Here is a 55,495-nt window from a genome sequence, read left to right as displayed (position 1 = left end):
CTCGCAGCGTTCATCTTCAGCTTCCTCCCCTGGGCCTCGGTGGACCTCGGGGACGACGGCATGCTTGGCGCGATGGGCATCGACACGTCCGTGAGCGCCTGGGGCGCGGCGTTCCTGGGCTGGTTCCCCATCCTGCTGCTCATGGCGGCCGGCGTCGTCGTCTTCCTCCCGCACGTCGGTGTCGAGGTCCCGAGGCAGACGCTGTCCTGGCTCATCCTCTCCGGCGTCGCCACGCTGCTGATCCTCCTGAGGCTGCTCACGCTCGGCCAGTTCGTCTCGCCGGGTTTCGGGCTGTTCCTCGGCCTGATCGCCGCGATCGTGTCCGGTGTGGCCGCCTTGCTCGTCTACCGCGCAGAACCGAAGCCCGCCGCGGGCCCGGCCACCGCCTGACACGGCAACACGAAACGCCCCCTCCGAGCCAGGACGGGGGCGTTTCGCTGTCAGCTCTGGGGCGCCGGTTCCGGTGCCAGTGCCCGCTCGGGCTCGCCGGGAGGCTGGGGGGCGCTCCCCCGAGGTTTCGGGTTGTCCTCGCCGTGCATGCGCTGCGAGATCACCTGGGTGATGCCGTCACCGCGCATGCTGACGCCGTACAGGGCGTCGGCGATGTCCATGGTCGGCTTCTGGTGGGTGATGATGATCAGCTGCGAGTTGTGCCGGAGCTCCTGCAGCAGACCGATCAACCGGCGCATGTTCGCGTCGTCGAGCGCCGCCTCCACCTCGTCCATCACGTAGAACGGCGAGGGGCGGGCGCGGAAGATCGCGACCAGCATGCCGACGGCCACGAGCGACTTCTCGCCACCGGACAGCAGCGACAGCCGCTTGATCTTCTTGCCGGGCGGGCGGGCCTCGACGTCGACGCCGGTGGTCAGCATGTCCTCCGGCTCGGTGAGGATCATGCGGCCCTCGCCGCCGGGGAACAGCGTCGAGAAGACGGTCTCGAACTCGCGGGCCACGTCGTGGTACGCGGACGTGAACACCTCGAGGATCTTGTCGTCGACCTCCTTGACGACGGTCAGCAGGTCACGCCGGGTGGCCTTCAGGTCCTCCAGCTGCGTGGACAGGAACTTGTAGCGCTCCTCCAGCGCCGCGAACTCCTCCAGCGCGAGCGGGTTCACCTTGCCCAGCAGCGTGAGGTCGCGCTCGGCGCGCTTGGCCCGCCGCTCCTGCGCCGCACGCTGGTACGGGATCGGCTGCGGCTCGCTGACGGTCTCGCCCGCCTCCTTCGCCGCCTCGTACTCGGCGATCTCGGCGGGTGACGGCGGCACCGGCACGTCCGGGCCGTACTCGGCGACCAGGTCGTCGAGGCCGATGCCGAAGCTCTCCGCGATCTTCGTCTCGAGCTGTTCGAGGCGCATCCGCTGCTCGGCACGCAGCACCTCGTCGCGGTGCACGGCGTCGGTCAGCTTCTCCAGCTCGGTCGACAGCTCACGGACCCGGTTGCGGACCTCCTGCAGCACCCGTTCGCGGTCGTACCGCTCGGCCTGCACGGTGTCCCGCTCGCGGGCGGCGGCCTGCAGCGACTGCGCGATCCGCTCCAGCGCCAGCTCACCGTTCTCCACGACCGCGCGTGCCACAGCGGCACCGTGGGCCCGCTGTGCCATGGCGCGCCGCGCGCGTTCGCGGGCCTCCCGTTCGGCACGCGCGGCCCGCCGCAGCTCCTCGGCCTTGCCGTAGAGCGCCCGGTGCCGCTCCTCCGCGGTACGCAGGGACAGGCGCGCGTCCATCTCCTGCTGGCGGGCGGTGGCCAGCGCGGCCGACGCCTCGTCGCGTTCGGCGGTGTCGGGCTCGTCCTCCAGCACGGTCTCGTCCTCGGCGACGGCCAGGCGCTCCTCCAGCTCGGCGAGCTTGAGCAGCGCCTCCTCCCGCGCCTGCTCGACCTTGGCCCGCTGGTTCTGCACGCGCTCGGCCTCGGCCTGCGCGGACCGGACCGCGGAGCGCAGGCTCGACAGCCGCTCGGCGGACCGGGCGGCGCGGACCTTCGCCTCGTTCCTGGCCTCCGCGGAGGCCTGCGCCTCCTGCATGCGGGTCGTCGCCTCGGCGCGGGCACCGGCCAGCGCGGCGGACGCCCGTTCCGCGGCGGCCTCGGCGGCGGCGAGCTTCTCGTTGGCCTCGTCGACCGCGGCCTGCACCTCGATCACGCTCTGCGTGGACGTGGTGCCGCCGACCGCCCAGTGCGCCCCGAGCACGTCGCCGTCGTGCGTGACGGCCCGGACCGACGGGTGCGCGTCGACGATCAGCCGCGCGATCGGCAACGACTCCACGACCACGACCCGGTCGAGCGCCTTCGCGACCGCGGGCCGCAGCGCCTCGGGCGCACGCACCAGGTCGACCGCCCAGCGGGCGCCGTGCGGGAGGGAAGGCCAGCCGGACCGGTCGTGCTCGCCGTACCCACCGACCACGATGCCCGCGCGGCCCGCGTCGGAGCCACGCAGCAGTTCGAGCGCGGCGACGGCGTCGTCGCCGGTCGCGACGGCCACCGCGTCCGCGACCGGTCCCAGCGCGGCGGCCAGCGCGGCCTCGGCACCCGGCTCGACGGTCAGCAGCGCGGCCACCGACCCCAGCAGGCCGGGCAGGCGGTCCCCGGCGGCGAGCAGCACACCCGCGCCGTCCTTGCGGTTCAGGCCCATCGACAGCGCGTCGACGCGTGCCTTCCACGACGCGATGTCCTTCTCGGCGGTGCGCTCGGCCCGCACCAGCTCCTCGACCCGGGCCTGCGCCGCCTTCTGCGCCTCGACGGCACGCTGGTGGCGGTCGGCGAGACCGGCGTCACCGGAGTCCTCGATGCCGGTCTCCTCCTGCGCCTCGGCCAGCTCGACGGCGGCCAGCTCGGCGCGCTCGGTGGCCTCGGCGAGCGCGGTGGACAGCCGCTCGATCTCCTCGGCGGTGGCGTTGGTCTTGCTGCGCAGCGCCTCCACCTGGCCCGCGAGGCGCGCGAGGCCCTCGCGGCGGTCGGCGACCGCCCGGACGGCGGCCATGTGGGCCTTCTCGGCGGCGCGGACCTGCTCCTCCAGCTCGGCGCGCCGCTCGGCGGTCTCGCCGAGCATGCCCCTGGCGACCTCGACGTGTTCACCCAGCTCGGCCTCGCGGATGGCCGTCTCCTCGGCCTCCGCCTCCAGCTCCTCGGGGTCCGGGCCGCTGGCGGACAGGTCGACGACGGACGACAGGTGCCGTTCCCGCTCGACCGCGAGCCGCACGGTGCCGCGCAGCCGCTCCTCCAGCGCCGAGAGCCGGTACCAGGTGTCCTGTGCGGCGGCGAGGCGTGGCGCGTCGGCCGCGAGCTGGTCCTCCAGCGCCGTCTGCTTCGCGTCGGCCACTTCCAGCAGCTGCTCGACCTCGTGGCGGCGGGCACGGGCGACGGCCTCGTCCGCCTCCTCCTTCGCGATCTCCGAGCGCTGCGTGACCAGGTCGTCCGCGTGCAGGCGCAGGCGGGCGTCCCGCAGGTCGGCCTGCACGGTCTGGGCCTTGCGGGCGATCTCGGCCTGCTTGCCGAGCGGCTTGAGCTGGCGGCGCAGCTCGGCGGTCAGGTCGGTGAGCCGGGTGAGGTTGGCCTGCATCGCGTCGAGCTTCCGCAGCGCCTTCTCCTTGCGCTTGCGGTGCTTCAGGACGCCGGCGGCCTCCTCGATGAACGCCCGGCGCTCCTCCGGCTTCGACTCGAGGATCTGCGACAGCTGGCCCTGACCGACGATGACGTGCATCTCCCGGCCGATACCGGAGTCGGAGAGCAGCTCCTGGATGTCCATCAACCGGCAGGAGTTGCCGTTGATCTCGTACTCGCTCGCGCCGTCGCGGAACATGCGGCGGGTGATCGACACCTCGGTGTACTCGATCGGCAGCGCGCCGTCGGAGTTGTCGATGGTCAGGCTGACCTCGGCGCGGCCGAGCGGGGCACGGCCCGCGGTGCCGGCGAAGATGACGTCCTCCATCTTTCCGCCGCGCAGGTCCTTGGCCCCCTGGGTGCCCATGACCCAGCGCAGCGCGTCGAGCACGTTGGACTTGCCGGAGCCGTTCGGGCCGACGACACACGTGATCCCGGGTTCGAAACGCAGCGTGGTCGCCGAGGCGAACGACTTGAAGCCCTTGAGCGTGAGGCTCTTCAAATGCACGAGACTCTGGACCTCTCAGGTAGCCATTAGTGGCTGCTCTATCCGTCCGAGGGTACCCGTGGGGCGATCGAGTACGTGGGAGGTGGCACGGGGTCACTCACGCGGTCGCTCACCGGCCGGGTGCCTGGATGGTCGCGACGACCGTCTCCTTGTCGTCGAGCAGGTACTCGAGTTTCGCGATCTTGCCGCGTGGGATGGACGTGCTCGCGGGGATCTCCGCTTCCGGGTCGTGGTCGGTGCCCCACCACCCGGCGACCTCGAACTTGCCGTAGTGGTCGTACACCTTCAGATAGCACTGTCTACCTGGGGGGAGGCCGTGGATCTCGGACTGGATCTCGGTGCCCCACTCGTGCTCGACGAGCCGCGCCTGCACACTCGTCGCGCCCGCCTCGACACTCCACGTGACGCCCTCGGCGGGTGGCGGCTGCCGCAGCGCGCCCCACCCGAAGACGCCGGCGACCGCGAGCACCACGACCGCGGCGGCCGCCGCGGCAACCCGCCAGTACCGGCTCGGCCGCCTCTGCTTCGGCGTGTCCGACAGCTCCCGCACCGGCGTGTCGAGCGGGTCGAGCGGCTCGGGGAGCCGAGGCACCGGCACGGGCTCGGTAACCGGCTGGGCCTGGGTGACCACCGGCGCGCCCGCCACGGCGGTCGGCGGCAGGTCGTCCGCGAAGTCCTCCGGCGTGATCTGGTTCAGCAGGCCGGGCAGCGGCGAGAGGCGGACCAGCTCGGTGCGGCAGAGGTCGCAGTAGGAGAGGTGCGACTCGAACGCCGAGCGCTCGGCCGGTTCGAGGGCGCCGAGCAGGTAGACGCCCAAGGTCATCGTGTGCGGGCAGGTCACGGCTCGGTCACCCCCCTCTCCTCCAGAGCGTCGCGCAGCGCGCGCAACGCGTAGAACGAACGCGATTTCACGGTGCCGGGCGGCACGCCGAGGACCTTCGCGGTCTCGGCGATGGTCCGCCTGCGGTAGAACAGCTCGCCGATCACCGTGCGGTGGTCGGCGGACAGCGCCCGCATGGCCTCGGCCACCTGCCAGCCCTGCAGCACGCGGTCGAAGTCGTCGGTGGGGCGTGGCCAGTCCCGTTCCAGGATCGGCACCTCGTCCACCCGTGCGCTCTGCCTGCGGTAACCGGAGACGACGAGGTTGCGCGCGACCGTGTAGAGCCACGGCCCCGCGTGCTCGGGGTTCAGCGTGTCGCTGTTGCGCCACGCGCGGAGCAGCGTCTCCTGCACGACGTCCTCGGCGTACTGGTGGTCGCCACCGACCGCGCGCAGGACATAGCCGTAGAGCGGCCGGCGGTAGCGGCTGTAGAGCTCGCGGATGAGCTCGTCTTCCTGGTCCGGGGTGTTCCCCACGCACCAGTCATACGCGAAGCCGGGCGGAAGGGTTCAGGCAGGCGGTGGTCTACCGCTCCGCGAAGCCGGTCACGTTTCCCTTGGCCGCGGACCACCGTTCGACGACGAGGTCGACGTGACCGGGGGTCGTGCCACCCCGGAGCAGCTCCAGCAGGCGCTCGCAGTCGCCCTTCGGGCCCTCGGCGACCACCTCGACGCGGCCGTCGGACAGGTTGCTCGCCCACCCGCGCAGCCCCAGCTCGGAGGCGCGGCTGCGGGTCCACCAGCGGAAACCGACCCCTTGCACCCGGCCGTGTACCCAGGCCGTCATCCGGACTCGTTCGTCAACCACGGAAAGTGAGTTTCCTGCTCGTTCGATGTCGCGTTCGGTAAGGCTGCTAAGTTACCGCGCTGTGATGCGCTGCCTGCAGTGACCGAGTGGTCGCGCAGCGATTCCGAGGAGGGCTTCGCGGATGCTCGGACCAGATGACCGGATGGACGAGGCACCGCCCGCCGAAGGTGGCAGCGGCCTGCGCCGAACCCCGTACCTGGCCCTGGGCGTGGCGGGCGTGGTCGTGTCGACCGCGTTCGCGACGGTGGCGATGCTCGCGGGCGGGCAGACCGAGGAGGCGCAGCCCGAGCGCACGAGCGACTCCATCGAGGTGCGGGACACGACGTCGGGTGACACCAGCACGTCCGTGACGACCACGTCGTCGTCCAGCCCGTCGTCCACGACCACGACGACCACCACGACGACCACCACGACCACGACGGACGACGACACCCCGGTGGACGACGACACGACGGACCCGACGCAGACCCAGGATCCGACGACCCCGCGCCCGACCACGACAAAGTCGACCACGACCAGGACGACGACCACTCGGACGACGACCGAACCTCCGACGACGACCGAGCCCCCCACGACGACCGAGCCTCCTCCGACGGAACCCACCGACCCGCCGGCGGGCAGCAGCTCGGGTGGTAGCTCCGCCACCTCCTGATCACAGCCACGAACGGCCCGCTGGGAATCACCCGGCGGGCCGTTTTTCGTGCTGTTTTGTCGACCAATTGTCACTCGTCTGTTATCAAGTACACCCGATCGTGGTACGTTTCCGCGCCGTGGCAACGCCCCGTACACGGAGACCCGTGTTACCGACCCTGACGGCAGTTCTGGCGGGCGCCCTCGTCGCCGGTATCGCCTCGGTGCTCACGTCGACCACCGCGCAGTCGTCGGCGGACCAGTCGGACACCCTCAGGATCGGGCTCAGCGACCGGCACGTCGTCGCCCAGCCACCCGCCGACCTGATCCGCCCCACCCCCACCACGACGACCACCACGACGACGACCACGACGACGACCACCACCCCGCCCACGACGTCGTCGACCACGAAGGCCCCCGCTCCCCCGCCCAGGACCACGACCGAGGCCCCGGAACCCACCCAGCCACCCGTCGCGACCGGCACGGCGGAGGACCAGGTCGTCAACCTCGTGAACGCCGCCCGCGCCGACGAGGGCTGCGACCCCGTGAAGGTCGACGACCGCCTCACCGCCGCCGCGCAGGCCCACGCCGAGGACATGTCGGAGAACGACTACTTCTCCCACGTGTCACAGGACGGCAGGACCTTCGACGAGCGCATCCGCGCCGCCGGCTACCCGAGCCCCGGCGCGGAGAACATCGCCCGCGGCGCCCAGACCGCCGAGCAGGTCATGCAGATGTGGATGGACTCCGACGGCCACCGCCGCAACATCCTCAACTGCGACCTGAACACCCTCGGCGTGGGCCTCGACCGCGACGGCTTCTACTGGGTGCAGAACTTCGGCTACTGAGCCGCGGCTCGCCTCACCGCAGCTGTTCGGCCAGCGCGACGATGATGCCCTCCGGGCCGCGGACGTAGCAGATCAGGAACATGTCCTGGAACCGCACGACCTCGCCGACGAGTTCGGCGCCGTGGGTGCGCAGCCTCGCGAGCACGTCCTCGAGGTCGTCGACGGTGAACATGACGCGGTGCAGGCCCAGCGTGTTGACCGGCGGGCGCTGACCGGCGCCGACCGCGGCGGGGTGGCGGTACCGCATCAGCTCCAGCTTGCCGTTGCCGTCCGGGGTGCGCACCATCGCGACCTCGCTCCGCGCGCCGGCCAACCCGACGACGCGTGCCGCCCACTCGTCCTCGATCGGCATCCGGCCCTCCAGCTCCAGGCCGAGCTCCACGAAGAACGCGATGGCCGCGTCGAGGTCCTCGACCACGATGCCGACGTTGTCCATGCGCAGCACCGTCATGCCGCCGCCTCGCGGACCAGGCAGAACGGGTGCCCGGCCGGGTCGGCGTACACCCGCCAGCTCCGCTGCGAGTCGTCCAGCAGCGCGGCGCCCGCGGCCATCGCCTCCTCGTGCGCGGCGTCGAGGTCCGTGACGCCGAGGTCCAGGTGCGACTGCTGCGGGTACCGGGGGTCGGGCCAGCGCGGCGGGCGGTGGTCGGCCACCCGCTGGAAGCACAGCACGAGCCCGGAGGGCAGGTGCAGCGTCGACCAGCCGCCGCCAAGGGACCACCGCCGGTCGGGGCGGTTCACCTCACCGCCGAGCAGCGCGTGGTAGAACCGCGCCAGTTCCTCGTCGTCGGGACAGTCGAGCACCACGCACTGAAGGATCGCGTTCACGGTTCGAACCGATATCCCATCCCGGCCTCGGTGAGCAAATGACGTGGCCGGGACGGCTGTGGTTCGAGCTTGCGCCGCAGCTGCGCCAGGTACACGCGCAGGTAGTGCGTCTCCGACGCGTACGACGGGCCCCACACCTCCTGCAGCAGCTGCTTCTGTCCCACGAGCTTGCCCCGGTTGCGCACCAGCAGCTCCAGCACGCCCCACTCGGTCGGTGTCAGGTGCACCTCGGTGCCGTCGCGGATCACCTTCTTCGCCGCCAGGTCCACGGTGAACGCCTGCGTCTCGACCACGGCCTCCTCGCCGGTCGGCGTGGTGGACGCGCGCCGGACCGCGGCGCGCAGCCGCGCGAGCAGCTCGTCCATGCCGAACGGTTTCGTCACGTAGTCGTCGGCGCCGGCGTCCAGCGCGGCGACCTTGTCGCCCGAGTCGACGCGGGCCGAGAGCACGATGATCGGCACGTTCGTCCAGCCGCGCAGCCCCTCGATGACGTCGACGCCGTCGATGTCCGGCAGACCGAGGTCCAGCACCACGACCTCGGGGTGCACGGCGGCCGCGACACGCAGCGCCTCCCCGCCGTTCGCCGCCGTCGACACCTCGTAGCCGCGTGCGGTCAGGTTGATCCGCAACGCACGCACGATCTGCGGCTCGTCGTCGACGACCAGCACTTTCGTCACGTCTGCCCGCCCTCTGGAGATCGACCGAACACGCACGGCAAGTGTGCGCCATGGACAGCCTGCCGCGCGCGCGGGCGCGACGGTGGGACGTTGACGCCTTCTTCACGCGTGCGGTGATGCGCCCGACATCTGGACAAGGAGGAGACAGCTTGTCGAATATGTGACCTTTGGGCGGGGAATCAGTTGCTTAGGCAACTAGTACTGGGAGACAGGACGGTTTACCGTTGTCTAAACGAAGGAATGGCCTCCGGATAAGGCACCCATGAACGACATCCCGAAAACCCGCCGCACACGCGCGGACGCACTCCGCAACCGCGAACAGATCCTTCGCGCCGCTGTTGAGCTGATGGTAGAGCACGGCCCGACGGTGCCGCTGGAGACGATCGCACGACGGGCGGGCGTCGGCATCGCGACGCTCTACCGTCATTTTCCAGACCGAACGGTATTACTTCGTCAGCTCGCACTCGACCTCCTGACCCAGTCGGCGACCGCGGCGGAGGTGGCACTCGCCGAGGAACCGGACGCGTTCACCGCGCTGGCCCGCTACCTGCACGACGCGATCGACCTGCGCATCGGCGTCGTCATGCCGATGGTCGCCGAGCGCATGCTGATGGACGAGGAAGTGCTGGCCGCCCGCAACGCGTCGCGGCGCAAACTCGCCGAGATCGTGCAGGCCGCGCACGACGAGGGATCGCTCCGGCCGGACGTCGGGTCCGGCGACATCGGCCTGCTGGTGACCAGGATGGCCCCGCCGCTGCCGGCGATCTCACCGGAGGACAACCACCGGCTGAGCCACCGCCACATGGAGCTCGTGCTCGACGGGCTGCTGGGGTTCCTCGCCTACGACTCGCTGCCGGGCCGGCCGCTCGCCCTGGAGGAGCTGGGCCAGCTCCCGCGCGACGGCGACGGCAACTTCCTGCCCGTCATGGAGGGCAGCACAGACCGTTGCTGGGAGAGCATCAACCGCCAGAACAGCCTCAAGAACGGGGCCGTCGCTGGCAATGAGGGCAGAAGTACGACGAGCGGTTCATGAACGGCTCCCGCCGGATCGCCGTGCCGCACCGACCGCACGGCAGGCCTTCCTGGCCGTAGACGGCGAGCGACCGGTCGAAGTACCCGGACTGGCCGTTCACGTTGACGTACAGCGCGTCGAACGACGTGCCGCCCTGGCCGAGCGCCTCCCGCATGACGTCGGTGGCGGCGCCGAGCACCTCGGTCGCCTTGGCCGTGGTCAGCTTGTCGGTCGGACGGGTCCAGTGCAGCTTCGCCCGCCACAGCGCCTCGTCGGCGTAGATGTTGCCGATGCCCGACACCAGCGTCTGGTCGAGCAGGGCCCGCTTCAGCTCGGTCCTCTTCTTCCGCAGCGCGGCCACGGCGGCCGTCACCGAGAACTCGGGGTCCATCGGGTCGCGGCCGATGTGGGCGATCGCGGACGGCAGCCGCGCGCCACCGACCGTCACGAGGTCGTCGACGAGGAACCCGCCGAACGTGCGCTGGTCGACGAACCGCAGCTCGGGACCGCCCCCGTCGGTGAAGGAGAACCGGACCCGCAGGTGCTTCTCGTCCGGCGCGCCGACCGGCTGGACCAGCATCTGCCCGCTCATGCCGAGATGCGCGATCAGCGCGATGTCCGGGTTCGCGTCGTCGGACAGCTCCAGCCACAGGTACTTGCCGCGCCGCTGGACCGCCGAGATCGTGCGCCCGGCGAGCCTGCCGGTGAAGTCGGCCGGGCCAAGCAGGTGCCTGCGGATCGCCCTCGGGTGCAGGACCTCGACCTCGGTGAGCGTGCGACCGGTGACGTGCCCGTCGAGGCCGACCCGTACGACCTCGACCTCGGGGAGCTCAGGCACCTTTGCCGCGCTGCTGTTGCTGCTCGGCGGCCTTGATGATCTCGGTAAGCGTGCGCCAGGCCGCCTCGGCGGCCTTCTGCTCGGCTTCCTTCTTGGTGGTGCCGTCCCCGCTGCCCCGGTCCTGGCCCGCGACGATCACCGTGGCGGTGAACTCCTTGCGGTGGTCGGGGCCTTCCTCCTGGACGCGGTACTCCGGCACGCCGAGGCTCGCCGACGCGGTCAGCTCCTGCAGCGAGGTCTTCCAGTCCAGGCCGGCGCCGAGCAGCGGGGCCTCCGCGAGCAGCGGGTCGAACAGCCGGTGCACGAGCTCGCGCGCGACGTCGATGCCGTGGGCGAGGTACACCGCGCCGATCACGGCCTCCATGCCGTCGGCGAGGATGCTCGCCTTGTCCCGGCCGCCGGTCAGCTCCTCGCCCTTGCCGAGCAGCAGGTGGGCGCCGAGGCCCTCGTCACCGAGGCCGCGGGCGACACCGGCGAGGGCGTGCATGTTCACCACACTCGCCCGCAGCTTCGCGAGCTGGCCCTCCGGCATCTCCGGGTGCGTCCGGTACAGGTGGTCGGTGACCACCATGCCCAGCACCGCGTCGCCGAGGAACTCCAGCCGCTCGTTCGGTGGCAGACCACCGTTCTCGTACGCGTACGAGCGGTGTGTCATGGCGAGCTTCAGCAGCTCGGCGTCCAGTTCGACGCCGAGCGCTTCGAGCAGCTTCCTGGGGTCGGCCGTCGGACCCCGCGCCGCTCTACCCCCCACAGTGGCCTACCACCATCACCAGTGCCGTGGATCAGGCCGGCTCGGTGACCTGACGGCCGCCGTACTGACCGCAGCTCGGGCAGACGACGTGCTGGGGCTTGGGCTGACGGCAGGCGCGGTTCGAGCACTCCACCAGGTGGACAGCGCTGGTCTTCCACTGCGACCTGCGCGAGCGCGTGTTGGAACGCGACATCTTCCGCTTGGGGACGGCCACGACTAGTTCTCCTTCAATGCTTCCTGGTGGTGGATCGACGGTCGCCTCAGGCGTCCCGATCCGTGCGGAACCGCTCCGTGAGCGCGGCCCACCGAGGGTCAATCGTCTCATGCCGGTGATCGGGACCGAGATCGGCCCACCTACCACCGCAGTCCGGGCACAGTCCCGCGCAGTCCTCCTGGCACAGCGGCGCCGCCGGGAGCGCGAGCACGATCGCGTCGCGCACCACCGGTTCAAGATCGACTTTATCGTCGACCAGGCGGAAGACCTCGTCGGAGTCGGTGGTCTCCTCGGTGATGCTGTCCGGGTAGGCGAACAGCTCGGTGAACTCGGCCGACACGTCGTGGTCGTCCGGGGAGATCGGGTCGAGGCAGCGCGAGCACTCCCCCGCCACCGGCGCGACGGCCGTACCCGACACGAGCACGCCCTCCACGACGGACTCCAGCAGGACGTCCAACTCGATCTGCGCGCCCTTGGGCACGGTGATGACGCCCTCGACGCCCATCGGGACGGGCGTCTCGACCACCCGCTCCAGCTTGCGCGAGAGACCTGGCCGCCTGCCCAGCTCCCTGGTGTCGACGACCCACGGGCTGTTCCGCTGTTCGGACATGACGAACTCGACGTTCCCTGTGTGAGGAGATTCCCGCGACTCGGCGGGTGTGCCCGACCAGCGTACGCGGGTCAGGCGGAGTAATCGAACGGGACGGCCGGTTCGGGCTGGGACGCGGGCGGCGCGGCGGGTGGCATGCCCATCCCGCCGCCACGCAGGTGGGCCCGGCCCTTGCTGACCGTGCGCAGCGTGTGGGACAGGAGATCGGCGAACTCGGCGAGCTTGCCGTCCACGTACTCGTCGCACTCGCCGCGCTGGCGGGTCACCTCGTCGGCGGTCGCGTCCAGGATCCGGGCCGACTCCAGGTGCGCGGCCTGCACGACCTCGGTCCCGGAGACGAGCCGGGCCTGTTCGATGCGGCCGTCCTCGACCGAGCGTTCGTAGGACTCGCGGCCGGCCTGGATCATCCGGTCGGCCTCCACCTGGGAGCGGCCGACCAGGTCGTCGTACTTGGCCTGCCCGGCCGCGACGGTGCGGTCTGCCTCGTTGCGGGCGTCCTGCACGAGCCGGTCGGCGTGCGCCTGGGCCTCCGCGACCAGCCGCTCGGCCTCCGCACGGGCCTCGGCGACGGTCTGCTCGGCCTCCAGGTTCGCCTTGCTGACGGTCTGTTCCGCCTGGTGCTCGGCCGCCCCGACGATCTCGTCCTTGCGGTCGAGCACGTCCTGCGCGTCGTCGACCTCGCCGGGGAGGGCGTCGCGGACCTCGTCGAGCAGTTCGAGGATGTCCCCGCGCGGGACGACGCAACTCGAGGTCATCGGAACGCCACGCGCCTCCTCGAGGATCGTGACGAGCTCGTCGAGGGCCTCGAACACCTTGTACACGCCTCTGCTCCCTCCAGCACCCCGGCACACGCCCTGCGGACTTCTAGTGTCCCGAGTCGAAAGTTCGGCACGCTTCTCGGCGGCCCAGCTTCCCGCTGGCGGCGTTGCCGATCCACCCAAGTACAACCCGGTACGAGGGAGGATCGGCGCCTTGCCAGCGGAAACCCGGATCCGCCGATAAGCGCACCAACTTCCGACTCGCGACACTAGTCTGCCGCGTGTGCCGGGGTGATGTGGGGAAGCCGGCCCAGGTGCGCGTGTCAGTCCGTGATGACCTCGACAAAGGACGCGTAGCCGTCGGGCGTGTAGTAGTACTCGCCGCCCTGACCCGTGACCAGCCTGCGCTCACCGCGGTCCGGCGCGCCCGGCGTGGGCACGGTGTACAGGTGGTAGTAGCCCGCGTCGCAGGCGGGCAGGACGCCCTCGCGGTTCTCGTAGACCGTGCCGTCCTCCGGGTACGGGAACGGGCCACCCTGTCCGACCAGCGCGATCGTGTCGGCGACCTCGGCCGGGAGGCTCCCGACGGGGACCTCGTCGAGGTCCGCCTCGCCGCACGCGGGCGGCGGGGAGGTGCCGTCGAGGTCGATCAGCACGAAGCTCGCGTAGTGGTCGTCGGTGTAGAAGTGCTCGCCCGCGCTGCCGGTGACGATGCGCCGGGCGCCGCGGTCCGGGCTGCCGGGGGTTTCGACGGTGTACTCGTGGTAGTAGCCGGTCTCGCAGTCGGGCAGGATCCCTTCCCGGTTGCCGAAGACGGTGCCGTCCTCCGGGTACGGGAACGGACCACCCTGCTCGATCAGGTTCGCGGTGTCGGTCGCCTCCGGCGGCAGGCTCGACAGCGGCACGACATCGAAGCCGGACGTGTCGCCGCAGGGCGCCGCGGCTCTCTGCGCGGCGAGGGTCGGGACCGCCAGGCCGAAGACGGCCAGGAGCGCGATCAGCAGGGGTAGGAGCGTCTTCACAGGTTTCGTTGTGACGTTGCTCATTTTCCGACCGTAACTCTGACGCGTGACCTCGGATTAGCGCCGATAGTCGGCTGTTTGAATGCACTCGTGACCGACATCGAGATCAGAAGAGCGACCGCCGACGACGTCCCGGCGATCGTGGCGATGCTCGCCGACGACCCGCTCGGCGCCACGCGGGAAACCCCGGGCGACCCGGTCTACGCCGAGGCGTTCAAGGACATCGACGCGGACCCGCGCCAGTTCCTGGCCGTCGCGGTGGCGGAGGGCGAGGTCGTCGGCACCCTGCAGCTCACGTTCATCCCCGGCCTGTCCCGGCTCGGTGCGACGCGCGCGTTGATCGAGGCGGTCCGCGTGCGGTCGGACCAGCGCGGCGGCGGGCTGGGCGGGACGCTGATCCAGTGGGCGGTCGACACCGCTCGCGAACGCGGCGCCGCCATGGTCCAGCTGACCACCGACGCCAGCCGGGAAGACGCCCACCGCTTCTACGAACGCCTCGGTTTCGTCGCGAGCCACGTCGGCATGAAGCTGCCGTTGCGTTAGGGCTTCCGGCCGGTTCTGCGCACGACGTCCTTCACGAACTCGACCGTCGGCGCGCCCGCGTCGACGATGCCCCGCTCCTCGTTGAAGCCCCACGCGAACAGGCCGTCGGCGACGAGGTCCGCGATCGACGAGTCGGTGAGCAGCGTGCGCATGTCCTTGTCGATCACGTCGGGCGGCACGTCGTCGTTGGCGTGGGCCGCGACCATCACGGGCGCGTACTCGCCGAGGATGCGGACGGACTCCCGGATCTGCTCGACGTTGCCGGTTTCCTGCCAGCTCAGCACCGAGTTGAAGTCCGAGACGGCCAGCACGTCGGCGAAGTCCTCGAACATCGACGCACCACCGCCTGCCTCGGGGTGGTCGTCGATCGTCGCCTGCCACCCCTGCCAGCCGAGGCCCACCCGGGCGTTGGGCGCCTCGGCGTGGATGATGTCCCGGATCTCGACGTACCGGTCCTTGAGCGCACGGAAGTACGCCCGCGTCGCCTCGGTGTTCGAGTAGTACCCGTCGTCGCCGCACGCCATCGCGCTGACCTCGTGGAACACGGTGACGTACAGCGGCGGCCCGTCGGCCCGCCCGGCGAAGATCCGGGCGAGCGAGCGCATGTCGTCACCGAAGGTGTCGGTGAACGGCTCCTGGCGCCCGCAGGCCCGGCCGTACCCGGTGTCGAACGGCACCTCGGGGTTGTCGTCGTCCTCCCAGCTCGGGACGAGCAGGTGGAGCGCGAACCCCTGGTCGTAGGCGTCCGGGACCACACTCCCGCGCCAGCTCGTGAGGCCCGCCAGCTCACTGGACTGGTGGAACGTGGTGGTGAGCATCCCGACCGGCGCGTCCCGCACCAGCTCACTCGCCTGCGCCAGGTTGGCGCCGCCGCTGAGCCCGTACAGCAGCTTGGGGTCACCCGCCCCCGGCACGTCGCGGCGTTCCCCGGGCGCCGAGGGCGCCTCGGGCCGGTCGGCGGGCGGACGGTCCGAGTCCGCCAGGATCCTCGGCACGAAGACCACCCCGGCGACGAGCAGCAGCGTCACCCCGGCGGCGATCGCGGCCAGCACACCGCGGGACATCGTGCGGCGTCCCCGCGCGGTGCCGCCGGCGACCCGTTCGAGCCGGCCGGCCGCCGCGTCGGCCGACAGCCGTCGCGACGGGGTCTCGGCCGTCAGGTCGGACAGCACCCGGCCGAGCGCGGCGCTGTCCCCGGCACCCTCGACGGCCGCGCGCAGCGTCACACCGAGCGCGTACAGGTCGGCCGCGGGGGTGGCGGCGCCGCCCCGCACGACCTCGGGCGCCACGAAACCGGGCGTGCCGGGGCTCTGCGCCGACCCGGTCACGGTCACCTCGGACCAGATCGCGATGCCGAGGTCGGCGAGCTTCGCCGTCCCGTCCTCGGCGACCAGGATGTTCGCGGGCGTGATGTCGCGGTGCACCATGCCGCGTGCGTGCATGGCCGCCAGCGCGGCGGCGATCTGCGCGCCGACGTGCGCGGCGCCCGCGGGGGTCAGCGGCCCGTCGGTGCGCAGGACGTCCGCGAGGCTGCGCGCGGGCAGGTACTCCATGACCAGCCAGCGCTCGTCGTCCTCGACCACGACGTCGAACACGGAGATCACGTTGGGGTGCTGCAGCCCCGCGCCGATCCTGGCCTCTCTCCGGAGCTGCTCGCCGTCGCCGGTGCTGGTCCGTTTGACCGCCACGACCCGCCGCAGCTCCAGGTCGGTGGCTCGCCAGACCACGCCCATACCCCCGGCACCGACCGTGTCCTCCAGCCGGTACCGGCCCGCGATGACGTCCCCGCTACGCACCGCTCCAGCGTAGTTACTTACCGCCGCCGTCGGCGAGGCGTTCGACCAGACGGCGGTGGACCGTCTTGGAGAGCAGGTGGGTGACGTCGCCACCGTACGTGGCCACTTCCTTCACCAGGGAGCTGGAGAGGAAGCTGTTGAGCGGCTTCGTCGGCATGAACAGCGTCTCCACACCGGTGAGCTGCTGGTTCATCTGCGCCATCTGCAGCTCGTAGTCGAAGTCGCTGATCGCGCGCAGGCCCTTCACGATGGCCTGGATGTCGTTCTGGCGGCAGTAGTCGACGAGCAGCCCGTGCCACGAGTCGATCCGCACGTTGTCGAGGTGGCTCACCGACTCGGCGAGCAGCTCCATCCGCTCCTCGACCGTGAACAGGCCCTTCTTGCTCTTGTTGATGAGCACGGCCACGACGACCTCGTCGAAGAGGCCGGCCGCTCTCTCCAGGATGTCCAGGTGCCCGTTGGTGGGTGGGTCGTAGGAACCGGGGCAGACGGCGCGCCTCATGCGCGGAAGATATCAGCCCTCACCTGCGCGGACCTGTCGACGGTGGCCTTGGTCACGCCCGCGTTCACGGCCACCGCGCCCAGTGCAGCGACGTCTCGCCGTAGTGCTTGACCCGCACGGCTTCCAGCGGCTCCGGCCACACGACGTCCGGTGCCCGCCGCGACCGTTCGACGATCACCACGGAGCCCTCGGCGACCCAGCCCTCCCCCACCAGCAGGCGAAGCTCCGCGGTCAGGTCCTCGACCGCGTACGGCGGGTCCGCGAGCACCAGGTCGAACGGCACGTCGGTGCCCGCGGCGAGCACGGTCGCGACCTTCCCGGCCCGCACCACCCCGGGCAGCCCGATCGCGGTGACGTTGCCGCGCAGCACCGAGAGCGCGCCCGAGGAGGATTCCACGAACACCGCCTCCGCCGCGCCCCGCGACAGCGCTTCGAGGCCCAGCGCGCCGCTGCCCGCGTACAGGTCGAGCACGCGTGCCCCGTCGAGGTCCACAGCGGACTCGACGGCGCTGAACAGCGCCTCGCGGACACGGTCGGACGTCGGCCTGGTGCCCTTCGGTGGCACCGCCAGCCGCCGCCCTCCTGCCCGTCCGGCCACGATCCTCGTCACACAGGACATGGTCGCAGGGCATCTTGATCGAGGTGCGCACCACCTCGTCCGCGCATTTCGCGTAGGCTCGCTCTTCCCACCCAACACGCTGGCACTCACAGGAGCGGTGCGTGTCGCAGACCTCCGACAGGCAGACCGAGATCGCGGTCGAACAGGCCCACGTCGACGTCGTCTACAAGCGCGTCGACGAGATGCGCACCGAGGCCGAGGCCATGCGCAGACGCGGCGACCAACTCGCCCACGGGGCGCGCAACGAGGCCATCTTCGAGCAGGCCGCGATGCTGTTCGAACGCGACGTGATGGTCCGGCACGCCACGCAGATCCTGCGCACGCTCGACGCGGAGCACGAGGGCCTGGTGTTCGGCCGCCTCGACGACACCGACGGCGAGACCATGTACGTCGGCAGGCTCGGCATCCGGGACGTGAACTTCGACAACCTCGTCACCGACTGGCGTGCGCCCGCCGCGGCCGCGTTCTACCAGGCGACCGCCGAGCAGCCGATGAACGTGGTGCGCCGCAGGGTCATCCGCTCCACCGGCCAGTCCGTTGTGGACATCGACGACGACCTGCTGGCGCCGGAGAAGCGCCCCGAGGGCATGGCGGTGGTCGGAGAAGGCGCGCTGATGGCGTCGCTGACCAGGGCGCGTGGCGACCGGATGCGCGACATCGTCGCCACCATCCAGCGTGAGCAGGACGAGGCGATCCGGGCGCCGTGGAAGGGCGTCACCGAGATCACCGGCGGCCCGGGCACCGGCAAGACGGCCGTGGCGCTGCACCGCGTGGCGTACCTGCTTTACCGGGACCGGCGCCGCATGGGCGGGTCCGGCGTGCTGGTCGTGGGTCCCTCGCCGGCGTTCACCTCGTACATCTCGCGGGTCCTGCCGTCCATGGGAGAGGACACGGTCGAGCTGCGGTCGCTGGGTGAGGTGCTCGACGGCGCCCGCGCGGTGGGCATCGACTCGGCCGAGGTGAGCCGGGTCAAGGGCTCGCTGCGGATGCGCAGGGTGCTCAAGCGCGCGCTGCGCGAACCGCCGCCGAACGCGCCGGACGAGCTGCGCATCACCTACCGGGGCGAGGTGCTGAAGCTCGACGCGCGTGACCTCGCGAAGGTCCGACGTGCCGTGCAGGGCATCAACCGGCCGCCGAACCAGTCCAGGGTGGACGCCGCCGAGGCGCTGCTGGAGGCGCTGTGGCGCAAGGCCGACTCCTACGGGCTGGGGTTCGACCGGGACGAGCTGATCACGGAACTCGGTGAGCGGATCGACTTCCACCGGTTCGTGGTGGTGTGGTGGCCGATCCTGTCCGAGCGGGAGGCGCTGCGGCTGCTCGCCGACCGCGACCGGTTGCGCAGGGCCGCGGGCCGCGCGTTCACGCCCGCCGAGGTCGACGCGCTCGTCGAGTCGTGGGCCGACCCGGCCGTGGGCCCGACCGTCGCGGACGTGGCGCTGCTCGACGAGCTGCGCGTGCTGCTCGGCCCGCCGCCGAAGCGGCACCGCCGCCGGGTACGTGCGGCGGCGCAGGCCGAGCACCAGGGGTGGTCGGCGGCGCCGAGGCGTGGCGAGCACTACGACGAGTACTCGCACATCGTGGTCGACGAGGCGCAGGACCTGTCGCCGATGCAGTGGCGGATGATCGGGCGGCGCGGCAAGTACGCGAGCTGGACGATCGTCGGCGACCCGGTGCAGTCGTCGTGGCCGGACCCGGCTGAGGCGGAGCAGGCCAGGGTGTCCGCGGTGGGCGCGCGGACACAGCGGCGGCAGTTCCAGCTGCGCACGAACTACCGGAACTCGGCGGAGATCTTCGAGCTGGCCGCGCAGGTGGTGACCGACGTGTCCACGCCGGACCAGCTGCCGCACGCGGTGCGCAGCACCGGGGTCAAGCCGTCCGTGCGTGTGATCGACCCACCGGAGCTGGCCGACGCACTGCGCCTCGCCACGCGCCAGCTGCTCGACGAGATGGACGGCACCGTCGGCGTGATCACCGCGGCGGGCCGGCTCGAGGCGTCCCGTGAGCTGTTGGCGGAGGTCACCGACGAGCGCCTGCACGTCGTGGACGGCATCGAGGCGAAGGGCCTCGAGTACGACGCGGTGGTGCTCGTGGAGCCGACGGAGCTGGTGACCGAGTCGACGACCGGCCCGCGCACGCTGTACGTGGCGTTGACGCGTGCCACGCAGCGGTTGACCGTGCTGACAAGCGATCCCGACTGGCCGTGACGGAGCAGGCGGGCCGTGTGGGTCGATCGACCGTCATGGCCCGCAGGGGAACCACTTAGGGTCGGTGTGCCGTCCTTCCAGCACAGCGCAGCCGAGCCATGGAGTAAAGACAGATGACGTACCCACAGCCGCCCGGTCAGCAGCCGTACGGTCAGCAGCCAGGCTGGCCACCGGCACCCGGGCCGGGCGGTGGCTACCAGCAGCACGGGCAGTTCCCACCCGGCGGCCAGTACCCGGACGGTCCGTATCCCGGCGGTCCCCAGCCTCAGAAGAAGGGCAACGCCGGGCTCGTCGCCGGGCTCGGCGTGGCGGTCGTCGCGCTTGTCGTGTTCACCATCACCGCGTTCGTCGCACCCGGTTTCCTGCTCGGTGACGACGACTCCGGCGGCACCGCGGGCTCGGGCGGCACCGCGACCAGCGCCGGCGAGGAGACCGGCGGCTGCGGGACGGGCGGCGCCACCGACCCCGACGGCATGGACGACGGCAGCGCCCAGAAGGTCAAGGCGCTCATCTCGAAGATCGTCCAGGGCTTCTGCGACCAGGACCAGGAGGCGCTGACGCAGCTCATCTGCACCGGGTCGGAACCGGCGATCAGGGGCTACGTCGAGGAGGCCGATCTCGTCGAGGAGTTCGAGCTGCGCGGCGAGATCGACGACGCGGGCCCGACCGCGACGGCCAGGGCGCGTGCCGTCCTGGCCGACGGCACGAAGCGCGTCGACGCCGACATGATCATCACCGTGGCCTACGAGGGCAGCGACTTCTGCTGGAAGGACATGGCGGAGGCCTGACGCCGGAATGACGGCGCGCCCGGTGTGGTTCGTCTGTTGTATGGACGAAGAGACCGAGGACGTGCCCGTGCTGGTGACGCTCGGGGACGAGGACGTGCCGGTGTGTGAGGACGGGAGCTGCGCGCTGTGAAGATCGAGGTCTGGTCCGACATCGTGTGCCCGTGGTGCTACATCGGCAAACGACGCCTGGAGTCCGCTCTCGCCGACTTCGACCACGCGGTCGAGGTGGAGTGGCGCAGCTTCCAGCTCGACCCGGCGTTCCCCCGCGGCGAGGCCATCCCCGTGTACGAGGGGCTGGAGAAGAAGTTCGGCGGTGACGTCCGCGCGATGACCGAGCGTGTGACCGAACTGGCCGCCGCGGAGGGCCTGCGCTACGACTACGACCACGCGGTCATGGTCAACACGTTCGACGCCCACCGCCTGACCCACCACGCGAAGGCGCAGGGCCTGGGCGGCGAGATGCACGAGCGCCTCATGCGCGCACAGCTCGTCGAGGGCGAGACCGTCAACGACGTGGACACCCTGGTGCGGTTGAGCGAGGACATCGGCGTCGAGGGCGCCCGCGAGGTGCTGACGAGCGACCGGTACACGTCCGACGTGGAGGACGACATCCGCGAGGCGCGGCTGCTCGGCGCGACCGGGGTGCCGTTCTTCGTGCTGGACCGCAAGTACGGGGTGTCGGGCGCGCAGCCCGTGGAGGTCTTCTCCTCGGCACTGCGCCAGGCCCTGGCGGGTTCAGCCGCCTGACGTCTGCCGGCGGGCGGCGTGCGCGCGGACCTTCGACCGGTTGCCGCACGCCGCCATGCTGCACCACACCCGGCGCCCGCGCGGGTCGAGGAACAGCCACCCGCAGCCGTCGCCGGGGCAGGCGCGCACGGTCGCGAGCGCCGGGTCCGCCAGCAGGTCGGCCACGGCGAGCGCGCTGGCGTGCACCGGCAGCCGGGGATCGTCACCCGTCGGCAGCCGGAACCGCGCGCCGCCGCCGGGTTCGCCAACCAGCCTGCGGTGCGCGTTGGCTTCGTCCGCCCACGCCGCGAACGCCGGGAGCGCCGCGGCGTCCCGGTGCCGCAACAGCCGGTACGCCACCGCCCGCAGCTCACGGACCTCCGCCAGCACCTCGGTGCCCGCCGTGCGCGGGCAGTGCGGCAGCAGGCCGGTGAACTCGACCCAGACCGCGAGGTGCTCGTGGTCACGGAGCCATTCGTGACGTGCGTCGGGCGGGTCGTCCCAGCCCGCGAGCGTGTTGCACAGCTCGAGTGCCGGGTGCCCGGCGATCGGTTTGGGCAGGACTCGCCCACCGGCCCGCACCGCGTACGGGGGCAGCTTCCCGGTCACGACCACCTCTCTTGACAGCCCGTGTCGCTAACCACTTGACTCACGATAACCGGTTAACGACTCAGGAGCGAAACATGCGTGCTCGGAACCTGGCCGTGGCGGCGTTGGCCGTCGTACTGACCGCGCTCGGCGCGACGCCCGCACAGGCGGTGAGCGGACCGGAGCCGTGGCAGCCGTACACGGCGACGGACTTCGTCGCACCCGAGGGCAAGTACTGCGCGTTCGCCCTCGCCGTGGAGGCGATCGTCGACGAGGAGGAGTTCCGGGTCGTCACCCGCTACCCCGACGGCGCGGAGCGGGTGCTGGAGTACCGCGGCGAGTTGGTCACCCGGTTCACCAACGTGGCGACCGGCGCGTCGGTCGTCCGCGACCTGTCCGGGCACGCCTGGCTGGAGCTGTACCCGGACGGGCAGGCGATGAAGTCGTTCTCCGGCATCGGCCCGTTCGGTTTCGGGTTCCGCGCGGAGGACGACTACTCGCAGGGCTACTACCGCTTCGACGGCGTCACGCTGATCACGATCGCGGAGGACGGCACCCGCACGCTGCGCTACACCAGCACCGAGGAGAACCTGTGCGACACGCTGTCCTGACGCGCTGAAGGGGCCCTTCAACACAGCCAACGCACCGAAGGACCCCATCAGCACGGCCAACCCGCCGGATCGCAACCCCGTGCGCTCAGCTCAGCACGACCAGCAGGTCGCCGCCCTCCACCTGTTGCACGGAGCCGATCGCGACGCGGGCGACGGTCCCGGCCTTGGGTGCGGTGATCGACGCCTCCATCTTCATGGCCTCGATCGTCGCCACGGTGTCGCCCGCCTCGACCGTGTCGCCCTCGGCGACCGTCAGCGTCACCACGCCCGCGAACGGCGCGCCGACGTGGTTCGGGTTGGCCCGGTCCGCGCGTTCGGCGACCGGCACGTCCGAGGCCACCGACCGGTCCCGCACCTGCGTGGCACGCAGCTGGCCGTTCAGCTTGGCCATGACAGTGCGCATGCCGCGCTCGTCCGCCTCGCCGATCGCCTCCAGCTCGATCAGCATCCGGACGCCCTTCTCGAGGTCGACCGGGTACTCGATGCGCGGCTTGAGCCCGTAGAAGAAGTCCTTGCTCGCCAGCACGGACGTGTCGCTGAACTGCTCGCGCTGCGCCAGGAACTCCTTGGCGGGCGCCGGGAACAGCAACCGGTTCAGCGTCGCCCGCCGGTCGCTGACGAGACCGGCCCTGTCCTCGTCGGACAGCCCGGGCGGCTCCGGCGCGGGCGACCGCCCCCGCAACGCCTTGGTGCGGAACGGCTCCGGCCACCCGCCCGCCGGGTCGCCCAGCTCGCCGCGCAGGAAGCCGATCACCGAGCCCGGGATGTCGAACCGGCCGGGGTCGGCCTCGAACTCCGTCGGGTCCACGCCCGCGCCGACGAGGTGCAGCGCCAGGTCACCGACCACTTTGGACGACGGGGTCACCTTGATGAGGTGGCCCAGCATGCGGTCCGCGGCCGCGTAGGTCGCCTCGATCTCCTCGAACCGGTCCGCGAGGCCGAGCGCCGCCGCCTGCGTGCGCAGGTTCGACAACTGTCCGCCCGGGATCTCGTGCGTGTACACGCGGCCGCTCGGCCCGGGCAATCCGGCCTCGAACGGTGCGTAGACCTTCCGCACGATCTCCCAGTACGGCTCCAGGTCGCACACCTTCCGCAGGTCGAGCCCGGTCTCGCGCTCACCGTGGTCGGTGGCGGCGACGATCGCCGACAGCGACGGCTGGGAGGTGGTGCCCGCCATCGACGCCGACGCGCCGTCGACCGCGTCCACCCCGGCCTGGATCGCGGCGAGGTAGGTCGCCAGCTGACCGCCCGCGGTGTCGTGCGTGTGCAGGTGGACCGGCAGGTCGAACTCCTTGCGCAGCGCGGTGACCAGGCGGTGCGCGGCGGGCGGGCGCAGCAGCCCCGCCATGTCCTTGACGCACAGCACCTGCGCGCCCGCGCCGACGATCTGCTCGGCCAGCTTCAGGTAGTAGTCCAGTGTGTACAGACGCTCGTTCGGGTCGGACAGGTCGGCGGTGTAGCACAGCGCGACCTCCGCGACCGCCTTCCCGGTCGACAGCACGGCCTCGATGGCCGGGCGCATCTGCTCGACGTCGTTGAGCGCGTCGAAGATGCGGAAGATGTCGATGCCGGTCGCGGTCGCCTCCTCGACGAACGCGCTGGTCACCTCGGTCGGGTACGGCGTGTACCCGACGGTGTTGCGGCCGCGCAGCAGCATCTGCAGGCACAGGTTCGGCATGGCCTCGCGGAGCTTCGCGAGCCGCTCCCACGGGTCCTCGGCGAGGAACCGCAGCGCCACGTCGTAGGTCGCGCCGCCCCAGCACTCGACGGACAGCAGTTCGGGCGTCATCTGCGCGACGTACGGCGCGACGGTGACCAGGTCCTTGGTGCGGACGCGGGTGGCGAGCAGCGACTGGTGCGCGTCGCGGAACGTCGTGTCGGTGACGCCGACGGCCTTCGACTCGCGCAGCCAGCGCGCCCAACCCTCGGGGCCCAGCTCGTCGAGCTTCTGCTTCGACCCGGCGGGCGGCGTGGACAGCTCGATCTCCGGCAGCTTCGCGCCCGGGTCGATCACCTCGGGCCGCTCGCCGTGCGGCTTGTTGACGGTGACGTCGACGAGGTAGGACAGCAGCCTGGTGCCGCGGTCGGACGAGCTGCGCGCGGTCAGCAGGTGCGGCCGGTCCTCGATGAACGACGTGGTGACCTTGCCCGCGATGAAGTCCGCGTCGTCCAGCACCGCCTGCAGGAACGGGATGTTCGTGGAGACACCGCGGATGCGGAACTCGGCGACCGCGCGCCGCGCCCTGGCCACGGCGGCGGGGAAGTCACGGCCGCGGCAGGACAGCTTCACCAGCATCGAGTCGAAGTGGGCGCTGATCTCGGTGCCGGGCGAGACGGTGCCGCCGTCGAGGCGGATGCCCGCGCCGCCCGGCGAGCGGTAGGCGCTGATCTTGCCGGTGTCCGGGCGGAACCCGTTGGCCGGGTCCTCGGTGGTGATGCGGCACTGCAGCGCCGCGCCCCTGATCCGCACCGTGTCCTGGGAAAGGCCCAGGTCGGCGAGGGTCTCACCGCTCGCGATCCGCAGCTGCGACTGGACGAGGTCGACGTCGGTGATCTCCTCGGTGACCGTGTGCTCGACCTGGATGCGCGGGTTCATCTCGATGAACACGTGCTGCCCGTCCTGCGACAGCAGGAACTCGACGGTGCCCGCGTTGCGGTAGCCGATGTGCCGCGCGAACTTCACCGCGTCGGAGCAGATCCGCTCCCGCAGCTGTGGGTCGAGGTTCGGCGCGGGCGCGATCTCGATGACCTTCTGGTGGCGGCGCTGCACCGAGCAGTCGCGCTCGAACAGGTGCATCACGTTGCCCGCGCCGTCGGCGAGGATCTGCACCTCGATGTGCCGCGGGTTGATCACGGCCTGCTCGAGGAACACGGTCGGGTCGCCGAACGCGGACTCGGCCTCCCGCATCGCGGCTTCGAGCGACTCCCGCAGGGCCTTGGGCTCCAAGACCCGCCGCATGCCGCGCCCGCCGCCACCGGCGACGGCCTTGACGAACAGCGGGAACCCCAGCTCGTCACCGGCGCGGAGCAGCTCGTCCAGGTCAGCCGACGGCGCCGACGAACGCAGCACCGGGATGCCCGCGGCGCGCGCGGCGGCGACCGCGCGGGCCTTGTTGCCGGTGAGCTCGAGGATCTCGGTGGGCGGGCCGACGAACGTGATGCCCGCCGCCTCGCACGCCCGCGCCAGCTCCGGGTTCTCCGACAGGAAGCCGTAGCCCGGGTACACCGCGTCGGCCTCGGCCTTCCGCGCCGCCTTCATGATCTCCTCGACGGAGAGGTAGGCGCGGACGGGATGACCGGGTTCGCCGATCTCGTAGGCCTCGTCGGCCTTCATGCGGTGCGCTGAGTTGCGGTCCTCGTGCGGGAAGACGGCCACCGTGCCGGCTCCCAGCTCGTATCCGGCGCGAAATGCCCGGACGGCGATCTCGCCACGGTTGGCGACGAGCACCTTGCGGAACATGCCGTACCTCCTGTCAGGGGGTCGGGAACTTCGGGGAACGTTACCCGGTGGTTCCCGCCTGTCGGGAGTTCTGTCCCACGTGACGGGCGTGACGGTTTGGGGCTCAATCCTCCGGAAGAGTGATCTTCACCGTGGCCTCCTTGGTGGGGCGGTACGGGTAGTCGTCGCCGGCGTACACGCAGTTGAATGTTTGCGCTTTCACCGTCAGCGTGGCCTCGGACAGACTCGCGGGCACCTCGTAGACCAGCACCTTCTGCTGTTCGAACTCCTCCATCTCGGAGTGCTTGTCGACCACGGCGTACGTCTCGCCGTCCGCGGTGAGCGTGAACGCGGCGAACGGCAGGACGCACGCGTTGGCGCCGCTGACGCTGTCCATCGACCCGTCGCCGGTCGGCTCGTAGGTGACCACGAGCCAGGCCCGGTCCGGGCCGGCGGGCATGTCACCCAGCTCGGTGGTGAAGTAGGTCAGCTCGGCCCTGGTGACGCCGACGACGTAGTTGCCGTTCTCGCCGTCCGCGTCGATCACGGGGACCCGCGCGGGCGTGAGGTTCTCGACGTAGACGGACGGCTCGTCCGGGGAGCGGTACAGGATCTCGGGCTGCTCGCCGGTGCGCCTGCCCTCGAGGAGGTCGAACTGCTGGGCGAAGTCGGCGTACTTCAGCTCCAGCTCCACCTCGCGCCGGTCGTTCGGGACACCGACCAGGTACTGGACGGTCTCGTCCTCGCCGGGCGTGTCGACCGCGTACTCGAAGTCGGGCAGGCTGCGCTGGCGGCCGTCGACGGAGACGGTGGCGGTGACCTTGCCGGCCAGCTCGTCGACGAACGGCGTCACCCGCAGGCGGAACGCGAGGAGCTTGGCGTCCTCGTCGGCGCCGTACTGGACGCCGCCGCCCGCGTCGACCACGTCGGACGTGCCGAAGTCGACCACCTCGACGCCGACGCCGTAGTTGCGCAGTGCACCGTCCTCCGGGGACTCGAGGCGGATCCCGTCCAGCTTGTCGGCGCGGACCACCTCGCCGTTGCCGAGGACCTCGCCCTCGAAGGGCGCACGGCTGGTGGTCGTCTCGTTCGACGTCGTCTGCCTGGCGGCCGCCGTCGGCGTGCCCGCGGTGCCGGTGCCGCAGGCCGACAGGACAAGTGCCCCCGCCAGGAGTACGAGTGCCGTGCGCATGCTCCCCCTCAGTTCCGTCGCTGGTTGCCCTACGACGCATCCGGTCGACGTCCGGTTGCGACATCCTGTCAGTCAGTAACCTTTCGTGCCGTGGACGATCAGGAGCGGTGGACGCGAGTGCTGCCGCTGGGTGCGGGCGCGTTCGGCGAGGTGCACCTGGCGTGGGACCGCGTCGACGAGCGGTGGGTGGCGCTGAAACGCTTCACCGGGCAGGACGAACTGGGGCTCCTCCGCTTCGTGATCGAGTCCAGGATCCGGGTCCAGCACCCGCACCTGGTGCGCACGCTGGCGTTCCGGCTGGTCGACGACCGCGCGTGGCTCGTGACGGAACTTGCCCGCGGCGGGTCACTGCGATCGCTGATGGCGAGCTACGGCGCGCTGCCCGTCGGCTGGGTCACCGAGGCGGTGGACCAGGTGCTGCGGGCGCTGGAGGCACTGCACGCGACGGGCGTCGTCCACCGCGACCTGAAGCCGGCGAACCTGCTGCTCCGCTCGCACGGCGACGAGCCCCCGCACCTGCTCGTCGGCGACTTCGGCATCGCGACCTGGCGGACGGTGTCCATGACGGGGATCGGCGCGGCCATCGGCACGCCCGGCTACCTGGCCCCGGAGTACCTCGACGGCACCCAGCCGTCGCCGGCGACGGACCTGTTCGCGGTGGGCGTGCTGGCGGCGGAACTGTTGGCGGGACGACGGTTGGTGCACTACAGCAACGCCTCGCCCGACATGCCGTCGTCGTGGACACACACGGTGCCGCTGCCGGACGAGGTACCGGGGCCGCTGGCCGCCGTGCTGTTCCGGATGGCGGACCCGGACCCGGCGCGCCGGTACACGGACTGCACGCAGGCGCGGCAGGCGCTGCTGCGGGCGTCGCCCCCGGGTTCCCGAAGCGGCCTGACCTCGGTGCCAATCCCGGACCTGCTGGCATCGGTGCCGCCGGGCTGGACGGCGGACGGCCCAGAAGCGCCGACGACCCACCTGCCCCTGGCCCCGACCGCGCCCGCGATCGACGGCGGCGCGACGGCGCTCGTCACGCACGCACCACCGGTGGCGACCCCGGCGAACGGTTCCGCGGCCGCGAGCGGCTCGGCCACCCCGCCACCCGGGCTCGCCCCCACCACCCCGCCCCGAGGCGAACCCGCACGATCAAAGCCCGCCCGGCAGAAGACCGCCCGCCGGACGAAGCGCAAGCTCCGGCGAGCGGTCCTCCTGCTCGTCGCGCTCCTCCTGGCGGGCGGCGCGGGCGCTCTCTGGTGGGCGGCCACCCACCGCGACGTCCCCGGCACGGCCACCGCCGCCGGGCAGCCCGGCACGGGGGAAACCGAGAGCCGCTGGGAACCCGAGGTCGTCGAACCGTGCAGTGCGGTCGACATCGCCCAGACACGCGCGAACGGCACCGAGCGGTGCCAGCGCACCCGCGACACCACCACCCCGCAGAGCTGGGTCAAGGCTCCGCCCGACGGCTTCCCGGTCAAGTCCGACCCCAGCGGCCCGTTCGTCGCCGAGTCGTGCCAGGCCGACGGGGACACCGACTACTCCCCCGTCGGCGACCACCTCTACTGCGAGAACAAGACCTGGACGGTCATCGCCTAGGCCCCGGGTCGACGTACAACAGCCGGTTCGGGGTCCCCGGCGGGACGTTGCACAGCCGGTCCTTTGTGGACGCCGCGATGAGCGCCGTCTGCACCTGCGCGGCCGTGGCCGTCGGGTTGGTCTGCAGGTAGATGCCCGCCGCGCCGGCCACGTGCGGCGCCGCCATCGACGAACCCGACAGCATCGCCGACGACGTGTTGCTCGTGATCCACGGGCCGACGATGTTCACACCCGGCGCGAACATGTCCACGACGGAACCGGTGTTCGTGCTCGACGAGATGCAGTCGTTCGGGCCGCTCGCCCCGATCGTCAGCGCCTCGCCGACCCGGGCGGGCGAGTAGTTCCCCGCGTTGCTCGCCGACCCGCCCGCGGCGACCGCGTAGCTGACGCCCGACGCGATCGAGTTGCGGACCGCGGTGTCGAGCGCCAGGTTCGCCGAACCGCCGAGGCTCATGTTCGCGACCGCGGGTTTGACGGCGTTGGCGGTCACCCAGTCGATGCCCGCGATGACGTCCGACATGGAACCGGAGCCGTTGTCGTCCAGCACCTTCACCGGCACGATCCTGATCTTCTTCGCGACGCCGTACTTGGCGCCGCCGATGATGCCCGCGATGAACGTGCCGTGCCCGTTGCCGTCACCGGCGTCGGTGTCGTCGCCGATGAAGTCGTAGCCCGGCAGCACCCGGCCGCCGAAGTCCACGTGCGTCGCGCGCACGCCGGTGTCGAGCACGTACGCGTGCACGCCCGGCGCCTCGTTCGGGTACCGGTACCGGTGGTCGAGCGGCGGGTCCCGCTGGTCGATCCGGTCCAGCCCCCACGACGGCGGGTTGAGCTGCTCGCCCATCGCGCGCACGGGCGTGTCCCGCACCACCGCGTCCACACCGGACTCACGGGCGAGCGCCGCGGCCTGTTTTTCCGTCAACCGCACCGAGAACCCGTCCAGCGCGGACGAGTAGACGTGCGACACGGACGCGAACCGGTGCGCGAAGGCACCCGCGTCCTGGTTCAGGACCACGATGTAGTCCCCGTACCGCTCGGGCTCCGCGTGCGCAGGCGCCGCCCACAACGTCCCGAGCAGGCACGCGACCCCGATTTTCGCCAGAAGCTTGCGCAGGTTCATACCCATCTCGTTACGCGACCACCGATATGTGAGCAAGCTTCACCAATTGCCATGCGGCGGTAGGGCTGGCCCCACCCCCGGTTCGGGGGCGCGCACCCGTGTGCCGGGCCACCGGTTCCGAAACCATCGGATCCCTTGGGAGACAGGGAAAGGAAAGCAGATGCGCAGGCAACCGGCAACGGTCCGCGTGGCGAGGTGGAGCGCGACGCATCCGTGGCGTGCGATCGGGATGTGGGTCGTGTTCGTCGCGGTGTGTTTCGCGGCGGGCGGGTGGGCGGGCAACAAGGAGGCGACCGGGTCGGACATGGCCGTCGGCGAGTCCGGACGCGCCACCACGATCATCGAAGAGGGGAACTTCGCCGAGCACGCGAAGGAGAACGTGCTCGTCACCGCCCGCTCCGGGCGGCTCGATCCGGCCGAGGGGCAGGCGGCCGCGACCGACGCCGCGGACCGGCTGGCGGCGCTCGACGAGGTGGAGTCGGTCGGCGATCCGGTGCCGTCCCGGGACGGGACCGCGCTGCTCGTGCCGGTCACGATGGCCGGTGACCGGGACGGGGCGAGTGACCGCCTAGGCCCGCTCCACGACGCGACCGCGGCCGTGCAGCGGGACCACCCGGACCTCCGGGTGGAACAGGTCGGCGGCCCGTCGATCAACAAGGGCATCAACGACCAGGTCGGCGACGACCTGCTCAAGGCCGAGCTGATCAGCGTGCCGGTCACGCTCCTGATCATGCTGATCGCGTTCGGCGCGATCATCGCCGCCGGGGTGCCGGTGCTGCTCGCGATGTCCGCGGTCGGCGCCGCGTTCGGGCTCTCCGCGCTGGCGTCGCACTTCGTGCCCGCCGTCGACTCGCTGGGCAGCATGATCGTCCTGATGGGCATGGCGGTCGGCGTCGACTACTCGCTCTTCTACCTCAAGCGGGAACGTGAGGAACGGCAGAAGGGCATGACCCACACGAGTGCCGTGGAGATCGCGGCGGCCACGTCCGGCCACTCGGTCGTGGTGTCGGGCATCGCGGTGATCGTCTCGATGGCGGGGCTGTACCTCGCGAACGACGCCGTGTTCGCCTCGCTCGCGACCGGGTCGATCATCGTGGTCGCGGTGGCGGTGCTCGGGTCGCTGACCGTGCTGCCCGCCCTGCTCGCGAAGCTCGGCAGGCGCGTCGACCGACCGAGGGTCCCGCTGCTGTGGCGGCTCACCAACCGCACCGGCCCACCTCGGGTGTGGCCGCGCCTGCTGCGGCCCGCGCTGCGGTTCCCGCTGGTCACGCTGCTGCTCTCGATCGCGGCGCTCGGCGCGCTCGCGCTGCCCGCGCTGGACATGAAGCTGAAGTCCTCCAGCGAGTCCGACCTGCCGCGCACCATCCCGGTCATGCAGGCCTATGACCGCCTGACCTCGGCGTTCCCGAGCGAGGGCACGAACCACGTGATCGCGGTGAAGGCCGGTCCGGCGACGGCGGACGCGGTGCGCACCGCGCTCGAGGACCTGTCCGGCCGGACCCAGGACGACCCGCTGTTCGCGAACGTCGACGAGCCGGTGATCAGGACCTCGGCCGACGGACGGGTCACCACGCTGGACATCCCGACGACAGCGGGGATCGGCACCGACGAGGGCGAGCGGTCGCTCGACGCGCTGCGGACCACCCTCGTGCCCGCGACGGTCGGAACGGTGAGCGGCGCCGAGTACGCGGTCGGCGGCGGTATCGCGGAGAACGTCGACTACACCGGGAACCTCGCCGACCGGATGCCGATCGTGATCGGGTTCGTGCTGCTGCTGACGTTCCTGATCATGGCCGTCACGTTCCGGTCGCTGATGGTGGCGCTGACCGCGCTGCTCCTGAACTCGCTGTCGGCGGCGGCCGCGTTCGGCACCCTCACGCTCGTGTTCCAGCACGAGTGGGCGGAGGGCATCCTGGGCTTCCACTCGAACGGCGCGCTCGTCGCGTGGATACCGCTGTTCCTCTTCGCTGTCCTGTTCGGACTGTCGATGGACTACCACGTGTTCGTGGTGAGCCGGATCCGTGAGGCGGTGCGCGGTGGGCTGTCCACCAAGGACGCGGTGTCGCACGGCATCAGCCGGTCGGCCGGGGTGGTGACATCCGCGGCGGTCCTGATGGTGTCGGTGTTCGCGATCTTCGCGACGTTGTCGTTGAACGAGATGAAACAGATGGGTGTCGGACTGGCGGTCGCCGTGTTCGTCGACGCCATGGTCATCCGGGTGCTGGTGCTGCCGTCGCTGATGGCACTCCTCGGCAGGGCGAACTGGTGGCCGGGCCGAATCCGCCGTGACGAGGCGTCACCGATATCCCCTGTTGATGATCACCCGACAGAGCATTTGCCCACCGTGGTAATGCCGCGCGGCTGATTAGTCCTGCCGAAGACCATCCCGCCGCTCAACGCACGGGGTGGTCTTCGGCGGCTTATCACCCTCCTGCCGGAGTGCCCCACCAGGGGGACCATCTAAAGTGTGGCGGCATGGCCGATGGTGAGTCCGACCCGAATCTCCGGGTCCCCCGTTTTGACACTGTCCTCCGCGGCTACAACCCGCGCCAGGTCAACGAGCGAGTCACGCGCCTCTCGTTCGACCTGAGCCATGTCACGAAGAGCCGCGACGAGGCGGTCGCCAAGGTCGCCGAGCTGACCAAGGCCCTCGGCAGTGCCCAGCAGCAGCTTCTGGACGCCAAGGAACAGCTGCACCGCATCACCGTCAACCCGACGTCCACCGAGGCGATGTCGGAGCGCCAGCGTTTGATGTGGCAGCTCGCCGAGGAAGAGATCGCCGAGTTCAAGCGCGACGCCGACAACTACGACCGGTCGACGAGAGCCGACGCGGACGAGTACTCCCACTCCACGCGCGCGAAGGCCGACTCCCACGCCTCCGCGACGAGAGAGGAGGCGGACGCCTACGCGGCCAAGACCAGGCAGGACGCCGACGAGCACGCGGCGGGCACCCGCAAGGGCGCGGACGAGTACGTCGCGCAGACGAAGGCGGCCGCGGACGAGTACGCGGCGAGCGTCAAGGCGGACGTGGCGAAGTACGCCAAGGACCAGAAGGCCAAGCAGGACGGCATCACCGCGGAGCTGGCGGAGCGGCGCAAGACGCTCGAGGCCGAGTACGCGAAGAACCACGCGACGCTCGAGAACGAGTACGAGCAGCTGCGTGCCCGCAACGCCACCGAGCACGAGCAGCTGATGGCGGAGGCGCGCACCGAGGTCGAGCGGGCGACGAAGGCCAACGAGACCCGCATCGCGCAGCTGGACGCGGAGGCCAAGCAGCGCCGCGAGCAGCGGGACGCGGACGCGCTCAAGCAGCGGGAGCTGCTGGACCAGAAGGCGGCCGAGAAGCGGGCGTCGCTGGAGCAGGAGACCGAGGCGGCCCTCAACCAGCGCCGCGCCGAGCTGGAGCGGGAGCTGTCCGAGCGGGCCGGCGTCGCGAAGGACCGCGCCGCCAAGATCGTCGGCGACGCCGAGCGCGAGGCCACGAAGATCCGCGAGACGATCACCGCCGAGCGGGCCGAGGCCGACCAGCAGATCGCCCAGCGCGAGTCCGCGGCGAAGGCCCGTGCCGCGAAGATCGTCGGCGACGCCGAGGTCGAGGCGGGCAAGATCCGCGAGACCGTGGCGAGCGAGAAGGCGGAGGCCGAGAAGCAGCTCGCCGCACGTCAGCAGTCCGCACAGCAGCAGGCCGCCAAGATCATCGAGGAGGCCAAGCGCCGCACCGACGAGCAGGAGCGGGCCCTGGCCGAGAAGAAGTCCTCGGTGGAGGCGAACCTGGCCGAGCTGGAGGCCATGGCCCAGCAGCAGGCGGACAAGACCGTGTCCGACGCCGAGTCCCGCGCCCAGGCGTCGGACAAGGCGCTGACCGCCAAGCGCGCCGAGGTCGAGAAGGAACTCAACGAACAGCAGGCCAACGCGAAGATCCGCGCGGCGAAGATCGTCGAGGACGCCGAGCAGCGCCTCGCCGAGGCCGCCGACCGGATCCGCCAGGCCGACGAGTTCGAGCGCCGGGTGTCCGAGCACGTCAACTCGACGTTCTCGATCCTGGAGGACGCGAAGCGCCACTTCGCGGCGGCCCAGAAGGCCACCCAGCGCCCAGCCTCGCCGCGGCAGGAAAAGGCGCAGGCCAACAGCAAGTAGCCTCGGCAGGCGATGCCCTGAAAGACGCTTTCGAGACGGTTCCGCGTCCCGAAAGACGCTTTCAGGGCATCGCTGTCCTTATGCCTTCTCCAGGTATTCGGCTTTTGTGCCGGAGACCAGCGACGCGACCATCGACGCCAGCCCGGGGTACTGCGACAGGTCCGGTGACCGCGCCACCAGGTCCTGCGCCTCGGTGCGGGCCTCGGCGATCAGGTCCTCGTCCCGCAGCAGGGAAAGCAGCCTCAACGCCGACCGCTTGCCCGACTGGGTCGCGCCGAGGATGTCGCCTTCCCGCCGCATCTCCAGGTCCACCCGCGCCAGCTCGAACCCGTCCAAAGTAGACGCGACAGCGTCGAGGCGTTCCCGGGTGGCGGTGCCGCCCAGCGTCTCCGTCACGAGGAGGCACACGCCAGCCGCCTTGCCACGCCCGACCCGGCCGCGCAGCTGGTGCAGCTGCGAGACCCCGAACCGGTCCGCGTCCATGATCACCATGGCAGTCGAGTTCGGCACGTCCACACCGACCTCGACGACCGTCGTCGCCACCAGCACGTCGACCTCGCCCGCCGCGAACGCACGCATCACCGCGTCCTTGTCGTCGGCGGGCAGGCGCCCGTGCAGCAGCGCCAGCCGCAGCCCGTTCAGCGGGCCCTCGGCCAGCATCTCCGCCACCTCGACCACCGACAGCGGCGGCCGGCGGCCGTCGTCGGAATTCAGGTTCACGTCCTCCGCGGACTCCTGGTCACCGATCCGCGGGCACACCACATAGGCCTGGTGACCGGCGGCGACCTCCTCCCGGATCCGCTGCCACGCCCGCTCCAGCCACGCCGGCTTCTCCGCCGCGGGCACCACCGCCGTGCTGATCGGCGACCGGCCCGCAGGCAGCTCCCGCAGCGACGACGTCTCCAGGTCGCCGTAGACGGTCATGGCGACCGTGCGCGGGATCGGGGTGGCAGTCATGACCAGCACGTGCGGGCTGCTGTTCTCGCCGGCGCGGGTGCGCAACGCGTCCCGCTGCTCGACACCGAACCGGTGCTGCTCGTCGACGACCACGAACCCGAGGTCGGCGAACTGCACGGTCTCCTGGATCAGGGCGTGCGTGCCCACGACGATGCCCGCCGCCCCGCTCGCCGCGTCCAGCAGCGCCTGCTTGCGCTGCGCCGCGGGCAGCGAACCCGTGAGCAGCGTGATGCGCGTGGCCTCCTCCGCCGCCCCCAGCTCACCGGCCATGGCCAGGTCGCCCAGCATGTTCGTGAGCGACCGGGCGTGCTGCGCGGCGAGCACCTCCGTCGGCGCGAGCAGCGCCGCCTGCCTGCCCGCGTCCACGACCTGCAGCATCGCCCGCAGCGCCACGATCGTCTTGCCGGACCCGACCTCGCCCTGCAGCAGCCGGTTCATCGGGTGCGCGACCGCGAGGTCGGCCGCGATCGCCTCGCCGACCTCCTGCTGACCGGCGGTGAGCGTGAACGGCAACCGCTTGTCGAACGCGGCCCGCAGCCCGTCGTCGCGGCGCGCGCACTCCGGCGCGGGACGCGTGACCGCCCCGTGCCGCCGCTGCGCCAGCGCCAGCTGGACCGCCATCGCCTCGTCCCACTTCAGGCGTTCGCGGGCGGCCTGCACGCCGGGCCAGTCGGTGGCGGTGTGGATCTTGCGGATGGCGTCGTCGTAGTTCGACAGGCCCCGGCGGTGCCGGAGGTCGGCCGGCATCGGGTCCTCGATCTCGTCGAGCATCGACAGGACCTGCCGCACGCACTTCGCGACCTGCCACGACTGGATGGACGCCGCGGCCGGGTACACCGGGATCAGCCCGGTGAACTTCTCGACCGTGTCGGCCGTGCCCTCCGCGTCGCCCTCGATCTCCTCGGTGAGCAGCTGGTAGTCGGGGTTGGTGAGCTGCAGCTTGTTCCGGTACCGCGACACCTTGCCCGCGAACAGCGCGTTCGTGCCCGGCGTCAGCGCCCGCTTGTGGTGCCGCTGGTTGAAGAACGTGCACTCCAGCGTGCGGTTGCCGTCGGTGATGACGACCTCGCTGATCCACCCCGACCGCTGCCGCATCCGCCGCTCGTTGAACGACTGCACACGCGCCATCACGGTCGCGTGCTCGCCGATCTCCAGCCCGGCGATGTCGGTCAGCTCCCCGCGTTCGGCGTACCGCCGGGGGAAGTAGCGGACCAGGTCACCGGCGGTGTGCAGGTCCAACGCGCCGGCCAGCGCCTTGGCCGACTTGGCGCCCACCGCCGCCTCGAGTTTGCTGTCCATGGAGACCATCGAGGCGATTATGTCGCGCCCCACCGACAATCGTGGGACGCCCGCCCGTCACCGCACGGCCAGGACGCCGTCCAGCTCCCTCAGCAAGGCGGCCTTCGGCTTGGCGCCGACGATCGTGTGCACCGGCTCACCGCCTGAGAACAGCAGCATCGTCGGCAGGCCCATGACGTGGTACCGCTGCCCGATGGCCGGGTTCTCGTCGTAGTTCACCTTCACGACGTCCACGTCGTCCCGCTCGGCCGCGATCTGCTCCAGCACCGGCGCGACCATGCGGCACGGCCCGCACCACGTCGCCCAGAACTCCACGAGCACCGGCTTGTCGTGCCCGAGCACGCGGTCGGCGAACGTCTCCTCGGTGACCGAATCCATGTCAGTTCCCCTCTCCCCTGCGCAGGTGCGCGGCCGCGAGCTTGGCCCGCAGCTCGTCCCGCACCACGTTCAACTGTGCGAGGTACGCCTCGACCTCGGCGATCTTGCGGCGGTACACGGCGATCGCGTCCGGGCAGGAGTCACCCTCCTCGTGGCCCGCGCGCAGGCAGTCGACGAACGGGCGGGTGTCCTCGAGCGCGAAGCCGATCTCGCGCAGCGTCTGGATCTCCCGGACGACCCGCAGGTGCGACTCGTCGTAGTCCCGGTAGCCGTTGGTGCGGCGCGGGGCGTCGAGCAGTCCGCGCTCCTCGTAGTAGCGCAGCGCCTTCGTGGTGGTGCCCGCGGTGCTCGCGAGCTCGCCGATCCGCATGCCACCGACTCTAAACATTGCCCCCGACAGGAAGGCCAGCCGCGATTGTCACTCCACGCCGAGCACCAGCACCGCGTTGTGCTGTCCGCCCTGGTAGACCACCAGTTCGGTCTCCGGGTGGACGCGCCGGAGGTAGTCCTCGAGCTCGGTCGCCAGCTCGTCCGGCGCGTCCGCGCCGAGCAGGGCGGTGACCAGCTCGCCGCCCACGGCCAGCATGCGGGACACCACACCGCACGCCGCGCGGTCCAGCGCGTCGACGCCTGGCGGGCCCGGCTCGATCAGCATCACCTCGCCGTCGGCGAAACCGAGCACGTCACCGGCCTCGCACGCGCCGATCCAGGTGATCCCGGCCTCGGCCGCCACCACGACCTCGCCGCGCCGGGTGGCCGCGGCCGCCTCGGCCATGGCCACGACGTCGTCGCTCGCGCGGCGGCGCGGGTCGTGCACGGCGACGGCCGACAGCACCTGCACCGGCGACGCGCACGGCACGACCACGACGTCCTGACCGGCGGCGACCGCGCGGATGGCGGCCTCGTCGGCGGCCTCGACGAGCGCGGGGTCGGCGGGCAGCACGGTCACGTGCGCGGCCGCCGTGCCGGTGATGGTCTCGAGCAGGCCGAGCGCGGGGTCGGCGGTGCCGTCGACCCTGCTGACGGTGACGCCCTCGCTGATCAGCAGGTCGGCGAACTCGGTGCTGCGTGACGGCACGACCACGGCGCGGTCCTTGCTGAACCGGCTCGCCTCCGGCGACGGCGCGTCGGCGAACCTGGCCACCCGGATCTGCCTCGGCCTGCCGACGTCGACGCCCGCCTCGATGGCGCCGCCGATGTCGTTGCAGTGGACGTGCACGGTCCACAGGCCCGCGCCGTCCCCGACGACGGAGACGGAGTCGCCGAGGCCGACGAGCGCGTCCCGCAGCCCGTCGGCGGCACGGTCGTCGCCGACCTGTTCGAGCAGGTACATGACCTCGTACGCGAACGCGTCCGAGCCCGACTCGCGGGAGGTGTAGAGCGAGCTCTCCTGCGGGCGGGCCACCCGCTCCGCGTTCGCCCGCTGCGCGGCGGCGAGCGCGGCGGGCTGTCCGGTGAGCACCGCGAGGAGCGCGTCGAACAGGACGACGACCCCGCGGCCCCCCGCGTCGACGACCCCGGCGTCGGCCAGCACGGCCAGCTGGCGGGGTGTCTCGTCGAGCGCGGCCGCGGCGGCGGTGGCGGCCGCCTCGGCGACGTCCTGCAGCGCGTCGGACGGCTCGTCCCGCGCGGCGTCGGCGGCGGCCCGGAAGACGCTGATCATCGTGCCCTGGACGGGCTCGGCCATGGCGGCCACCGCCCGGTCCGCGCCCGCGGCCAGCGCGGCCCGCAGGCCGGGGCCGAGCACGGCGTCGGTGCCGGCGAGCACGTCGGCGGCACCCCGCAGGAACTGGGAGACGATCACCCCGGAGTTGCCGCGCGCCCCGGTCAGCGCACCCCGGGCGAGCACCGCGACGGCGGCCCCGGCGTCGGCACGTGCCTTGGCGGGGGCCCGCAGCAGCGCGTCGAGCGCCGCGCGCATGGTGTGCAGCAGGTTGGACCCGGTGTCGCCGTCGGCCACCGGGAAGACGTTGATGCTGTCGATGGCCTCGCGGTGCGCGTCGAGCGACTGCACACAGGACACGGCCCAGCGCCGGACCTGAGCGGCGTCGAGCGCCTGCAGCATCACGCCTCCCGACGGTGGGTCTGAGCCGGACATTTCAGCAGACTAGTGGGGCGGGTTGGAGGGTCGGATCGCGAGCCGTTACCCTGTGTTTGCCAGCCTGGTGTGAGCCGGGCCGCGCGAGCTTGCTGGCCGGTCGGCCAGTTTCCACTGTTGAAAGGAGTGCCTGACGTGGCTGCCGTCTGCGACGTCTGTGGCAAGGGGCCAGGCTTCGGCAAGTCGGTCTCGCACTCGCACCGGCGTACGAGCCGCCGGTGGAACCCGAACATTCAGACCGTGCACGCGAAGATCGGCGTCTCGCAGCGCAAGCGTCTGAACGTGTGCACCTCCTGCCTGAAGGCAGGCAAGGTCACCCGCGGGTAGAACCGAGCGCAACACAGAGCATCGAGCCGGGCCCTGGCACTGCCAGCGGCCCGGTTTGCTGTGCCCGGACCGTCACGAGGTGACGGGATCCATGAACAGCCGCGCGACCAGCTCGGTCCGGCTGCGCACGGCCAGCTTGCCGAACACGCTCTTGACGTGGTCGCCGACGGTGTACTGGGACAGCCCCAGCCGCCGTGAGATCTCGCCGTTCGTGTGGCCGTTGGCGAGCAGCCGGACGATCTCCTGCTCACGCGCGGACAGCCCGTAGGCCTCGACGACCAGGCGGGCGATGTCCGCGGGCCGGGTCGGCTCGACGACCACGGAGACGAGCGGACTGCCGGCCCCGGCGTACGGCTCGGCGTGCAGGGTCAGCCAGCTTCCGTCCCGCGAACACACCTGGGCCCGCGCGGTCTCCCCCGCGGCGTGCGCCTGCCGCGCGACCCTGGCGACGTGCCAGTCGGCGTCGCCGAGACCATCGAGGCGGCGTGCCGCGGTCGCGGACCGGTGGTGCACCCGCTCCGGCCGTTCCGGGTCGACGATCAGCACGCCGGGCCCGAGGTCGTCGTGCCGGGCGTCGACCGCCCCGAGCAGGAGGGTGCGGCGGATGCCGTCGGCGATGGTCCGGCCCAGGGAGGCCACGAACCGCAGCTCGCCGGCGGAGAAGTCGGGTGCGTTCCCGCCGCGGAACAGGTTGAGCATGCCCCACGGGACCCGCCGGTCCCGGACGACGACCCGCAGCTCACGGGCGAGGCCGAGTGGTCGCAGCACGTCCCGGTAGCGGGCGCTGCGCGCCGGGTCGCCTCCGGTGGCCTGGTCCAGGGTGGCTGCGCCGACCGGGTCGCGGGCGAGCACGGGCACCGCGTTGACGTCCCGCCCACCGGTCTCGATCTCGAAGAACCGGGCGATGACCGCGGGCGCGGGACGCAGGTCGTGGTGGGCGAAGGTCTCCTGCAGCGTGACGAGGTCCAGGCCGTTGAGGCAGTGGGCGTCGACGGGCACTGCCCGCGCGAGGCCGTCCGCGACCTCGGCGAACAGGTCCGGCAGGGACACCGCGGTGGCACAGGCGTCCTCGATCGCCGCCCTGGCCGAGTCACGTGCGTTCATCGAACGCCAGTATCGCCGACGCGTGTTCGGCGGGAGAACCCCCGCGAACACGGGATGGCACGGCCCTGCCGCCAGCGCTCAGGATCGGCACAACACGATCAGAGGAGGTTGCATGCCCGCCACCGAGCCGGCCCAGCTGCACGACCTGTTCAGCGCGGCCGTCAACGCCAAGGACGCCGACGCGCTGCTGGCGCTCTACGAACCGGCGGGCACCGCGGTGCACCTGGACGGTACGACCCGCACCGGCGAACAGGCACTGCGCGCGATGATCGACGAACTGCTGTCGACGATCGAGCACATCGACGGCAGGACCCGCAAGGTGATCGTCTCCGGCGACATCGCCCTCACGTCCGTCACGTGGCACGCCCGGCTGAGCACCGGAGAGGAGGCGGGCAACACGACCGCCGAGGTGGTACGGCGGCAACCGGACGGCACCTGGCGGTGGGTCATCGACGACCCGGCCTTCTGACCAGGCGCCGTTACGGGAGCTTCCAGTCGATCGCCGACGCGCCCTGCTTCTCCAGCAGTTCGTTCGCCCGGCTGAACGGGCGGGAGCCGAAGAAGCCGTTGTGCGCCGACAGCGGGCTCGGGTGCGCGGACTCGATGCACGGCACCGGGTCCAGCAACGGCTTGAGGTTCCGCGCGTTGCGGCCCCACAGGATCGCGACCAGCGGGCCACCTCGCGCGGCAAGCGCGCGGATCGCCTGCTCGGTGACCTCTTCCCAGCCCTTGCCCTGGTGGGAGTTCGGGCGGCCGGGCTGCACGGTGAGCGCCCTGTTGAGCAGGAGCACACCACGCTCGGTCCACGGGCCGAGGTCGCCGTTGGCCGGCATGGGGTGACCGAGGTCCTCGCAGTACTCCTTGTAGATGTTCACCAGGCTCTTCGGCAGCGGGCGGACGTCCGGGGCCACGGAGAAGCACAGGCCGATGGGGTGGCCCGGCGTCGGGTACGGGTCCTGGCCGACGATCAGCACCCGCACGTCGGCGAACGGCTGCTTGAACGCCCGCAGCACGTTCTCCCCGGACGGCAGGTACTCGCGGCCCGCGGCGATCTCCGCGCGCAGGAAGTCCCCCATGGCAGTGATGCGGTCGGCGGCGGGCGCGAGCGCTTCCGCCCAGCCGGCCTCGACGATCTCGTGCAGCGGTCGTGCGGTCACGCGGGCGACTTTATCCCTACCGTCAGGACAGCCTGCGCAGCCCCGCCCTGTACTCGGAAACCCGCTGCACGTAGTTCTCCACGATGCCCGAGACCATGTCCGCGGGCACCTCGTAGCCCTCGCGCACCTTCGCCGGAACGCCCAGCGCCATGCGGTGCGCGGGCAGGTGACCGTTGAACGACATCACCGCGCCCGCGCCGAGCACGGCGCCGTCCTCGACCACGGAACCGTTGAGCAGCACCGAACCCGACGCGATCATGCACCGTTGCCCGACCGTCGCGCCCTCGATGTGCGCGTTGTGGCCGACGACCGAGTCCGCGCCGATGATCGCCGGGTGCCACCGGGTGCAGTGCACGACCGTGCCGTCCTGCACCGACGTCCGCGCGCCGACGGTGATCGAGCCCGCGTCGCCGCGCAGCACCGCCTGCGGCCACACCGACGCGAACGCGCCGATCGTGACGTCACCGATCACCGTCGCGTCCGGGTGCACGTAGGCGTCCGGGTGGATGTCCGGTTCCCTGTCGCCTAGGGCGTAGATGGGCACGCGACCTCCAACGGCTTCCCGAGGTGCACCGCTTCCGGCGCCTCCGCGTAGTACCCGAACGCCGGTACGGGCGTGTACCCGGCCGACGTGTACAGGGCGATCGCCTCCGGCTGCCGCTGACCGGTCTCCAGGACCAGCCTGGTGTACCCGGCCTCGGCCGCCGTCCGCTCCAGCTCCGCCAGCACGGCCCGCGCCAGGCCGCGGCCGCGGCACGACGGCCGCACGTACATCCGCTTCAGCTCGACCTCCGTGCCGTGTGCCCGCCAGCCACCGCACGCGGCGGGCACGTCGTCCACGTAGGCCACGAGGAACAACCCCCGCGGCGGGGCGAACTCGGCCGGGTCCACCGGCGTCAGGTCCACCTCGCCGTACCGCACCACGTACTCCTGCTGCACGTCCGCGATCAACGCCACCGCGTCCGGGTGGTCGTAGGTCCGCACTTCGATCCGCACGGACGCGATTCTGACGTACGCCACCGTCACCGGAAATGCTGCCAACCGGCCCCGCCCGCGTACGTCCCCCCGTCCACGGTGACCGCACTTCCCCTGGTCACGGTGCCGATCGCGCGCCAGCCGTCCGGTACCGCGGCCGGTTCGGGGAACGTCGCGACCAGCGCGTGATCCTCGCCACCGGTCAGGACCCAGCGCACGGGGTCGGCGCCCAGCGCGGTCGCCACGTCGACGAGCCGCTGCGGCACCTCGAGCAGGTCGGTGCGCACGTCGATGGCCACATTGGACTCCTCGCAGAGGTGGCCGAGGTCGGCGAGCAGCCCGTCGGAGATGTCGATCATCGCGGTCGCGCCGGCGAGCGCGGCCTGCGGACCGGCCTCGTACGGCGGCTCCGGCACCCGGTAGGCGCCGACCACCTGCACCGGTGAACGGAACCCGCGGCCGAGCACTGCGAGCCCGGCGGCCGACCAGCCGAGGCGGCCTGCCACCGCGACCACGTCGCCCGGCATGGCGCCACCCCTCGTGACGGGCTCGCGGCCCTGCAGGTCACCCAATGCGGTGACAGAGATCACGATCTCGCCGGCCGTGACCACATCGCCACCCACGAGGCCCGCACCCGCGCGGCCCGCCTCCTGCCACATGCCCGCGGCGAGCGCCTCGGCCACCTCGGCCTTCGTGGTCTTCGGGCAGGCGAGCCCGACGAGCAGCGCGGTGGGCACCGCACCCATGGCCGCGATGTCCGCCATGTTGACCGCGATCGCTTTGCGCCCAACGTGTTCCGGCGCCGACCAGTCGAGTCTGAAGTGGACACCCTCGACGAGCACGTCGGTGCTCGCGACCACCCGCGAGTCGGCGGCGGCGACGAGCGCGGCGTCGTCGCCGGGACCGATCAGGGTCGTCGGCGGCTGCCTGCGCCCCGCCGTCACCCGCCCGATCAGTCCGAACTCACCCACATCCGCGACGGTCTCGGGTGGATCATGAGCTGGGCCTCCTCTATTGTCGGCCACGACACCTCCGATAGTCGGATCCCCAAACGATCCGGAACTGCGGTACCTTTTGCTGCTCACGTTCCTACCTCTTGAGTCCAGCTAGACACGAAGGGGCGCGCCGTGGTCCACGCATACATCCTCATCCAGACCGAGGTCGGCCAAGCCGCCGCGGTCGCGGCCAAGATCGCACAGATCCAGGGTGTGACGACCGCGGAGGATGTCACCGGACCCTATGACGTGATCGTGCGGGCCGAGGCCGACAACGTCGACCTGCTCGGCCAGCTGGTCGTGGCGCGCATCCAGAACGTGGACGGGATCACCCGAACCCTCACCTGCCCGGTCGTCCACCTCTGACCCGTGCTGTAGTTGGGGCGTGTCCGAGCAACCCCTGTCCCGTGTGACCCTGTTCGTCGCGGCGGGCATCGCCGCGGTGCTCGTGGTGGGTGTCATCGTCGCGAGCAAGGTCCTCGGCGGCGGTGACGACACGAACACCGCAGCCCCGACGACCACCCCGTCCGCCCGCTCCGGCCCGCTCGCACTGGCCGGTGTGGAGGCACCGGACGCGGACGCACCCGAGTGCACCAAGCTCGTCGACTCGCTGCCCGCGAACCTGCCGAGCAAGGGCGAGGAGCTGGCACGGCTCCCCCTCGCCGACCCCGCTCCCCCGGCCGCGGCAGCGTGGGCGGGCGACCAGGGCGAGCCGGTCGTGCTGCGCTGCGGGCTGCCCAAACCGGCCCAGTACGCGCCGACCGCGCAGCTGCGCACCATCTCGAAGGTGAACTGGCTGCCGGTCGAGGGTGACGGCGCGAGCACCTGGTACACGGTCGACCGCCCGGTGTACGTGGCGCTGACGATCCCCGACGACGCGGGCACGGGCGTGATACAGGAGATGTCGGCGACGATCGCGAAGGTCCTGCCCGCTACCTGAGGCCGGTGCCGCGGGCGATGGCCGTGTCGATCAGGGTCGACAGCAGCGTGCGGTAGTCGAGGCCTGTGACCGACCACATCTTCGGGTAGGCCGACGTCGGGGTGAAGCCCGGCATCGTGTTCAGCTCGTTGATGATCAGCGTGCCGTCGAGGCCGACGAAGAAGTCGACGCGGGCCAGGCCCTGGCACTCGAGCGCGTGGAACGCCTTCACGGCCATCGCGCGCAGGCGGTCGGTCACCGCGTCGTCGAGTTTGGCCGGGATGTCCAGTTCGGCCGTGTCGTCGAGGTACTTGGTCTCGAAGTCGTAGAACTCGAGCGAGTCGTCGAGGATGCGGATCTCCGCGGGCAGGGACGCCTCGACGTGACCGTCGGGGAACTCCAGCACGCCGCACTCGACCTCGCGGCCGACGATCATCGACTCGACCAGGACCTTGGGGTCGATGGCGCGGGCGGTGGCGATGGCCTCGTCGAGGTTCGCCCAGTCCGACACCTTCGTGATGCCCGTCGACGAGCCGGCACGCGCGGGCTTCACGAAAACCGGCAGGCCGAGGCGGTCCTTCTGTTCCCCGGTCAGCGTGACGTCGCCGCGGTGCAGCACCTCGTACGGGCCGACCGGCAGGCCCTCGGCCTTCAGGAGCTTCTTCGTGAACTCCTTGTCCATGGCCACGGCACTGGCCAGCACCCCGGCGCCCGCGTACGGCAGGCCGACCATCTCCAGCAGCCCCTGGATGGTGCCGTCCTCGCCGTAGGCGCCGTGCAGCACCGGGAACACCACATCCACAGCGGAGAGGATCTCGCCCTCGCGACCCCGTTCGAGCACCACGAGGCTCGCGGACGACGGGTCGGCGGGCAGGGTCAGCGCGGTGCCGGAGGTGACCTTCGGCAGCGTGCGGCCGTCGATCGCGAGCGTCGCGGGGTCGGCCGGGCCGAGCACCCACGAGCCCTCCGGCGTGATGCCGACCGGCAGGACCTCGAACCGCTCCGGGTCGAGGTTGGCGAGCACGCTCGCCGCGGACACGCAGGACACCGTGTGTTCCGTGCTCTGCCCACCGAACACCACTGCCACGCGGACGCGTTCTTGGCTGGCCATGGCACGCGACCCTACCCAACTCCCCCGCGTACCAGCTCGACGAGCACCGGCAGCGCGCGTTTGAGCTGGTCACGCGAACAGGCCGCGTACCCGAGGGCGACCCCGAACCACCGCGCCCTGCCCACGTGGTGGCGGGCGAGGCCGTCGAGCAGCAGCTCCCGCTCCAGCGCGGCACGCACGAGCGCGCGTTCGTCGTCGGCCGTCGGCACCGGGACCACGACGTGCGCGCCCGCGTCGTCGCCGAGCACCCGGACCCCGCCCGCCACCAGGGTCTCCACCACCAGCGACCGGCGTTCCGACAGCTCGCGCCGCAGCCTGCGCAGGTGCCTGCCGAGGTCACCGCCGCGGGCCAGCTCCACCACCACGAGCTGACCGGCGGGTGCGGGGCCGATGCCGGTGGCGTCGCGGTGTGCGAGCACGGCCGTCACCACCGGCGGCGGCGCCACCAGCCAGCCGATGCCGAGGGTCGGGGTGAGGATCTTGCTGGTGGTGCCGAGGTGCACGACCACGTCCGGGGCGAGCGCGGCCAGCAGCGGCAGCGGGGCGACGTCGTAGCGCAGCTCGCCGTCGTAGTCGTCCTCGATCACGAGCCAGCCCTGTTCGCGGGCCCGCTCCACGAGGGCGACCCGGCGCGCCGCGGACATGCGGCCGCCGAGCGGGTACTGGTGCGCGGGCGAGCAGTACACGGCACGCACGTTCGCCGGGATCGCGTCGACGAGCAGCCCGTCGGCGTCGACGGTCGCGGGCACGACCCGCAGGCCCGCGGCACGCAACGCGCCGACCGCCCGCTGGTAGCCCGGTTCCTCCACCGCCACCATCTCGCCGGGCCGCAGCACGGCACGGCCCAGCTCCGCGACCGCCGAGCTGGTGCCCGAGGTCGCGAGCAGCACGTCGCTGTCCCCGATGCGCAGACCGCGGTGGCGCAGCAGGTGTTCGGCGACGGCCGCCCGGTACTCCGGCAGCCCGGCCCGCTGCGGCCGCACCATCGGCGTCACGTGCGAGGCCGCGCGCCAGGCCCGCCGCCACGCCGCCTGCTCGATGCCCTCCGCCCACGGTGAGCCCGGGGTCAGGTCGACGACGTCGTCCCGTCCGGTGTCGCGGCGGGCGGGGCGGCGGTCCGCGCGCAGGGTGCCCGGCGGCGAGGTGGTGACGTAGGTGCCCGACCCGTGCCTGCCCGCGATCCAGCCCTCGGCGTGCAGCTGCTCGTAGGCGGCGGCCGTGACGGTCCTGCTGACGCCCAGCTCACCGGCGAGCGCACGGGTGGACGGGAGCCGGTCGCCGCTGCGGAGCCTGCCGTCGCCCGCGGCCGCACGGAGCTGTTCGGCCAGCTGGACGGCGAGCGGCGTCGGCGACTCCCGGTCCAGCGCCACCGGGAGGACGGGTGTCTCGGCCATGAAAGTGGCCTTCCGGAATCGAGGGGTCGTGGCCCTTTCTATGATGCCACTCGGCTCGGCACAGTAGGGGACGTGACGCTCTCACCCACTCGACGCAGCACCATCCGCCGCGGCAAGAAGCGCGCCGTGACCGACCGCGCCGCGCTGAAGCAGGTGCTCGACGCCGGACTGATCTGCCATCTCGCGTTCGTCACGCCCGACGGCCACCCCGTGGTCGTGCCGACCGGGTACGGCCACGAGGACGGCACCCTCTACGTGCACGGGTCGACCGGCGCGGCGAGCCTGCGCGGCGGCACGGACGCGGAGGTGTGCGTGAACGTGACGCTGCTCGACGGGATCATCTACAGCCGCGCGGTGTTCCACCACTCCGTCAACTACCGCTCCGCCACGATCCACGGCGTGGGGCGGCAGGTCACCGACCCGGACGCGAAGCTGCACGCGCTGCGCGTGATCACCGAGCACATCGCGCCCGGCTCGTGGGACCACGCGCGCGGCCCGAGCAAGCAGGAGTTCGCGAAGACCGCCGTGCTGGCGCTGGACCTGCACGAGGCCGCGGTGAAGGTCCGCACCGGCGGGCCGGGTGAGGAACCGGAGGACCTCACGCCGGACCGGATCGGCGCGAGCTGGGCCGGGGTGCTGCCCCTGGTGCGTTCCTGGGGCACGCCGGAACCGTGCGAGCACCTGCCGGAGAGCTTCGAGGCGCCGGACTACGTCACCCGGCGAGAGATGCGGGACGGTCCCCAATAGAACGCATGGTGCGCACCGCGCGGTAGACGTGCAGGCTCACCGCGGGGTCCGGGCCGTCGTTGCGCACGTGGTGTGCGTAGCCCGGCCCGAACACCCGGGACTGGCCCGCCGACAACGACAGCGCGACCCCGCGGTGCAGCACGTGTTCGGTCAGCGTGCCGGAGACGATCGTGAACGCGCCGGTGGTGTGGCCGTGGTCGTGGTCGTCGGTCTCCTGGCCGGGCAGCCAGCTCATGAGCCAGACCTCCTGCTCCTCGGTGGCCGCGACGCGCACGGCGAACCGCTCGTCGGGGTCGTAGCGGAGCAGGCGGGCCCACGTCGTGCGGTCGGCGGCGTACGCACGGGCGATCAGCGCGGGGTGGACGGTCGGGGCGATGGCGGAGGACGCGATGGTGCCGGCCGGAACGGCGAACATGGCAAGGAACCTTCTCGGGAGTGCGGCAAGGACGCGGGCAACTCACCGAGGCTGACAGAGCGCGCTGGAAACCAGGCGAAGGGCCACGTAACCCCGCCTGCCGTTCAGCACACTCGTCAACACGTGCACAGCGAACCATGCGCCGTACGGAGGCGGCAAACCGGTCCAGTCCGTGGGATCGTGGTGGCCAATCCGACCGCACCACCGGCTCCGAAGAGCTGGCGAGACGAAAGCGGGTGGTCATGGTCGAACGGGTGCGCAGGGTGCGCGAGGCACGCACCGAACCGGCGAACGAGCTCGGCGCCGAGCTGATGGGGCGCGTCGCGCGCGGCGACGAGGCGGCGTTCGAGCAGTTGTACGACCTGATGATCGGTCCCGTCTTCGGGCTGGTGCGGCGCATCGTGCGTGACCCGGCGCAGTCGGAGGAGGTCGTGCAGGAGGTCATGGTCGAGCTGTGGCGCAGCGCCGCCCGGTACGCACCGGAACGCGGCAGCGCGACCACGTGGGCGATGACGCTCGCGCACCGGCGTGCCGTCGACCGCGTGCGGTCCGCGCAGGCCGCGGCCGACCGCGACGAGACCATCGGCCGCCGCGACATGGCCCGCCCGTTCGACGAGGTGGCCGAGCAGGTGACGACCCGGCTCGAACAGGAGCAGGTGCGCCGGTGCCTGCGCACGCTGACCGATCTGCAACGGGAGTCGGTGCTGCTCGCCTACTACGGCGGCCGCACGTACCGGGAGGTCGGCGAGCTGCTGAACACCCCGCTGGGGACTATCAAGACGAGGTTGCGGGACGGGCTCATCCGGCTGCGCGACTGCCTGGGGGTGGCCTGATGACGACGGCGGACATCCACGCGCTGACCGGCGCGTACGCGTTGGACGCGGTGTCCGGCGCGGAACGGGAGGAGTTCGAGCGGCACCTCGCCGAGTGCGAGTCGTGCGTGCAGGAGGTGCGGGAACTGCGGGAGACCGCGACCAGGCTGGGGCTCGCCGCGTCGGCCGACCCGCCACCCGAGCTGAAGGCCAGGGTGCTCGACCAGATCCGGACCATCCGGCAGGCGCCGCCGGCGACCACGGTGACGCCGCTGCGCCGCGGCCGGGACAAGCTCGCGCTGCGCCTCACGTCGATCGCGGCGGCGGTGCTGCTCGTGGCGGCGGTCGCGCTGGGCGTGATCGTGGTGCGGCAGAACGACCAGCTGTCGCAGAGCAGGGCGCAGGCGGCGGAGATGTCGGAGATCCTGCGCGCCGGGGACGCCCGGGTGGTGACCCTCGACGAGGGAGACAAGGGCAGGATGACCGTCGCCATGTCCCGGTCGGAGAACCGGATGCTGCTCCTGACCCACGGCCTGCCGAACCCGCCGGAGGGCAAGGACCTCCAGGTGTGGACGGGCCACGGCGGCACGATGATCTCGGCCGGTTTCCTGAACCCCGACAACGGTGAGGCGCTGCTGGCGATCTCCGGTTTCGGCGACGCCGACGCGATCGGCGTGACCCTGGAACCGGACGGCGGCTCGGCGACCCCGACGCTGCCCGCGGTCATGGAGGTCCCGCTCCCCGCGTGACCACCGCACCGAAGGACCCCTTCGGCACCCCAACGCACTGAAGGGGTCCTTCGGGTGCGGGGTCAGCGTTCCGGTCTGGTTCTCCGGCCGATCAGCTCGCCTGCCATCTCGCGCGGGTCGAAGCCGTCGTGGCAGACCCGGTGCACCACCTCGGTGATCGGCATCTCGACACCGTGGCGCAGCGCCAGCTCACGGATCGACGAGCAGGACTTCACGCCCTCCGCGACCTGGCCGTGCGCGGCCGCCTGCGCCTGCGCGACGGTCTCGCCCCGGCCGAGCCGCTCCCCGAAGGACCGGTTGCGTGACAACGGGGAGGAGCAGGTCGCCACCAGGTCGCCGAGGCCGGCGAGCCCCGCGAACGTCATCGGGTCCGCGCCGAACGCCTCGCCGAGCCGCGCGGTCTCCGCGAGCCCGCGCGTGATGAGCGTCGCGAGCGTGTTGTCCCCGAAGCCGAGCCCGCCCGCCATGCCACAGGACAGCGCGATCACGTTCTTGCACGCGCCACCGAGCTCGCAACCGACCACGTCCGTGTTGGTGTACGGGCGGAAGTAGCCGGTCGTGCACGCCCGCTGCACGGCGACCGCGCGGTCGTGGTCGGTGCACGCGACGACCGCCGCGGTCGGCTGCTCGGCGGCGATCTCCCGCGCCAGGTTCGGCCCGGTCACCACGGCCACCTGGTCCTGCGGCACGCCCATGACCTCGGTGATGACCTCGCTCATCCGCTTCAGCGTGCCCAGCTCGACGCCCTTCGCGAGGCTGATCAGCGTCGCGGAGGGGTCGATCAGTGCACGCCACGCGGTGAGGTTGTGCCGCAGGCTCTGGCTCGGGACGGCCAGCACGACGTCGGTCGCGCCGTCGAGCGCCACCGACGGATCCGATGTGGACTCCAGGTTCGCGGGCAGCGTGACGCCCGGCAGGTAGTCGGGGTTCTCGCGGCGCTCCGCGACCGCCTCGGACACCTCGCGCCGCCGTGCCCACAGGACCACGCTCGTGCCCGCGTCGGCGAGGACCTTCGCGAACGTCGTGCCCCACGAACCGGCGCCGAACACCGCGACACGCATGTCACCCATCGGCGCCCGCGGCCTTCCGCTTCGCCTTGGCCGGGTTGTAGAACTCGGTGGGCGCCTGCTCGCCGCGCAGGCCCGCGAGCTGCTCCCGGACCCGCGTCATGAGGAACAGCGTCACGTCGCGCAGCAGGCGGTTGTCGATCTCGCGGCCCTTGAACTCGGACAGGTCGACCGGCGCGGAGACGTCGAAGGTCACCTTCTTGCGCGGGAACGGGCGGAACTTCTTCGTGTACCCGTTGAGGATGTCCCGGGTGCCCCAGCGCGCGACGGTGAGCACCGGGATGTCGTGCTCGAGGCACTCCACCGCGAGGCGCGCGACGCCGGTCCGCGACCGCATCGGCCAGCCGTCGGGGTCCTTGGTGATCGTCCCCTCCGGGTAGATCACGACCAGCTTGCCGTCACGCAGGGCCTCCCTGGCCGCGACGAGGCTGTCGCCGGCGTTCGCCCCGTCCCGGTACACGGGGATGCTGCCCGCGCCGGAGATCATGTGCTTGAAGACGGGCATCCGGAACAGGCTGTCCTTGGCGAGGAACCTGGGCACCCGGCCGTTGCGGTGCACGAACACCGCGTCGACCGGCGGGTCGAGGTGGGAGATGTGGTTCATCACCAGCAGGACGCCGCCCTCGCGCCGGACGTGCTCGGCGCCGTTGGCCTTCGTCTTGCCGAGCGAGGCGATCGGGTAGAAGACCACCGCCGTCACCCACACCCAGAACCCGCTCTTCTCCAGTCGCCTCGGCACCTGTCCTCCTCGTCCGCGTTTCGATGAGTGAGTATGCCCCGGCGGCGGCGCGTGTCCGCCGGGTCCTGCACGATGGGGGCGTGAAGCGTGGAGCAGACCTGGTCGTGCCCATCAAGCGGCTCGACCGCGCGAAGTCGCGGCTGCGTGGCGCGGTGCCAGACGACCAGCACGCCGAGCTGGTGCTGGCGCTGCTGCTGGACACCGTGACGGCGGCGATCTCGGCCGACGGCGTGCGGCGGGTGCTCGTGGTGTGCGAGGACGAACGGGTTCCCGCCGCACTGCTCGGCACCGGCGTCGAGTGCGTCGACGAGCGCGGCCTGCCCGGCCTGAACGCGGCACTGGCGTTCGGTGCCGAGTCGCTCCGCACACCCGCGAGCACGGTCGGTGCCCTCCAGGCCGACCTGCCCGCGCTGCGGTCCGCCGACCTGTCCGCCGCGATCGCCGAGGCCGCGGGGCGCCGGGCGTACTGCGCGGACCGGCCGGGCACCGGCACGACGCTTCTCCTCGCCGCCCCCGGCGAACCGCTGAACCCGCGGTTCGGGCCGGGTTCCTCGGACGCGCACACGGCGACCGGCGCGGTCCGCGTCGGCGCCGGACTGCCGTCGCTGCGGTGCGACGTGGACACCGAGCGCGACCTCGGCGCCGCCGCCGAACTGGGCCTCGGTGTGGCGACGGGAAAGTTCACCCGCTCGTTCGACCTGCGGTGCACCATTACGCCATAAATGCTGGACAATGAGGTTGTGAGCACCGAGACGAGCCCTGAGCAGACCACCGAGGCCGAGCACGCGGAACCCGTGCCGGAGCCGCGGCCCGTGCCGTCCTCGCCGCCCGCCGTGACGCCGTCGGAGACGATCACCGACCTGCCGGACGACCGGTACCTCAACCGGGAGCTGTCGTGGCTGGACTTCAACGCGCGGGTGCTCGCGCTCGCCGAGGACGCCTCGCAGCCGCTGCTCGAACGCGCGAAGTTCCTCGCGATCTTCGCGTCGAACCTCGACGAGTTCTACATGGTGCGCGTCGCGGGCCTGAAGCGCCGCGACGAGACCGGGCTGTCGGTGCGCAGCGCGGACGGCCTGACCCCGAGGGAACAGCTCGCCTACATCGCCAAGCGCAACCAGGAACTCGTCGGGCAGCACGCGGCCGCGTGGGAGAAACGGCTGCGGCCCGCGCTCGCCGAGCAGGACATCCGGATCGCCCGGTGGGCCGAGTTGTCCGACGACGAGCGCGAGCGGCTCACGAAGTACTTCAACGACCAGATCTTCCCGGTGCTCACGCCGCTCGCGGTCGACCCGGCGCACCCGTTCCCCTACATCTCGGGGCTGTCGCTGAACCTCGCGGTCACCGTGCGGGACCCGAGCGGCGGCGGCGAACGGTTCGCCCGCGTCAAGGTGCCGGACAACGTGTCCCGGCTCATCCCCGTGCGGCAGAAGCGGGAGGACCGCAGCGCGCTGTTCCTGCCGCTCGAAGCCCTCATCGCCGCGCACCTGGACAGCCTGTTCGCCGGCATGCAGGTCACCGAGGTGCACGCGTTCCGCGTCACCCGCAACGCCGACCTGGAGGTCGAGGAGGACCAGGACGAGGACCTGTTGAAGGCGCTCGAAAGGGAGCTGGCGCAGCGCCGGTTCGGTCCGCCGGTGCGGCTCGAGGTCGCCGACGACATGAGCGAGCACATGATGGAACTGTTGCTGCGGGAGCTGGAGGTGGACCCGCACGACGTGGTCGTGGTGCCGGGGGTGCTGGACCTGTCGTGCCTGTGGCAGCTTCACGGTGTCGACCGGACTGACCTGAAGGACCCGCCGTTCGTGCCCGCGACGCACCCCGCGTTCGGTGAGCGCGAGACGCCGAAGAGCGTGTTCGCGACGCTGCGCGAGGGCGACGTGCTGGTGCACCACCCGTACGACTCGTTCTCCACGAGCGTGCAGCGGTTCATCGAGCAGGCCGCCGCGGACCCGAAAGTACTTGCCATCAAGCAAACGCTGTACCGGACGTCCGGTGACTCCCCCATCGTGGACGCGCTGATCGACGCGGCGGAGGCGGGCAAGCAGGTCGTGGCGCTGGTGGAGATCAAGGCGCGGTTCGACGAGCAGGCGAACATCAAGTGGGCGCGAACGCTGGAGAAGGCGGGCGTGCACGTGGTGTACGGCATGGTGGGGTTGAAGACCCACTGCAAGACGGCGCTCGTGGTGCGGCAGGAGGGGTCGGTCATCCGCCGCTACTGCCACATCGGCACCGGCAACTACAACCCGAAGACGGCGCGCCTGTACGAGGACGTGGGCCTGCTGACGGCCGAACCGTCGATCGGCGCGGACCTGACGGACCTGTTCAACGTGCTGACCGGGTACGCGCGGCAGGACGAGTACCGGTCGCTGATGGTGGCCCCGTACGGCATCCGCCGGGGCATCGTGGAGCTGATCGAGCGCGAGACCGAGCACCTGCGGGCCGGCCGGCCGGCCGGGATCCGCATGAAAATCAACAGCCTCGTGGACGAGCAGGTCATCGACGCGCTGTACCGGGCGTCGCAGTCCGGGGTGCCGGTGGACGTCGTCGTGCGTGGCATCTGCGCGTTGAAGCCGGGCATCGAGGGGCTGTCGGACAACATCCGGGTGCGGTCGATCCTCGGCCGGTTCCTGGAGCACTCCAGGGTGTTCCACTTCCTCGGCTCGGACGAGCACTGGCTCGGCAGCGCCGACATGATGCACCGCAACCTGGACCGCCGCGTCGAGGTGCAGGTGCGCATCACCGACCCGAAGCTGACCGCGCAGCTGGACGCCATGTTCGAGTCCGCGCTGGACCCGGCGACCCGCTGCTGGGTGCTGGAACAGAACGGGGACTGGGCCGCGTCGCCCGCGGAGGGGTCGTCGGTGCGTGACCACCAGGCGCAGATGCTCGCCAAGCACCGGACACTCGGCTGACGGTATGGCTCAGGAGGTCGCCGCGGCCGGGGCCGTGGTGTGGCGGCTGCGTGACGGGACCGTCGAGGTGGCACTCGTGTACCGGCGGCGGTACGACGACTGGACCCTGCCCAAGGGAAAGCTCGACCGCGGCGAGACCGCACGGACAGCGGCACACCGGGAGGTGCGCGAGGAGACGGGCGCACAGGTCGCGCTGGGCCGTTTCCTCGGCCGCACCAGCTACCGCGTCGGCACGGACCGCAAGGTCGTCGACTACTTCGCCGCTCGCTACCTGAACGGCGACTTCGCGCCGTCGGACGAGGTGGCGGAACTGCGCTGGCTGCCGGTGCCGGACGCCATGGCGCGGCTGACGTACGAGCACGACCACCCGGTGCTGATGGCGTTCACGGCGCACCCGGCCGACCTGACCACGGTGTTGCTGATCCGCCACGCGAAGGCGGGCAGCAGAGCCGAATGGCACGACGCCGACGAACTGCGGCCGCTCTCCCGCAACGGGGAGAAGCAGGTGGCGCCGCTGCGCGCCCTCGCCGCGGTCTACGGCGCGACCCGCGTGCACTCGGCCCCGCTGGTCCGTTGTGTTCGCACGGTGGCCCCCATCGCGGGCGACATCGGCGTGCCGGTGACCGAGGAAGAGCTGATGGCGGAACGGAAGTACGAGGGCATGGCGGACGCCGCCCAACGCCGCCTGGTGGAGATCGCCGACGAGGGCGGCGTTCCCGTGGTGTGCAGCCAGGGCGGGGTGATCCCGGACCTGCTCGCACGCGTCGCGGCCGAGTCCGGGGTGTCCCTCGGCAGGCGCGTGGAGAGCAAAAAGGGCAGCGCATGGGCCCTGTTCTTCACCGAAAGCAGGCTCGTGGCGGCGGACTACATCCGCGTACCTTGATTCACAACGCTTTCGCACACCTGTCCGATGTGGCCACTCCGAAACACCATTCCCGGAAACATCACGGCTCTATTCGAAACGGCTCGCGGCGGCTCGGACCTACCCGGGAAACAATGCGCGGCCCCGGACCCGTGATCGCCCGGCGGCCCGCGTACCGGTGCGATTTCACCCGGTCGGGCACGCTCGCCGCGCGGCTCGCAGGGCCTGCTCGACGCGTTCCGGCCGCCAGACAGGCGACCAGAAGGCGGCACGGCGCGGTCCGACCCGATACCCGCGAACGCGTCCGTTCGGGCGGGAGACGCACAACCACGCGCCCACAGCAGCCGTCCTGGCTCCGCGCACGCCGCCACCGGGCCTGTCCTGTGTGTCTGGTCCCGGAAAGGCCGAAGGCCGCCACCCAGTGGTTGGGCGGCGGCCTTCGGCGTGGTGCTGGGGTTGTTACTTCTTCTTCGCGGCGCTGGTCCGCTTGGCGGCCGTGGTCTTCTTCGCGGCCGTGGTCTTCGCCGGGGTGGCCTTGGCCGTGGTCCGCTTGGCGGTCGTGGTCTTGGCCGGGGTGGCCTTCTTGGCGGTCGATGCCTTGGCGGTGGTCTTGGCCGGAGCCGCCTTCGCCGTGGTCTTCGC

Annotated in this window: 57 protein-coding genes (1 of these 57 cut by a window edge); 22 read left to right on the top strand and 35 right to left on the bottom strand. The window is 71.5% G+C overall.

What is annotated here, in order from left to right; genetic code table 11:
- On the top strand, positions 1 to 390 hold the 3' portion of the coding sequence (locus ACIBVP_RS22700; RefSeq protein ID WP_396108237.1) for a hypothetical protein. The gene continues 60 nt to the left of window position 1, outside the view; 390 of the gene's 450 nt are visible here — the last part of the coding sequence; the start codon falls outside the window, past its left edge; it ends in the stop codon at positions 388 to 390.
- Between the two features lie 50 nt (positions 391 to 440).
- Here the strand turns inward: ACIBVP_RS22700 and smc are convergent, their stop codons facing one another.
- From smc to ACIBVP_RS22680, 4 genes are all read right to left on the bottom strand, one after another.
- Positions 441 to 4,103 (bottom strand): chromosome segregation protein SMC, encoded by a 3,663-nt coding sequence (smc, locus tag ACIBVP_RS22695; protein WP_396108236.1) that lies wholly within the window; start codon positions 4,101 to 4,103, stop codon positions 441 to 443.
- 109 nt (positions 4,104 to 4,212) lie between these two features.
- Entirely contained in the window at positions 4,213 to 4,944 is a 732-nt protein-coding gene (locus tag ACIBVP_RS22690) for an anti-sigma factor family protein (protein ID WP_396108235.1), read from the bottom strand.
- Positions 4,941 to 5,459, bottom strand: coding sequence for a sigma-70 family RNA polymerase sigma factor (locus ACIBVP_RS22685; RefSeq protein ID WP_396108233.1), 519 nt, complete (start codon positions 5,457 to 5,459; stop codon positions 4,941 to 4,943). The genes ACIBVP_RS22690 and ACIBVP_RS22685 overlap by 4 nt, the downstream gene beginning before the upstream one ends.
- Positions 5,460 to 5,508: 49 nt before the next feature.
- On the bottom strand, positions 5,509 to 5,790 hold the full coding sequence (locus ACIBVP_RS22680) for an acylphosphatase (protein ID WP_396108232.1): 282 nt from the start codon (positions 5,788 to 5,790) through the stop codon (positions 5,509 to 5,511).
- A gap of 121 nt (positions 5,791 to 5,911) precedes the next feature.
- On the opposite strand from ACIBVP_RS22680, the gene ACIBVP_RS22675 reads away from it, so the two are divergent.
- A complete protein-coding gene (locus tag ACIBVP_RS22675) occupies positions 5,912 to 6,442 on the top strand; it encodes a hypothetical protein (RefSeq protein ID WP_396108231.1) in 531 nt (176 codons plus the stop codon).
- A gap of 145 nt (positions 6,443 to 6,587) precedes the next feature.
- A complete protein-coding gene (locus ACIBVP_RS22670) occupies positions 6,588 to 7,268 on the top strand; it encodes a CAP domain-containing protein (RefSeq protein ID WP_396108230.1) in 681 nt (226 codons plus the stop codon).
- Positions 7,269 to 7,281: 13 nt separating this feature from the next.
- Here the strand turns inward: ACIBVP_RS22670 and ACIBVP_RS22665 are convergent, their stop codons facing one another.
- From ACIBVP_RS22665 to ACIBVP_RS22655, 3 genes are read right to left on the bottom strand one after another with little or no spacing between them, the layout of a single operon-like run.
- Positions 7,282 to 7,719, bottom strand: coding sequence for a VOC family protein (locus ACIBVP_RS22665; protein ID WP_396108229.1), 438 nt, complete (start codon positions 7,717 to 7,719; stop codon positions 7,282 to 7,284).
- A complete protein-coding gene (locus ACIBVP_RS22660; RefSeq protein WP_396108228.1) occupies positions 7,716 to 8,096 on the bottom strand; it encodes a VOC family protein in 381 nt (126 codons plus the stop codon). Before ACIBVP_RS22660 ends, ACIBVP_RS22665 begins: the two co-directional genes overlap by 4 nt.
- Positions 8,093 to 8,773, bottom strand: a complete 681-nt coding sequence (locus ACIBVP_RS22655) for a response regulator (protein WP_396108227.1) — start codon at positions 8,771 to 8,773, stop codon at positions 8,093 to 8,095. The genes ACIBVP_RS22660 and ACIBVP_RS22655 overlap by 4 nt, the downstream gene beginning before the upstream one ends.
- A 262-nt stretch (positions 8,774 to 9,035) precedes the next feature.
- Between ACIBVP_RS22655 and ACIBVP_RS22650 the strand changes: the two genes are divergently transcribed.
- Positions 9,036 to 9,806 carry a TetR/AcrR family transcriptional regulator gene (locus tag ACIBVP_RS22650; protein WP_396108225.1) on the top strand — a complete coding sequence of 257 codons (771 nt, stop codon included), beginning with the start codon at positions 9,036 to 9,038 and terminating at the stop codon, positions 9,804 to 9,806.
- Here ACIBVP_RS22650 and mutM read toward each other — a convergent pair.
- From mutM to ACIBVP_RS22620, 6 genes are all read right to left on the bottom strand, one after another.
- Entirely contained in the window at positions 9,751 to 10,623 is an 873-nt protein-coding gene (gene mutM, locus ACIBVP_RS22645; RefSeq protein ID WP_396108224.1) for a bifunctional DNA-formamidopyrimidine glycosylase/DNA-(apurinic or apyrimidinic site) lyase, read from the bottom strand. The two genes, ACIBVP_RS22650 and mutM, sit on opposite strands and share 56 nt — an antisense overlap.
- Complete coding sequence (rnc, locus tag ACIBVP_RS22640) at positions 10,616 to 11,374, bottom strand: ribonuclease III (protein ID WP_396108223.1); 759 nt, start codon at positions 11,372 to 11,374, stop codon at positions 10,616 to 10,618. Before rnc ends, mutM begins: the two co-directional genes overlap by 8 nt.
- 31 nt (positions 11,375 to 11,405) lie before the next feature.
- The gene (gene rpmF / locus ACIBVP_RS22635; RefSeq protein WP_396108222.1) at positions 11,406 to 11,588 is read right to left on the bottom strand and encodes a 50S ribosomal protein L32; all 183 of its coding nucleotides are present in this window, start codon (positions 11,586 to 11,588) and stop codon (positions 11,406 to 11,408) included.
- A 46-nt stretch (positions 11,589 to 11,634) separates the two neighbouring features.
- The gene (locus tag ACIBVP_RS22630) at positions 11,635 to 12,198 is read right to left on the bottom strand and encodes a YceD family protein (protein WP_396108221.1); all 564 of its coding nucleotides are present in this window, start codon (positions 12,196 to 12,198) and stop codon (positions 11,635 to 11,637) included.
- Between the two features lie 71 nt (positions 12,199 to 12,269).
- Positions 12,270 to 13,019: a DivIVA domain-containing protein gene (locus tag ACIBVP_RS22625; protein ID WP_396108220.1), complete on the bottom strand. Its 750-nt coding sequence runs from the start codon at positions 13,017 to 13,019 to the stop codon at positions 12,270 to 12,272.
- Between the two features lie 260 nt (positions 13,020 to 13,279).
- Complete coding sequence (locus ACIBVP_RS22620; protein ID WP_396108219.1) at positions 13,280 to 14,002, bottom strand: ribonuclease domain-containing protein; 723 nt, start codon at positions 14,000 to 14,002, stop codon at positions 13,280 to 13,282.
- Between the two features lie 75 nt (positions 14,003 to 14,077).
- Between ACIBVP_RS22620 and ACIBVP_RS22615 the strand changes: the two genes are divergently transcribed.
- Positions 14,078 to 14,521 carry a GNAT family N-acetyltransferase gene (locus ACIBVP_RS22615; protein WP_396108569.1) on the top strand — a complete coding sequence of 148 codons (444 nt, stop codon included), beginning with the start codon at positions 14,078 to 14,080 and terminating at the stop codon, positions 14,519 to 14,521.
- On the opposite strand, the gene ACIBVP_RS22610 is transcribed toward ACIBVP_RS22615, so the two are convergent.
- The 3 genes from ACIBVP_RS22610 to rsmD all read right to left on the bottom strand — a co-directional run bounded on the left by ACIBVP_RS22610 (position 14,518) and on the right by rsmD (position 17,429).
- Positions 14,518 to 16,317 (bottom strand): protein kinase, encoded by a 1,800-nt coding sequence (locus tag ACIBVP_RS22610; RefSeq protein ID WP_396108218.1) that lies wholly within the window; start codon positions 16,315 to 16,317, stop codon positions 14,518 to 14,520. The genes ACIBVP_RS22615 and ACIBVP_RS22610 overlap by 4 nt on opposite strands.
- A gap of 13 nt (positions 16,318 to 16,330) precedes the next feature.
- Complete coding sequence (gene coaD / locus ACIBVP_RS22605) at positions 16,331 to 16,819, bottom strand: pantetheine-phosphate adenylyltransferase (protein ID WP_396108217.1); 489 nt, start codon at positions 16,817 to 16,819, stop codon at positions 16,331 to 16,333.
- A gap of 64 nt (positions 16,820 to 16,883) precedes the next feature.
- Complete coding sequence (rsmD, locus tag ACIBVP_RS22600) at positions 16,884 to 17,429, bottom strand: 16S rRNA (guanine(966)-N(2))-methyltransferase RsmD (protein WP_396108216.1); 546 nt, start codon at positions 17,427 to 17,429, stop codon at positions 16,884 to 16,886.
- Between the two features lie 110 nt (positions 17,430 to 17,539).
- Here rsmD and ACIBVP_RS22595 point away from each other — a divergent pair, with 110 nt between their 5' ends.
- From ACIBVP_RS22595 to ACIBVP_RS22585, 3 genes are all read left to right on the top strand, one after another.
- Positions 17,540 to 19,642: a HelD family protein gene (locus ACIBVP_RS22595; RefSeq protein WP_396108215.1), complete on the top strand. Its 2,103-nt coding sequence runs from the start codon at positions 17,540 to 17,542 to the stop codon at positions 19,640 to 19,642.
- 113 nt (positions 19,643 to 19,755) lie between these two features.
- On the top strand, positions 19,756 to 20,430 hold the full coding sequence (locus tag ACIBVP_RS22590) for a hypothetical protein (protein WP_396108214.1): 675 nt from the start codon (positions 19,756 to 19,758) through the stop codon (positions 20,428 to 20,430).
- Between the two features lie 126 nt (positions 20,431 to 20,556).
- On the top strand, positions 20,557 to 21,177 hold the full coding sequence (locus ACIBVP_RS22585) for a DsbA family protein (RefSeq protein WP_396108213.1): 621 nt from the start codon (positions 20,557 to 20,559) through the stop codon (positions 21,175 to 21,177).
- On the opposite strand, the gene ACIBVP_RS22580 is transcribed toward ACIBVP_RS22585, so the two are convergent.
- Complete coding sequence (locus ACIBVP_RS22580) at positions 21,166 to 21,765, bottom strand: CGNR zinc finger domain-containing protein (RefSeq protein ID WP_396108212.1); 600 nt, start codon at positions 21,763 to 21,765, stop codon at positions 21,166 to 21,168. The genes ACIBVP_RS22585 and ACIBVP_RS22580 overlap by 12 nt on opposite strands.
- 74 nt (positions 21,766 to 21,839) lie before the next feature.
- Here ACIBVP_RS22580 and ACIBVP_RS22575 point away from each other — a divergent pair, with 74 nt between their 5' ends.
- Positions 21,840 to 22,355, top strand: coding sequence for a hypothetical protein (locus ACIBVP_RS22575; RefSeq protein ID WP_396108211.1), 516 nt, complete (start codon positions 21,840 to 21,842; stop codon positions 22,353 to 22,355).
- Positions 22,356 to 22,440: 85 nt separating this feature from the next.
- Here the strand turns inward: ACIBVP_RS22575 and ACIBVP_RS22570 are convergent, their stop codons facing one another.
- Positions 22,441 to 25,815 carry a pyruvate carboxylase gene (locus tag ACIBVP_RS22570; protein WP_396108210.1) on the bottom strand — a complete coding sequence of 1,125 codons (3,375 nt, stop codon included), beginning with the start codon at positions 25,813 to 25,815 and terminating at the stop codon, positions 22,441 to 22,443.
- 103 nt (positions 25,816 to 25,918) lie between these two features.
- Complete coding sequence (locus ACIBVP_RS22565) at positions 25,919 to 26,986, bottom strand: hypothetical protein (RefSeq protein WP_396108209.1); 1,068 nt, start codon at positions 26,984 to 26,986, stop codon at positions 25,919 to 25,921.
- A 90-nt stretch (positions 26,987 to 27,076) separates the two neighbouring features.
- On the opposite strand from ACIBVP_RS22565, the gene ACIBVP_RS22560 reads away from it, so the two are divergent.
- Positions 27,077 to 28,579 carry a protein kinase gene (locus tag ACIBVP_RS22560; RefSeq protein ID WP_396108208.1) on the top strand — a complete coding sequence of 501 codons (1,503 nt, stop codon included), beginning with the start codon at positions 27,077 to 27,079 and terminating at the stop codon, positions 28,577 to 28,579.
- On the opposite strand, the gene ACIBVP_RS22555 is transcribed toward ACIBVP_RS22560, so the two are convergent.
- Positions 28,569 to 29,699 carry a S8 family peptidase gene (locus ACIBVP_RS22555; RefSeq protein ID WP_396108207.1) on the bottom strand — a complete coding sequence of 377 codons (1,131 nt, stop codon included), beginning with the start codon at positions 29,697 to 29,699 and terminating at the stop codon, positions 28,569 to 28,571. The two genes, ACIBVP_RS22560 and ACIBVP_RS22555, sit on opposite strands and share 11 nt — an antisense overlap.
- 160 nt (positions 29,700 to 29,859) lie before the next feature.
- On the opposite strand from ACIBVP_RS22555, the gene ACIBVP_RS22550 reads away from it, so the two are divergent.
- The gene (locus ACIBVP_RS22550) at positions 29,860 to 32,064 is read left to right on the top strand and encodes an MMPL family transporter (RefSeq protein ID WP_396108205.1); all 2,205 of its coding nucleotides are present in this window, start codon (positions 29,860 to 29,862) and stop codon (positions 32,062 to 32,064) included.
- A gap of 110 nt (positions 32,065 to 32,174) precedes the next feature.
- The gene (locus ACIBVP_RS22545) at positions 32,175 to 33,836 is read left to right on the top strand and encodes a hypothetical protein (RefSeq protein ID WP_396108204.1); all 1,662 of its coding nucleotides are present in this window, start codon (positions 32,175 to 32,177) and stop codon (positions 33,834 to 33,836) included.
- Between the two features lie 78 nt (positions 33,837 to 33,914).
- Here the strand turns inward: ACIBVP_RS22545 and recG are convergent, their stop codons facing one another.
- From recG to ACIBVP_RS22525, 4 genes are read right to left on the bottom strand one after another with little or no spacing between them, the layout of a single operon-like run.
- Positions 33,915 to 36,101 (bottom strand): ATP-dependent DNA helicase RecG, encoded by a 2,187-nt coding sequence (gene recG, locus ACIBVP_RS22540; protein ID WP_396108203.1) that lies wholly within the window; start codon positions 36,099 to 36,101, stop codon positions 33,915 to 33,917.
- 48 nt (positions 36,102 to 36,149) lie between these two features.
- A complete protein-coding gene (gene trxA, locus ACIBVP_RS22535) occupies positions 36,150 to 36,470 on the bottom strand; it encodes a thioredoxin (protein ID WP_396108202.1) in 321 nt (106 codons plus the stop codon).
- Position 36,471: 1 nt separating this feature from the next.
- Positions 36,472 to 36,840, bottom strand: a complete 369-nt coding sequence (locus ACIBVP_RS22530) for a MerR family transcriptional regulator (protein WP_396108201.1) — start codon at positions 36,838 to 36,840, stop codon at positions 36,472 to 36,474.
- A 48-nt stretch (positions 36,841 to 36,888) separates the two neighbouring features.
- Positions 36,889 to 38,568, bottom strand: a complete 1,680-nt coding sequence (locus ACIBVP_RS22525) for a DAK2 domain-containing protein (protein ID WP_396108200.1) — start codon at positions 38,566 to 38,568, stop codon at positions 36,889 to 36,891.
- A gap of 135 nt (positions 38,569 to 38,703) precedes the next feature.
- Here ACIBVP_RS22525 and rpmB point away from each other — a divergent pair, with 135 nt between their 5' ends.
- Positions 38,704 to 38,895 carry a 50S ribosomal protein L28 gene (gene rpmB, locus ACIBVP_RS22520; RefSeq protein ID WP_075124203.1) on the top strand — a complete coding sequence of 64 codons (192 nt, stop codon included), beginning with the start codon at positions 38,704 to 38,706 and terminating at the stop codon, positions 38,893 to 38,895.
- Positions 38,896 to 38,967: 72 nt separating this feature from the next.
- On the opposite strand, the gene ACIBVP_RS22515 is transcribed toward rpmB, so the two are convergent.
- Entirely contained in the window at positions 38,968 to 39,999 is a 1,032-nt protein-coding gene (locus ACIBVP_RS22515; protein WP_396108199.1) for a LuxR C-terminal-related transcriptional regulator, read from the bottom strand.
- Between the two features lie 112 nt (positions 40,000 to 40,111).
- Here ACIBVP_RS22515 and ACIBVP_RS22510 point away from each other — a divergent pair, with 112 nt between their 5' ends.
- Entirely contained in the window at positions 40,112 to 40,468 is a 357-nt protein-coding gene (locus tag ACIBVP_RS22510) for a YybH family protein (protein WP_396108198.1), read from the top strand.
- A 10-nt stretch (positions 40,469 to 40,478) separates the two neighbouring features.
- Here ACIBVP_RS22510 and ACIBVP_RS22505 read toward each other — a convergent pair whose 3' ends face one another.
- The 4 genes from ACIBVP_RS22505 to ACIBVP_RS22490 are packed head-to-tail and all read right to left on the bottom strand — an operon-like array spanning position 40,479 to position 43,156.
- A complete protein-coding gene (locus ACIBVP_RS22505) occupies positions 40,479 to 41,156 on the bottom strand; it encodes a uracil-DNA glycosylase (RefSeq protein ID WP_396108197.1) in 678 nt (225 codons plus the stop codon).
- 22 nt (positions 41,157 to 41,178) lie between these two features.
- Entirely contained in the window at positions 41,179 to 41,700 is a 522-nt protein-coding gene (locus ACIBVP_RS22500; RefSeq protein ID WP_396108196.1) for a gamma carbonic anhydrase family protein, read from the bottom strand.
- Positions 41,682 to 42,146, bottom strand: coding sequence for a GNAT family N-acetyltransferase (locus tag ACIBVP_RS22495; RefSeq protein WP_396108568.1), 465 nt, complete (start codon positions 42,144 to 42,146; stop codon positions 41,682 to 41,684). The genes ACIBVP_RS22500 and ACIBVP_RS22495 overlap by 19 nt, the downstream gene beginning before the upstream one ends.
- A 32-nt stretch (positions 42,147 to 42,178) precedes the next feature.
- Positions 42,179 to 43,156: a thiamine-phosphate kinase gene (locus ACIBVP_RS22490; protein WP_396108195.1), complete on the bottom strand. Its 978-nt coding sequence runs from the start codon at positions 43,154 to 43,156 to the stop codon at positions 42,179 to 42,181.
- A gap of 102 nt (positions 43,157 to 43,258) precedes the next feature.
- Between ACIBVP_RS22490 and ACIBVP_RS22485 the strand changes: the two genes are divergently transcribed.
- The gene (locus ACIBVP_RS22485) at positions 43,259 to 43,492 is read left to right on the top strand and encodes an Lrp/AsnC ligand binding domain-containing protein (RefSeq protein WP_184812379.1); all 234 of its coding nucleotides are present in this window, start codon (positions 43,259 to 43,261) and stop codon (positions 43,490 to 43,492) included.
- A gap of 19 nt (positions 43,493 to 43,511) precedes the next feature.
- Positions 43,512 to 44,066, top strand: coding sequence for a DUF3515 domain-containing protein (locus ACIBVP_RS22480; RefSeq protein ID WP_396108194.1), 555 nt, complete (start codon positions 43,512 to 43,514; stop codon positions 44,064 to 44,066).
- Here the strand turns inward: ACIBVP_RS22480 and ACIBVP_RS22475 are convergent.
- Together ACIBVP_RS22475 and ACIBVP_RS22470 are read right to left on the bottom strand one after the other, a co-directional pair.
- The gene (locus ACIBVP_RS22475; protein ID WP_396108193.1) at positions 44,059 to 45,156 is read right to left on the bottom strand and encodes a D-alanine--D-alanine ligase family protein; all 1,098 of its coding nucleotides are present in this window, start codon (positions 45,154 to 45,156) and stop codon (positions 44,059 to 44,061) included. The two genes, ACIBVP_RS22480 and ACIBVP_RS22475, sit on opposite strands and share 8 nt — an antisense overlap.
- Before the next feature lie 11 nt (positions 45,157 to 45,167).
- Positions 45,168 to 46,550 (bottom strand): PLP-dependent aminotransferase family protein, encoded by a 1,383-nt coding sequence (locus ACIBVP_RS22470; RefSeq protein ID WP_396108192.1) that lies wholly within the window; start codon positions 46,548 to 46,550, stop codon positions 45,168 to 45,170.
- 72 nt (positions 46,551 to 46,622) lie between these two features.
- On the opposite strand from ACIBVP_RS22470, the gene ACIBVP_RS22465 reads away from it, so the two are divergent.
- On the top strand, positions 46,623 to 47,297 hold the full coding sequence (locus tag ACIBVP_RS22465) for a pyridoxamine 5'-phosphate oxidase family protein (RefSeq protein ID WP_396108190.1): 675 nt from the start codon (positions 46,623 to 46,625) through the stop codon (positions 47,295 to 47,297).
- Here ACIBVP_RS22465 and ACIBVP_RS22460 read toward each other — a convergent pair.
- A complete protein-coding gene (locus ACIBVP_RS22460) occupies positions 47,263 to 47,712 on the bottom strand; it encodes a cysteine dioxygenase (protein ID WP_396108189.1) in 450 nt (149 codons plus the stop codon). The genes ACIBVP_RS22465 and ACIBVP_RS22460 overlap by 35 nt on opposite strands.
- Before the next feature lie 242 nt (positions 47,713 to 47,954).
- On the opposite strand from ACIBVP_RS22460, the gene sigK reads away from it, so the two are divergent.
- A complete protein-coding gene (sigK, locus tag ACIBVP_RS22455; protein ID WP_396108188.1) occupies positions 47,955 to 48,545 on the top strand; it encodes an ECF RNA polymerase sigma factor SigK in 591 nt (196 codons plus the stop codon).
- Positions 48,545 to 49,273 (top strand): anti-sigma factor domain-containing protein, encoded by a 729-nt coding sequence (locus tag ACIBVP_RS22450; RefSeq protein ID WP_396108187.1) that lies wholly within the window; start codon positions 48,545 to 48,547, stop codon positions 49,271 to 49,273. The genes sigK and ACIBVP_RS22450 overlap by 1 nt, the downstream gene beginning before the upstream one ends.
- 62 nt (positions 49,274 to 49,335) lie before the next feature.
- Here the strand turns inward: ACIBVP_RS22450 and ACIBVP_RS22445 are convergent, their stop codons facing one another.
- A complete protein-coding gene (locus tag ACIBVP_RS22445; protein ID WP_396108186.1) occupies positions 49,336 to 50,334 on the bottom strand; it encodes an NAD(P)H-dependent glycerol-3-phosphate dehydrogenase in 999 nt (332 codons plus the stop codon).
- A 1-nt stretch (position 50,335) separates the two neighbouring features.
- A complete protein-coding gene (locus tag ACIBVP_RS22440) occupies positions 50,336 to 51,079 on the bottom strand; it encodes a lysophospholipid acyltransferase family protein (protein WP_396108184.1) in 744 nt (247 codons plus the stop codon).
- Positions 51,080 to 51,159: 80 nt separating this feature from the next.
- On the opposite strand from ACIBVP_RS22440, the gene cofC reads away from it, so the two are divergent.
- Genes cofC through ACIBVP_RS22425 form a run of 3 tightly spaced genes read left to right on the top strand, consistent with a single transcriptional unit; the run spans position 51,160 to position 54,874 of the window.
- The gene (gene cofC, locus ACIBVP_RS22435) at positions 51,160 to 51,801 is read left to right on the top strand and encodes a 2-phospho-L-lactate guanylyltransferase (protein WP_396108182.1); all 642 of its coding nucleotides are present in this window, start codon (positions 51,160 to 51,162) and stop codon (positions 51,799 to 51,801) included.
- A complete protein-coding gene (locus ACIBVP_RS22430) occupies positions 51,802 to 53,991 on the top strand; it encodes an RNA degradosome polyphosphate kinase (RefSeq protein ID WP_396108181.1) in 2,190 nt (729 codons plus the stop codon).
- A 4-nt stretch (positions 53,992 to 53,995) separates the two neighbouring features.
- Entirely contained in the window at positions 53,996 to 54,874 is an 879-nt protein-coding gene (locus ACIBVP_RS22425; RefSeq protein WP_396108180.1) for an NUDIX domain-containing protein, read from the top strand.
- Between the two features lie 438 nt (positions 54,875 to 55,312).
- On the opposite strand, the gene ACIBVP_RS22420 is transcribed toward ACIBVP_RS22425, so the two are convergent.
- Positions 55,313 to 55,495: hypothetical protein (locus tag ACIBVP_RS22420; protein WP_396108178.1), on the bottom strand; the 183-nt coding region annotated here is incomplete at its 5' end.

The sequence above is a fragment of the Actinophytocola sp. NPDC049390 genome, assembly GCF_044466355.1.
In the GTDB taxonomy this organism is placed as follows: Bacteria; Actinomycetota; Actinomycetes; order Mycobacteriales; family Pseudonocardiaceae; genus Actinophytocola.
The sequence above is the reverse complement of the archived record's forward strand: the minus strand, read 5'-3'. Positions and strand labels throughout refer to the sequence as shown.

Bases quoted from the DNA above. Each gene is read 5' to 3' on its own strand.
- ACIBVP_RS22555 (WP_396108207.1), bottom strand. From the start codon at position 29,699: ATGAACCTGCGCAAGCTTCTGGCGAAAATCGGGGTCGCGTGCCTGCTC.
- ACIBVP_RS22665 (WP_396108229.1), bottom strand. From the start codon at position 7,719: ATGACGGTGCTGCGCATGGACAACGTCGGCATCGTGGTCGAGGACCTC.
- ACIBVP_RS22430 (WP_396108181.1), top strand. From the start codon at position 51,802: ATGCTGGACAATGAGGTTGTGAGCACCGAGACGAGCCCTGAGCAGACC.
- ACIBVP_RS22575 (WP_396108211.1), top strand. From the start codon at position 21,840: ATGCGTGCTCGGAACCTGGCCGTGGCGGCGTTGGCCGTCGTACTGACC.
- sigK (WP_396108188.1), top strand. From the start codon at position 47,955: ATGGTCGAACGGGTGCGCAGGGTGCGCGAGGCACGCACCGAACCGGCG.
- coaD (WP_396108217.1), bottom strand. From the start codon at position 16,819: ATGAGGCGCGCCGTCTGCCCCGGTTCCTACGACCCACCCACCAACGGG.
- ACIBVP_RS22445 (WP_396108186.1), bottom strand. From the start codon at position 50,334: ATGCGTGTCGCGGTGTTCGGCGCCGGTTCGTGGGGCACGACGTTCGCG.
- ACIBVP_RS22545 (WP_396108204.1), top strand. From the start codon at position 32,175: ATGGCCGATGGTGAGTCCGACCCGAATCTCCGGGTCCCCCGTTTTGAC.
- ACIBVP_RS22425 (WP_396108180.1), top strand. From the start codon at position 53,996: ATGGCTCAGGAGGTCGCCGCGGCCGGGGCCGTGGTGTGGCGGCTGCGT.
- ACIBVP_RS22525 (WP_396108200.1), bottom strand. From the start codon at position 38,568: ATGTCCGGCTCAGACCCACCGTCGGGAGGCGTGATGCTGCAGGCGCTC.
- ACIBVP_RS22590 (WP_396108214.1), top strand. From the start codon at position 19,756: ATGACGTACCCACAGCCGCCCGGTCAGCAGCCGTACGGTCAGCAGCCA.
- ACIBVP_RS22515 (WP_396108199.1), bottom strand. From the start codon at position 39,999: ATGAACGCACGTGACTCGGCCAGGGCGGCGATCGAGGACGCCTGTGCC.
- ACIBVP_RS22470 (WP_396108192.1), bottom strand. From the start codon at position 46,550: ATGGCCGAGACACCCGTCCTCCCGGTGGCGCTGGACCGGGAGTCGCCG.
- ACIBVP_RS22530 (WP_396108201.1), bottom strand. From the start codon at position 36,840: ATGCGGATCGGCGAGCTCGCGAGCACCGCGGGCACCACCACGAAGGCG.
- ACIBVP_RS22675 (WP_396108231.1), top strand. From the start codon at position 5,912: ATGCTCGGACCAGATGACCGGATGGACGAGGCACCGCCCGCCGAAGGT.
- ACIBVP_RS22630 (WP_396108221.1), bottom strand. From the start codon at position 12,198: ATGTCCGAACAGCGGAACAGCCCGTGGGTCGTCGACACCAGGGAGCTG.
- ACIBVP_RS22650 (WP_396108225.1), top strand. From the start codon at position 9,036: ATGAACGACATCCCGAAAACCCGCCGCACACGCGCGGACGCACTCCGC.
- ACIBVP_RS22550 (WP_396108205.1), top strand. From the start codon at position 29,860: ATGCGCAGGCAACCGGCAACGGTCCGCGTGGCGAGGTGGAGCGCGACG.
- recG (WP_396108203.1), bottom strand. From the start codon at position 36,101: ATGGTCTCCATGGACAGCAAACTCGAGGCGGCGGTGGGCGCCAAGTCG.
- ACIBVP_RS22475 (WP_396108193.1), bottom strand. From the start codon at position 45,156: ATGGCCAGCCAAGAACGCGTCCGCGTGGCAGTGGTGTTCGGTGGGCAG.
- ACIBVP_RS22460 (WP_396108189.1), bottom strand. From the start codon at position 47,712: ATGTTCGCCGTTCCGGCCGGCACCATCGCGTCCTCCGCCATCGCCCCG.
- ACIBVP_RS22510 (WP_396108198.1), top strand. From the start codon at position 40,112: ATGCCCGCCACCGAGCCGGCCCAGCTGCACGACCTGTTCAGCGCGGCC.
- ACIBVP_RS22570 (WP_396108210.1), bottom strand. From the start codon at position 25,815: ATGTTCCGCAAGGTGCTCGTCGCCAACCGTGGCGAGATCGCCGTCCGG.
- trxA (WP_396108202.1), bottom strand. From the start codon at position 36,470: ATGGATTCGGTCACCGAGGAGACGTTCGCCGACCGCGTGCTCGGGCAC.
- ACIBVP_RS22620 (WP_396108219.1), bottom strand. From the start codon at position 14,002: ATGAGCAACGTCACAACGAAACCTGTGAAGACGCTCCTACCCCTGCTG.
- ACIBVP_RS22565 (WP_396108209.1), bottom strand. From the start codon at position 26,986: ATGCGCACGGCACTCGTACTCCTGGCGGGGGCACTTGTCCTGTCGGCC.
- ACIBVP_RS22450 (WP_396108187.1), top strand. From the start codon at position 48,545: ATGACGACGGCGGACATCCACGCGCTGACCGGCGCGTACGCGTTGGAC.